The organism is Dyadobacter sp. BHUBP1 (assembly GCF_050587785.1).
In the GTDB taxonomy this organism is placed as follows: domain Bacteria; phylum Bacteroidota; class Bacteroidia; order Cytophagales; family Spirosomataceae; genus Dyadobacter.
Map to the genome: position 1 here is coordinate 114,477 of NZ_JBOBIH010000005.1, position 55,755 is coordinate 170,231.

The window sequence follows — 55,755 nt, forward strand, 5'->3', positions numbered from 1 at the left end:
AAAAGGCATTCCGCAGGAGGAGAACAGTACGGTCCGTTTGGTGGGAATGGCCGTTAAAAAACATACGGTACGCCGCTCGCATTTCCTGCGTAACTATTTCGGGGATTTCGGTGCGGAATTCAGCCGGGATCTTACTTCCAGGAAGAACATGGTCTGGGTGAATGCGGGCTTTGGAAAGGAACTTTTTGCGGGAAATAATGTGATCATGACCGTCGGCCCGTATTTCGAATACAGCCTTTCAAAGCTACGCAATCCTGACAACCCCTTCAAAATACAGCCCTACCAGATAGGGCTTTCTGTCGGCTTACGGTATACAAAAAAATAAGCCGGTGCGCCTTGTGCCGGAATGCTCGCCGCGCAATCATGCACGGCAAATGCGTGTTATTTGATGGTTAGTATAGGACAACGCACGCGTTTTTTGTCCGAGCCCGGCCGGTTCTCGGCGCCCCAGTCGGTAAGGATATTGATTACCGGTTCGAGGCTTTTTCCCAGATCGGTGAGTTCGTATTCCACACGCGGCGGGACTTCCGGATATACTTTGCGGCTGATGAGCCCATCGCTTTCCATTTCACGGAGTTGGAGGATGAGGATGCGTTCCGACACGGCCGGCAGGCTGCGGCGGAGATCGCTGTACCGCATAGCGCCATTCGCTAGTCGCCATAGGATCGATGGTTTCCAGCGACCACCGATCAGGTCCAGGGTATAAGCCATATCGCAATTTCCATTGATCAACATTTCGTTTTCAAGGTTCGTGGAGCTCTGTTTTCGCATAACTTACATTTATGTTAGTACTTGATAATTATGTTAGTACCTGTAAAATTACGAGTAGGTAGATAGTTTTGCAATGAAATCAAAACCAATTCATCATCATGCAAAACTTGAAAGACAAAGTCGCATTCGTAACAGGCGGAAGCCGGGGTATTGGAGCAGCCATCGTGAAGAGGCTTGCGGCAGAAGGAGCGAAGGTGACTTTTACGTACGTCAACGGTAAAACCCAGGCAGAAGCCCTTGTGAAAGAACTATCAGAAAAAGGTCTTATTGCCGTAGCCCTGCAATCCGACAACGCCCGGGAAGGAGCCGTTTCTGCGGCTATCGACCAGGCTATTGAACATTATGGTAAGCTGGATATCCTTGTAAACAGTGCCGGCGTGTACGTAGGCAAGGCATTCGAGGAGCACACTACGGAGGATTACGATTATGTGATGAATGTCAATGTCAAATCCGTGTTTGAAGCATGTCTCACGGCTTCCCGTAAAATGGAGCAAGGTGGACGTATCGTAACGATCGGCAGTTGCATGGCAGACCGCGCGGCGGTACCGCAGGCGACCCTGTATGCGGCGAGCAAATCGGCATTGTCGGGCTTTACGCGCGGGCTTTCCCGCGACCTCGGTCCAAAAGGCATTACCGTTAACCTTATTCAGCCGGGTCCGGTGGATACGGATATGAACCCATCGACATCGGAATTCTCGGATTTTCAGCGCGGTATGATGGCGATTCCGAAATATGGCCGTCCCGAGCACATTGCGGATGCGGTAGCATTCCTCGCCAGTCCAACCAACAGCTACACCACCGGGTCGGTAATCACTATCGACGGCGGCACGTTAAGCTGATTTCAGGTCATGCCGGTAGGATCGGACGGATTAGTTTCCAATATTTGCTGCCGACATCAGGCTGTGAAAACCATTGGAAAAAGACCCGGCATTGCAAAAAATGATCCTCGACCATGTTCTGCGCCGCATTGAGCTCACGGCGGGCGAGCAGGCACATTTCGTTTCCCTTCTGAAAGTTCGCAAGCTGCTTCCGCGGCAGTATCTTGTCCAGCAGGGTGACATATGCCGGTACGAAAGCTACGTTTGCAAGGGCTTTCTGCGTTCTTTTTACATGGATGAGAAGGGCAACGACCATACCCTGCATTTCGCGATGGAAGACTGGTGGATTTCTGATTCCACCAGTTTTCATTTACAAGTACCGGCCACCCGAAATATCGTCGCGCTAGAAGCATCGGTTTTATTACAAATAGAAAAGGACGACCTCGAACAGCTCTACAGAGATATTCCTGCATTCGAACGCTTCTGGCGGATTCTCGAACAAAAGGGCGCTATCGCACAAGACCAACGTATCCTGAATGCCATTTCCATGACCGGTGCCGAACGGTACGAAGCGCTCATTACCAAATATCCCACTCTCGAACAGCGCATGCCCCAGCGGTACATTGCTTCCTACCTGGGTATTACACCCGTGTTTCTGAGCCAGATACGCAAGCAGCTGGCGCAGCGGTCTTAAAAGAGTTTAAGCGCTTTTATTAAAATAGTTATATGTCCCGTCGCTGATCGGGCCGGTACTTTTGTAATCAAAAAAACAAAGTATGGAAACGATCGGCAAAACGATATTCGATAGTATTGAAATACGTGGCAGAAAACTGGCTAACCGCCTCGTGGTGGCGCCTATGACGCGTGTGAGCGCTACACCCGAGGGCGTACCTACGCAGGAAATGGCAGATTATTACGAAGCATTTGCCGCCGGTGGGTTTGGAATGATCATCACCGAAGGTACTTACACCGACGAGTTGTTCAGTAAAACCAACCGCAACCAGCCGGGGATTGCGAATGAGGCGCATGTGCATGGCTGGAAACGCGTGGTGACAGCCGTACATGAGTACAATGTGCTTATTATAAATCAATTGATGCACGGCGGAGCATTGTCGGAAATGACCGGGGAAACGATCGCACCTTCTGCGGTACAGCCGGTGGGGCTACGGGCTACCGATAATACCGTATTCCCCAGCCCGTTTCCCATGCCACGTGCCATGCAGACGAAAGACCTGGATGCCGTGAAAGCAGGCTATGTCCGCGCTGCAATGCTGGCACATGAGGCGGGTTTTGACGGGGTAGAACTGCATGCGGCCAATGGTTACCTGTTCGACCAGTTTATCACGCCGCATACCAACCTCCGCACCGATGAATACGGCGGGAATGAGCGGAACCGGCTACGGTTTTTGATGGAAGTGTATCGGGCCGTGAAGGCGGCATTGCCCGCCGATTTCATCGTGGGCATCCGGGTTTCGGAGAGCAAAGTCAATGATCTCACTTACCGTTGGCCGGGCGGTTCGGAAACTGCGCGGCGAATTTTTGAAATACTTGCCGAAATAGACCCGGATTATCTGCACATCGCGGCGGAAGGCGGGCGCTGGGAGCGCGAATGCCGGTACCCTGATGGAACCTCTTCAAACAGCATTGCCAAAAGCCTGCTCAGATCACCTGTGATAGCGAACGGAGGAATGCACGATATCGCGCTGGCGGAGGCATTACTGAACAGCAACGCGGCCGACCTCGTATCGATCGGCCGCGCGGCCATTGCTTCGCCCGACTGGCCTAAACGGATGGCTGCGGGAGAGCCGGTGGTACCGTTCTTCAAAGAGCTGATCAAGCCTAGCCTCACGCTTGCGCACGCGCGACGTGTGCGGGAGCAATACAACACATCGACATTGTGCTGATCAACATGAGTTGCTATTTGGCAGCGAAATCCGGCCGTTCGAAAACTTCATTCACTGGCCGTGTTTCGATCCACCATATTTCTTTGAGTGATGAATCATAATATTTTGCCAGCGGACCTTTGAGCAGCATAATCCTTTTAATGTCCCGTTTTTCGGGTATCAGGTTACTGCTCGCACCGTAAACCTGTCGGAAGCCGTCGAGGAGATAGGGCTCATTTTTAAGTCTGCCTGGATCGAAGGATTGGGTATCTTTAACTTCGACATTTCCTTTTACCAATGCCGCCGGTGGCGCGTCGCGGTAGAGTGGAAAGGTGAGGTAAGTTATTTCCGTGGAAAGATTACCAGGCCCGAAATTCCGCCTTTCCCGATCTCCGCTCAGCATGTAGGGGTAATTTTTGAAAGCCTCGTTGATTTCGCGCGGGGTCGCTTCCTTGCCGTCGAGGAAGAGTTTCAGCTCCCCTTCATAGCCTATAAGATGCTTTTTGCGGTCGAAATAGCCGCCTTTGTATAGCGTAATCACATCTTTTGACCATCGGTGGGTGTTGATGTAATCCACTCTAAGATCCATCTCCTTTTGATGCGGTGCCAGATTTGCAAACAGGTAGGCTTTGAGCTCCTCCCGGGTGTTCGATAGACTGTAGTGGTCGTAAAATGGCTTTGAATCGACTGAATAAAAGTGATTTAACAATTCTGGCATGGAGCGCTTGCGTATAAAGTAAATAGTGAAGCGTTCTCCGAAGTTAAATCCGCCGTGATATTCTTCGCCGACGTGGTAGCTCAGGTAATGCTCAGGATCTTCATACGTAATATCGTAGGTGTGGCTGACGTCCTTTTCAGGTTTAACAGGTAATTCGGCAAAGTAAAAGCCGTCCTTGTCGGTTTTGATCGTTTTGATGTAGACGCCGTCGTGTGTCACTTCGAGTGGCAAACCGACAATCGGTTCTCCGGTTTCATAAAGCAGGAGCCCGGCCATATGCAGGAGGTTTTGAGGCTTTCTTTTACTTACCTCGACATGCGAACGATAGAAGTTTTTCACCTTTTTCCCGCCAGGGACGTCCCACCTGAACGCCGCCAGGGTCACGGCCAGCAATGGCAAGATAAACAGAAAACATGCCATCAACACACGCGGACTAGCATTTTTGTTCATCATCACGATTCTTTGTTTTAAAGAGTGATAACCAAACTGGTTGACCAAAGAGAACTCAGGACCAATGGCAGCTTTTAAGAGCAGATATTGATAGGCTTTCGTATCCGGGTGATTTTCCAGTACCTTCTGGTCGGCAATGTATTCCAGGTTCTGGCGGATGGCACTACGGATCAGCCATGCGAAAGGATTGAACCAGTTGATAATGCACAGAATTTCGGACCAGATCACGTCCATTGAATGCCACTGCTGCACGTGAATGTATTCATGCAGGATCATGTCCTGCAACTCGTCGGGCTTGTGCAGGTGCGGGTTGTAGAAAATAGACTTTCCGAACGAAAATGGGCTCATGTCAAGGTCGAAATGGAAGATTTTTACGCCGTCGTCTGAAATGAGCCGGGATTGCGACCGGATCCGGAGATAGGAGCGGATGTGTGCCAGCAAGCGCAATGTCATGACCGTCGCACCAACAAGCCAGATGTAAAAAATCCAGTCGTTAGCAGTAAGGGGCGACAACCCGGTGAAAACCGATGGCTCGCCTGGAAGAACCGATGGGAAAGTTGCAGCTTCCGGCTCGGTGATGCGCGTGAGGGCAGGTACGCTTTGCACGAGGACACGCGCAGGAGTGGGCTCGGGAGAGACGAAATGGTTGATGTTAAAAAGCGGGATCAGAAAGCAAAATGCGGAATAGAACCGCAGAAAATGCCGGTTATGACTGTAAAATGTAAGCTTGCGCAGTACCAGGTGGTAAAAAAGGGCGATCACGCCGAGGCTGATCGAAAGTTTGAGCAGGTAATCCGGAAATGCCGACATAGCTAAAAAGGTTTGATAAATCACTTCTTTCCTTCGATCAGACCGATGATTTCCCTGAGTTCGTCGGCTGAAATCTTGTTCTTCTGTGCGAAAAAGCTCACGAGTTCCTTGTAGGAGTTCTCGAAGTAGTCTTTGACGACGTTTCCCATAAACTTTTGCTTGTAGGCTTCCTCGCTAATTACCGGTGCATACAAATAGGCATTGCCGATCAGCCGGCTATTGAGATAGCCCTTCTTTTCAAGGTTTTTGATGGTCGACGCAACCGTCGTATAGGGTGGGACGGGAGGTGTCATAGCCTCCATGAATGATTTTACGCTTCCTTCGCCGGTTTTCCATACCGCGAGCATGGCGTCCTGCTCCTGAGCCGTCAGTTTTTCCATGGTTACGATTTTTTCGTAATTCTACGAATGTTTCGTAGTTATGTCAAATATTATAACTAAAAAATTAATAGATAGTTAACAACTGTCTAAATACCAGGATTTTGACTTTTGTAGAACTGAACTTTTTTGAACATTTCGATCAGTGTCGAAACTTTCAGTTTTTCGAAGATGCGCGCTTTGTAGGTACTGACCGAGCTTTCCGTAAGGTTGAGTTTGATCGCGATTTCTTTCGTCCAATAGCCTTCAATCAGCATGTCCATCACTTCCAGTTCACGTTGCGAGAGGTGTTCGAGCGGGTTCTCGCCATTGGGTTTGTTTTCGAGGGTGTTGCGCAGCAGTTGTTGCTGAACGGCAGTGCTAATGTAGTTACCGACTTCCAGCATGGACAATATCGCCTTTTTGATCTCCTCCTGTGAAGCATTTTTGGAGAGGAAGCCATTGGCACCTGCTTTGATATAATGCAAGGCATAGATCTCTTCTTCGAGGCTCGAAAAGATCATGATCAACACTTTGGGCTGGACTTCCCGGATCCTTGGGATCATATTGAAACCTTCGCCATCCGGAATATTGATATCGAGAATAACCAGGTCTACCTGATTATGAGTGAGTTGGGCGAGTGTCTCACTGAAAGAGCCAGCTTCATGAACGACCACGGGGTTCAGTAAATCGAGAATCAAGAACCGGGTAGCGAGCCTGACAATTGCATGGTCTTCAACCAGTAAGATTTTTTTCATTTTTTAAGGAGGACTTATATTCCGTTTTCGACCGTCTATAACCTTTTGTGACTCAGTGGTTATCAAATAAATACAGTAAATATTAAGTAAAACTCCTATTATTTAATGTAAAACTTATTCAGCGGTCTGTACAAGTTTACAGTTAATTAACCGGTTCGGCAAAAAAAAGTTTTACTATTCGAGACGAAATTTCCGGGTTGGGAAGCGTCCGGATGAGGTTTAAAGTGTATTTCAAGCTCAATTTGAGCCCTCGCTGCTCATTAAGCTTCCAGTCGCTGCAAGTTTTGAATCGAGTTTGTTTGAGTTATATTAGAGAAATTTCTACATTTATATGTAGCGACATGTGTGTAATATTTATTCTTAAATTTACATCTTTGAATTACGAACTAGTTCCAAGTCTGGAACTGGTGAAATTATGACAGTTGCAATAGCGGCTAAATGCCCGGTTTCTGTCAGCCAATCAGCCAATTTATGAATATACTCATTATCGAGGACGAGCCGCTAACCGTGCTGGGATTAAGACAGAAGATCGGTGAAATCAATCCGGTAACGAAGGTCGACAATGCTTCGTCCGTCGACGCAGCCTATGATCTTGCGGGCCGCAATATTTACGAACTGATCATTCTTGACGTCGATATTAAAGGGAAAGCCGGAGCCGGCGTGGTGGAACGGATGAAGACATTATATCCAGGCACGGCCATTCTGGTCATCACAGACCTCGATGAAAGCACGTATGGTCTGCCGTATATGAAGGCAGGTGCAGACGGTTTTTTGTCGAAACTAGCGTCATCGGCACAGTTCGACGAAGCGATCAGGGCAATGATGGTGATGGGAAAATATGCGAGTACTGCCTTACAGCAGCAAATTATTCAGGAAAGTCAGATCAACCGTTCGCTGCGATACGTGAATCCGCTGATGAGTATTTCCGACAGGGAGCGGCAGGTGATGAACCACCTCATTGCCGGGAAATCGACTGGGGAGATTGCAGCCATTCTGAACATCAATAAAACGACCGTCGGGACGCATAAGATGCGGATACTCAAAAAGATGCAGGTTAACAGCCTGATCAAGTTGATCGAGAAAGTTACTATGTTGAGTTGAGCAGATACGCGCGGGGCACATTCGCCGACAGCTAGATATATTTCTACAAATAGCGACAATCTGTCCCTGGTAATATCCCTGATATTGTACGAAATAACATAAACCCTGTCTATATCGGTTAGCACTTCTATGAAATTCTTATGTATTGAAGATCACCCGCTGATTTTGCTGGGGCTTAAAATGGTATTTGCCGAGTTTTACCCGCAAGCCGTTGTGGGTCATGCGGAGACATTTCCGGCCGCGCTCGCGATCCTCGAACAGGAACGTTTCGATCTGGCTATTCTGAACATCGACATTCCCGGCGGCGAAAACGTCAGGATGATGAAAATGCTGCGCGAAAGGCAAGCCGGGCTTCCCATCCTGATCCACTCGGCATTCGATGAGAAAGTCTATGCTCTGCCATACCTGCAGGCGGGGGCCGACGGGTTTATATCCAAACAAGCACCGCAGGAGGAATTCGTGAACGCCGTGCAAGCCATCCTCGACCACGGCCGTTACGTGAGCTACGATGTGCAGCAAATTTTCCTTTCGAGTTTTGCCGACGTTACCGGCCGCATGACGGGCGGTAACCCGATCGTCACGCTCTCGCCCCGTGAGCGGCGCGTTATGCAGCTCATGACCGAAGGCAAATGGACCAAGGAGATCGCCGCGATCATGAACCTGAAAGAAAACACGATCAGCACCTATAAACGGCGCATTTACGATAAAATGGAGGTAAAGGACCCCATCGAATTGTCAAAAAAAATAGCGTTGTTCAGGTAACAACGCTATCGGGCGGGGAGTCGGCAAACCTACTTCGCCGGCTTCTTGAATATCGCCGGATCCACTGGTGTGTTCACTGTTATTTTGTTGGTAATGAAAGACATTGTTCCCATTTGCGGATTGCTGATTTCCATCGTATTCGCAAATTTTACCCCATCTACTTCTTTGTAGTCCGAGAGCGCGATTTCGCCGTCGTTGCCATTCATCGATACTTTCACTTTGGTTACGAGGTAGGTATTTGCATCCACAAATTCATCGATTACCTGGCCGTCGGTAGTGGTGAGTTTCAGGTGGAAAACGTCTTTCTTGTCGACGGATTCCTTGCCCACGAGCTCCACTTTATTGCCTTTCTCTTTATAATTCACCAGGCCGCCGAATGGATCGAGCGAACTCAGTTGTTGTTTCAATTGGTCGGCCGGCATGTCTTCCGGTTCTCCGGTGCCGCCCATCATGGTCGGACGGATCATCCAGCCCTGGCCGTTATCCACCACCTGGATCATCGTATTGCCCATTACAGTAGACTCGTTGCGTACGGATTTGCCTACTACCAGGGTCGTTTTGTTGGGTATTTCCATGCCCTGTACAGCCAGCGAGCGATCGGTGATCACGGTATTTACAGCCTTGATCTTGTCGAGTCCACCCAGGGCGGCGACGTGTTTATCTACGATTTCATCCACAGTCTGCGCGTAAGAGGCGGTAGAGACGAGCGCCACGGCCATTGTCCAAATTAGTTTGTTTGTTTTCATATCGAAGTTTGTATTTGAGTTTAACAGGCTTGTGTAAGTTTCGTTTAATATCGTTGTGCCGTAACCTGGCGGGGCGCGCCTAGCGGGGAGCATTTCCGCCGCCGCCCTGGCCGCCACCGCCGCCTTGTTGTCCGCCGCCGTCGCTTTTCACGTCGTCGTTGTTGACCGACTTGGCCTTTCTTTTCGGTTGCTCCATCGTCATTTTACCAATTTTATAGGTAAATGTCAGACGAAACCCACGGTTGTAAAGGTATACGTCATTGACCTGGTTGAATTGCAAGGAAGTCAATTCGGTATGCATTTTAAACCTTCTGCTCAGGAAGTTTTCAGCAGCGAGACCGAGGCTGGCCTTTTTGTTGGCAAATTCTTTCTTCACACCAATCGTATAGAAACCGAAGCCGCCCTGCTTGCCTTGCAGCTGAATCTGCTGGCCTTGCATGAATCCGAACGCCTGCGCGCCCCAGCCATTTCCGAAGGTAGCCTGCGAGAAGATACCACCGCTGATGTTTATACCGTCATTATCGATTTCCTGCGAAAGTCCGTTTTGTCCGATTGTCTGGCCGGTCAGTTTGGTATAGAATGCATTGGCGAATATCCCGAAGTTGATCTTCGATGTAGCTGCAATGTTGGCGAAAATGTTGGCGCCGTATGCGTGCTGCTTGCCGATGTTCTCGTACGTGGTCACGATCGCGCCATCGAGCGAATCCGAAGGCTGGCGCACCTGTGAAATCGCATTGTTGGTAAAGCGGCCGAAAAATGTCGCATTTACATACGTCTTCTTGATATTCTTGCTCAGGCCGAGTTCGTAGTTGTTGGTTAATTCAGGACGGAGCTCCGGGTTACCGACGGTGATGTTCTGTGGGTTGGCCGAGTTGAAGTTCGGGTTCAATTGTTGGAGACCGGGGCGCTGGATGCGGCGGTTGTAGCCGAGTTTCACGGTTGTTCCTTTAAATGTCTTCGACGCATTCACGCTGGGTACCAGCACGCCATAGTTTCCTACACCCACAACCCCCTCATTGGTGCTTGCGTCGATGAACGTGTGTTCGTACCGCAGACCTCCTTTCAATGTGTAGCGCTTTTTAGTGGTATAAGTATAGGATGAATACGCTGCTGCGATGTTCTGATGGTAGGTCAGGTCTCCCGCGGGCTGATCGGTTTCGGGACGATAGTCACCTGTCGGTTCGGCGATCAGGAAGCTGTACTTGCTTTTTACTTCCCTGAAAATCCCTTTTCCTCCGAATTCGAGCATCTGATTTTTCTTGATAGGCGTCTGGTAATCCGATTGAAGCGTGAACTCCTGGTTAATGCTCTTGTTAAGGTTGCGTTGCCGGGAAGTCAGTTCTTTTTCGATAAAAATATCTGCATCGAAGTCGTTGGTGAGATCGTTGCGGCTGTATAGGGTCGACACGCTCCATTCCTGCTGGGGCTTGAACGTATGCAGATAATCGACATTCACGTCCACGGTTCCCGAAAGGTTGTCTGCTGCGACATTGCGTGCCGAGACCTCATCCGGGTTGCCGGTTTTCATGAGTCGGGTGACGAGGTCCTGCTGGTTCGAGAAGTTTCGCACACCGTATTTCACACCTGCCGTAAGGCTCTGGTTCTTGGCAATGTCATAGTCGAAGCCCAGGTTATAGTTCCCGAAAAGCCCGTGGCTCGAACCGTCGCCGGTCTGGCGTGTGATAGTGGTAATGTCTTTTACGACGCTGGTTTGCTCCAACGACGTTTTGGTAACTGTATTATACATGCCGCGTCCGAACCCGCCGATGGTGAAACCGGCCTTGCCTTTGCGGTAGCCGCCATTCAATGCGAGCATCGAGCCGCGGTTTCCTACCCCGGCGTCGATATTCAGGTTAAGGCCTTGCAACGAGTTCTTTTTAGTGATAATGTTGATGATCCCGCCTGATCCTTCGGCGTCATATTTCGCCGAAGGGCTCGTAATCACTTCCACCGATTTGATCTGATCGGCCGGGATTTGTTTCAATGCATCGGCTACGCTGTTGGCGATAATGGTACTGGGTTTGTTGTTGACCAGCACGCGGATATTCTGACTGCCACGCAGCGAAACGTTGCCGTCGAGGTCTACGGTAAGCAGCGGAACCTTGCGCAGAATGTCGGTAGCATCACCACCTTTTGCAGTAATATCTTTTTCCGCATTGTAAACCAGCCTGTCCACCTTTTCCTCGATTAGTGCGGCCTGCCCGGTAACGGTTACTTCGTTGAGGGTTTTGGTGTTGGAACCCAGACTAATCGTGCCGAGGTCCATATCCTGGCCTTTGGAGAGCTTGATGTTGTCGATCGTTTTATTGGCATAACCAATAAAGGAAATGAGCACCTTATAGTCGCCGGCAGCGAGTTTGTTCAGCGCAAATTTCCCCTTTTCGTCAGCCACGGTACCGTCCACTGCCTTATTGTTGGCTTTGTCGTACAGGGCAATGCTCACAAATTCAATTGGTTTTGATGAAGCTGAATCTACAACAGAGCCGGTTATCTTGGCCGACCCCTTTGGGCTTTGGTCGCCGGCTGTTCCCGGCAGGGCTTTGGGCTGGCTGCTTCCTGTGCCTGGGAATTGGGCAAATGCCGGGGATAGGAGTGAGCTGGCAAGGATGGAAAAAATGAGGAGAATTCTTCGCATTTTCATGGTTTTAGTAAATGACGCAACAAAAATGGTAGCGCACGCGCAAGCCTGAAAGGGAAATATGACAAACGCCGGATTATGAAGGATGGATGAATGGATCAGCGCGATAGATGAAAAGTGCAAAGACGGTCCCAGCTCTGGTCCATGCTGTTGACTTTTTAAGTTAACCCTATGTTTTAGGCAGGATTTATTTACTATTTCTAGTGCTTATGTAGAAATTATGTTAAAAATATTGACACTTTGTACCAATATTTACTACAAAAATGATTTCTTTGTATAACAATAATAAAGTACCCTTCGCGAACTAAGTTCACTGAAAAATCCCAAATCTAATCCGGTGGTGAATTATGATCTTTCAATGGATCTGTGTCATGGTTTTGACAGTGGTGTCCCTGCTGGCTTTTCTTCTGTGGGTGCGGGACCGTTACTTCCGCCTCGATCTTGCGAAAAGAGAATTGGAACAACAGGTGGAAGACCTGTCGCGAAGGCTTGAATACAGCAATGGACTGAAACAGAAAATCACGATGATGATCGCCCATGATCTTCAATCCCCACTGCATTTTCTGAATGTTCTTTCTGATCATGTATCGCGTTTTGCAGCCAATAATCAGCTTCCCGAAGTGAAGGCGGGCACCGAGGAAATCAAGAAAGCGACCAGCAATATCCATGCCTTTGTGAAGGAAGTTAATTTATGGGCCCGCTCGCAGCACGAAAACTTCCACCCGGCCCGGCATTCGTTCTCATTTAATGAACTGGCGGGGGAATTGCAGCAGTTTTTTGAAGATATGGTGCTGCTCAATAAGAATGTGCTGCTGGTGGATTGCCCGGAAGATGTTTTCGTTTATACCAACCGTGATATTCTGAAAGCAATCCTGCGAAACCTGATCGACAATGCCAACAAACATACGCGCGGTGGAGAAGTGCGGCTAGTTTTAACCAATTCAGAAAATGGCCCCGTGCTTATCGTCAGGGACAACGGAAGCGGAATGCTTGCCAGCGAGTTGGAGAAAATTCAGCGCCGGCTCTCCAACCCGGTCGTCAATGCGCCGGTGGAACCGAATAGCCGGCTCGGTTATCAGTTGGTCGCGGATTTCGCGCATACGCTGGGCTTCACAATGTCCGTTAAAAGCAGCCAGGGTGCAGGCACGTCCGTGAGTATAGGCGGCCTGGTAATGCACAGCCCGTTTGGTTCCTGGCTGCATTCAGCCGAGGTTATAGGCGTCTGCCAGCCTGACTAATGCACTTCTATTCTCAATATTGAGCTTCTTGAATATCCTTCGCTTGAACGTATTAACCGATGTGTACTGAACTTGTAGAATCTCACTGATTTGCGTAACGGAATAATCCTTGGCGAGGTAAATCGCCACCTGAAATTCCCTGGTAGTAAGCTGATCGAAAGGATTGGCCGATTTGCCCGCCAGCGTGTCGTTTATCAGGATCGTGGCCAGGTTGGGACTCGCATAACGTTTTCCATTCAGGATGGTCGTTACCGCTTTCAGAAGTTCTTCTGGCGACGAATCCTTTTCCAGGTAACCATGTGCGCCCTGTTGCAACGAGCGTTTGCCGAAAATGCTTTCGTCATTCATGGAAACTACCAGTACCTTGGTATTTATGTGAAATTCCAGAACCCATTGCAGCAGGACAGTCGAATCCGTCTCCGGCATGTTAAGATCCAGCAGCAGCAGGTCGTAAGCATGCAAGGCAAACTGCGCTTTAACCGACGCTCCGTCCCAGCTTTCGTCAATCTGGCTGTCTTTGAAAAGGTTGTGAAGTGCTAATTTAAGCCCGTAACGCACCAGCGAATGGTCGTCGGCTATTAGTATTTTCATCATTTATCGGACGTTGAGAATATAATCGCCGGCAATATCGCAACATTTCCAGCGGTTCTGCAAATAAACCTCAGCGCGAAAATAACCGCATTCAGCCCACCAAGCCTGATTTTTTTGACTACCGGTATATCGCAGACAACCTCATTGCTATCCGGCCGGATTCATGAATATCCGTAAATAAACAGCACTGGTTGTTTGGGCATATGTTTAAGATATTGAATTTCAATTATTTAAAATGAACAGTCGGCTTTGGCTCGACATTTGTGCGATAAAATGTAGCAAATGGATGCGCGCCCATATTACGAGAAGGACGTATTTAGGAGAATTTGATTTAGTCCTAAAACAACGTTCCCGAGTAGCTCGAAAACTTCGCGGGCAGGTCGGTTTCGTCAAGCATTTCTTTCAGATCTATTTCAATGTTTCGGATGATGGTGCTGATGGGCGTGTCGTTCAGCAGGCCCTCGAAAGGGTTTTCGCTGATATCACCCACGTATTCCATAAACATGAAAACCCAGGAGACGATCATATTGAACGGAATCAGCAAAAACATATACTTCTCGCCCAAATCCACAAACTGAGGCAGCAGACCGAACGGTAGTAAAGTCATGAAAATGAATATAAAAAGCATTGACGTGGTTGCATATTGGCGCGGGAATGGCGTGTTTTTGATCCTTTCGCTTTTGCCTTGTTCGTCGTAGAGTTTCGAAATAAGATCTTGTAAAGCCACATGCTGGTAGGCATCGAGCGAGCCGGCGCGGCGAAGGTCGCGGATGTGTTGTGATTGCAGGTCGAGGATCTGCGTCGCCTGGTTCTTTTTATCCTTGATGGACGCCAGTTCTGGCTCGCACAGGTGTTTCGCGATTTCCACGTCACAAGGTACTTGCGAACGCCTGAATGCCTTGCGCTGGCGTTCGCTCGCGCGGTCGGTGTGCTCCCAGTTGGTTCTTTGGACCATGGTGTTTTTCAATGCGTACAGCCACGCGATGTGCCGGTATATGATGATGCGATTCTCCCGGGCGGCGGTAATGTTGTCCGAGTCGGGCGAACAGGTCGTAAAGGAGCGGACGGCGGCGCTGAACGACCGGCTATGGTTCGTAATGGCGCCCCACACTTTACGGGCCTCCCAGCTGCGGTCGTACGACTGGTTGTTTTTAAAGCCCACAAAAAATGCCGTAGCCGTACCGACGAGCGACACCGGGAGCCAGGGGATCGCCACCCATTTCCAATCGAGATAGTCGTACACAAAAATGGCGATGGAGCCCGTAGCGATCGAAAACAGGACCATCCGCCAGGAATAGTAGTAGACGATAACAGGTGAGAGGTAGCGATTGATGTACATAAGGAGCTATTGAGTGATGGGAGTGAGTAGTTTTTCAGCTCCTAAAATGCAAACAAATCGCTTCCGAGGCAATCGTTACGACGTTTCGGCTACTTCTTTGAGCAAATGCAGCGCAGTTTTCCAGTAAAACTCCATGTGTTTAAATATCTCGAAGGTGAGCAAGTTACTGATGGAGAGGGTTAGAATCGTCTGATTGCTGGTTTCTTGGAGCCCGAAGCGAATAATGGAATAGTTTTCCGGAATGTCGGTGACCATCGAAAGTGAACTCCAATGGGTATATTCCAGTGCATTTGGCGCGTCGAATCGGAGGATTTTTCCCCTGTTTTCAAATACGAGCCCATGCAAATCGCCGCGTTCGAGGCGTGTTCCGCCTTCGCGCCATTCCGTAAGGATTTCAACCGGTGTATCGAGCATCCATTTGGCGATCAGCTCGGGTTGGGTAAGTGCGGCCCAGACGTTTGGTATGGGGGCAGCGACTGATATTTCAAGACCGATGGGTTTGTTTTCGTGCACGGCTATTACGCTTTCGGCCTCCCAAAATACAACAAATACCCATCCGCATCTTTCACCTCAAACCCCCGCAATCCATCATCATTGTTGCAGATAGGCAGAAAGAACTCCACATTCCGCGACGCAAACTCGGCAGCAAGCGCGTCGGGATCGGGCACATACATATAGGCGTCCCAGCGCATAATGCCTTGTTTGACGTCACGTGTATGGTTCGGCACTGGTTCCACACCGATAGCTTTCATCATGATCATCGCGGCGCCGCGTTCAACGATCCCGAAGAAGATATCGTTTTCGTGCGGACCCTGGTAGGTGATTTCGAAACCCAGAAAATCGCGGTAAAATGCTAATGCCACCGGGACATCTCTGACGATGAAGCAAGGGGCGATACAATGAATTGCCGGGTTGGTCATGAGACGAGTGGAGGCTATTGAAGGAATTTTTGCAGCAAGGATCAAGCGTTGAATGCAATGGGCACTTTAAATTGGCCAATTAACTAAAGATTAACAGGCCTCAATATATAACCTTTACTTTTGAGTAATTGAATCAAGCCTGTTTTATATTGCAGATGTTTGAATCCTACCGCGATAAAGCAATTTCCTTCTGACATTTTTTCTTCAATTTTAGGAACCCAATGAGCATTTCGGTCAACGGTTAGCTTTCCGAGACTTACATCGACTTCTTCATCAAGTTTTAGCGGCTGGCTTAACGTTTTGGAATATAATGAGAGGCTCTTTATTTCTTCCGGAGCTTGCTTTTGAAAGGCTGTTTTATCATTAATTACATCCACCAGCATTTTTGCGATATTCCGGTAACCCAGACCATTTATTGCATCGTCTACTTCTTTCGGATTATCTAACTGAAAAACGGGTTTGTTCAATCCATTCAATCGGTTCATGAGAACGCCATCAAATGGCTCATCCTGCTTATTTTTATCTTTCAGTTGCATTGTGAGGGCTATTTGAAACATTGACCAAAGATCAGCATCATTGGTGTGTGGTCGGATACTGCCGTATGGCGACGCGGTGAAGAAGCTATCCACGGTTGCATATTCTGCCGGCGTAAAGAGCGAATCGAGTGGAGGCTGGGTCGTTTGAATCGGAGGAGGAGCGACACCGATATGTGAGCCGCCGGTTTCAAAAAGTGCGAAATCGCAGCTGGTAGCTATGCGCATCACCTGTGGAAAGCTATCAAGCAGAGAAATGGAGGCTACATGGTGAGTTCCAAATAGAAACGATGAACCTTTCAGCCCGTTACCGCTGATCTCCCACAATACCGACTGGTTGTCCTGCCCGAACACTGCGCAGGCACAGTTCAGGATCGCAAATAGGGTAAGGAGCAACGCTTTTTTCATGATGTTTGCTGGTTTTGACTTGAAATGAAGTGTTTTAAACCACTATAATAGTTTCGATTTTGTCTTGCCTCATCACCGTTTATGGCTCTGCCATTTTATATGATTTTTCAAAATCGTGGCTGGGTACCTTCACTTTTTTGATCCCTTTTTCAGTGAAGGAAGTTAATTTGAATAAACTGCTTTCGCAAATCGCGGCGATGGGTGCGAGCTTTTTAAGCAATTACATTTTGCATAAACAATTTACCTTCCGGAATACCGGCTTCTATGACCGGCTCAAAAGATTGCTGCGTATCTGAGTCGCATTTGAACAGTGCGTGACGGTAAATGTCGGCGGATTTCCCCTTTTAACACCAACGGATAGCGCTGAGCGGGGCAGCTTCCTTGCAGGAATGCCCGTGCAACGCCTATATTTATCCCTTCGAACGAAACCTTTGAATGGAAAAAGAGAATGAATTGTTCGGCGTGAAGGAAATCGCCAGGCGCGCCAATGTCTCCACCGCTACGGTCGATCGGGTACTGCATAACCGGACGGGTGTTTCGGAGAAGACCAAGGCGAAGATCAATGCGATCATCAAGGAGATGGACTACCAGCCCAATATCCTTGCCAGCCGGCTGGCTTCCAAAAAGATCATTAACCTCGCCGCATTGATACCCGACGTGTCGGAAGAAACGGATTTCTGGTCGGCTCCGCTGAACGGAATACGCCGCGCGGAGGCGGAAATGAAGCAGTATGGGGTGCAAGTGCAGGTGTTTTTGTTCGATCTGAATGATAAGGATTCGTTCGCGGACCAGATCCGGCGTGTGCTGGATGCAGGTTTTCACGGAATCCTGATTTCCCCTTCGTTCATTGAGGAAACCCGGAAGTTTGCGGCAGAATGCATGCGACGGAAGATTCCATACGTTTTCATCGATTCCGATATTCCCGACCTGCGCAGCCTCTCGTACATAGGCCCGCATCTGCGCAAGAGCGGGTACGTAGGCGCGAAGCTCCTGACTTATCGGCTGGAACCGGAGAAGAAGGTGCTGATTATCAATATTTCCAAGGAGATTGACAATTACAATTACCTCGAAATCGAGGATGGTTTCAGGGCGTATTTCAATGACAATAACCAGCCAAACGAGATTGTACGGATCGATATCCGCGAAACGGACTACCAGTCGGTGGCACGGCACCTTACCTACGTGTTCCATTTAAATAAGGATATCGGCGCCGCTTTCGTCACTAATTCGCGTGTCCATACGGTCGCATCTTTCCTGAAAAACAGTCACCGCACCCACGTATCGCTGATCGGCTACGATTTTGTGACGGAAAATGTGGACTACCTGGAAGACAATGTGATCGACTTTCTGATCTGCCACCGTCCCGATGACCAGGGGTACCGCGGCATAATGGCGCTTTACCAGACGCTCGTCGTCAATGCACCCGTTACGAAGCAGAATTATATGCCTATCGATATCGTAACAAAGGAGAATTACGAGTTTTATCAGAATTAATTCCCCGAAAATGCGGCCCGCATTTCCGAAAACGGGTTGAACGTGCTTTGACGGGCATTTGGGAATAAAATTGAAATATTGGATCAGGGTAGCTGCCTGATATCGAGTCTGGTTATTAGAAACACATTCCCAAACCCATGATTTCCGGAAAACCTGAACACTTCTCCCGACGCGAATTTGCCCGCCGAGCGGGTATACTGGCTGCCGCCGGTATGCTTGCGCCTGAAAACCAATTCCCGAACCCATTTTCGAAACCTGCCGTGAAGAAAATCACCATTAAGAATGTTAGCTCCAACTTTGAGCGGGAGCCATTAAACCCTTACCGTTTCAAAGGCAGTGCCATTACCGACAGCTGGCAGGCTGTTGCCATGCTGGAATCCGACTCGGGTATCCGCAAAGTAGGCCTGGGTACGCAGGGTGTATTATGGTCGGATTCGAAAGTCTTCGCCGCCCATTCCGAAAGTGCCGGGAATGCATTGATGTACGCCATGAGCGAGCATGCTTTGCAAATGATCAAAGGGACGTCGTTCAACGATCCGGTGCAGTTGCTCGATGATATCCTGCCCGAAGTGCTTGCTTATGGCAAGAAAATCACCGGTAATCCGAACCTGCGGAAGACCTTTGCATTGAATGCCCTCGTATGCGTGGATAATGCCGCCTGGCTGCTTTACGCGCAGGAGAACGGCATGAAGCAGTTTGATGAAATGGTGCCTGCCGCCTACCGGCCCGGACTTTCCTACCGGCATGAGAAGGTGGCGAGTATCCCTTCGTTTGCGGTGGGCACTTCGCCGGAGCGCATCAAGCAGGCGGCCGATGAAGGTTATTTTATATTAAAACTCAAAACCGGCGCCGCGGGAACGCAGCAGGAGATGATCGAGAAGGATATCGCCTTCCTGACGGCGGTACACAAGGCGATCGGTCACTACGAAACGCCTTATACCCAAAATGGGAAGATTCCTTACTATTTCGATGCGAATGGCCGTTACGAGAAGAAAGAAACACTGCTCCGCTTTCTCGATCATGCCCAAAAAATCGGTGCATTCGAGCAGATTGCGGTGATTGAGGAGCCGTTTGAGGAAAGCAACGAGGCCTTTGTGGGAGACCTGGGTGTGCGGGTGGCTGCGGATGAAAGCGCGCACACGGTAGAGGACGCCGCACACCGCATTGAGCTCGGGTATTCGGCGATTGCGGTGAAAGCGATTGCCAAGACGCTGAGTATGACCATGAAAATCACCCAGCTCGCCTATGAAAAAAAGGTACCCTGCTTCTGCGCCGACCTTACGGTGAATCCTATCCTGGTCGACTGGAACAAAAATGTGGCCGCCCGTTTACAGCCTTTCCCCGGAATGTCGGTAGGCTTGCAGGAAACGAACGGCCATCAATATTATAAGAACTGGGAAAAGCTAATGTCTTTCCATCCGATGGCGAATGGAAGCTGGACAAAAACGCAGAAAGGCGTGTACCTTACGGATAAGTCGTTTTACGCCGAAAGCGGTGGAATTTTAGCGCCTTCGGCGCATTATGAAGCGATGTTTGCCAACTGAAACGGCTCTCAGATCTGCTTCAATGCTTTGAAAATTTCGGCGTGCGGCTGTTCGCCTTCGAATGTCCTCACCAGGTTTCCTTTTTTGTCGTAAATGGCAATGTAAGGGAACGAGCGGATCTGGTAATAGCGCTGCACAAGGTAGGAGGTCCCTTCTGTACCCACTTTGAAATTCGGGTAAGTACCGAGGCTGTATTGGCTCACAAATGGTTTCAGCATGTCCATGGCCTGAAATGTGACCATAACTACCTGTTTGTTGGCAACCACGCTGGAATTTTTCAGCAGATCTTTGGTGAAGCTCTGGCAGTGTTCGCAATCCGGTGAAAAATAGATGAGTACCACCGGCCCGGCCGCGAGCTGCGACGACGTGTATTGCTGGCCATTAACAAGCCGGATTTGAAAAGGGGCTATTTTTTTACTGGTGGCAGCAACCTGGGCATGGCTGTTAGACATGCCGACCATCAACAATAACAAAAATGATAACTTACGGAACATAGTACCTGGATCGTAAAAATGAGTCCGCAAGTTATCAATCTTTGAGGTATCAGAGGTTGGATGCCCCACTAACTTTTTCCGAAATATTGCGCAGCTGGCGGGTATGCCTTTTCGAATGGCACAATACAAATTGCATCCATTCCCAGCGGGTAAGGTTGGCGATTTGGGGGAATTCGAAATCCGTACACGTAAGCGTGAGGTCTTCGTTGGCTGCAATCTCGCGGATCGCCGCGCGTTCTGCCTTGAATGCTTCGAGCAATTGCTGCTGATCGTGCGGGCCTGCCGACGGGATGATGAATTCAGGCGCTTGATACCTGGCCGTGAAATCGAGGAATATCGATTCGATCACGGGTACATATTGCGCCACCGGGCGGTCGGTTTCCTCGGTTGAGCCGAGTACCGTCTCAGGAATGCCGGATTCGGCCATCAGGATATGTTCAACGACCTGTCCGGCTGTCCAGCTGCCTTCGAACGGGACGATATTGACCTGCCCGGGACTCAATGCGGCAAGGATTGAGTAAAAGTCCTGCTCGGTTTGATCGAGGTCGTGCAATAGCTGTTTCCGGTCCACTGCTTCGTTAGTTTTCGCTTCCGCGGGTGATGAAATGATTGACATAGTTTTTGAATGGATTAGTTGTTGATGGGTCAATTCCGTGTCCCTATTTTTCTAAAATGCCTTTCAATGTCTGAAGGCTCTGTTCCAGATCGGCACCAAGCATGCTGTCCATGACGGTGTTCATCAGGTTCATGGGATAGGCACTTCGCCCGCTCATTCCCCACGACACTTTGGTTTGCGTCGGCGAAATGGCTTCGGTGGTCATCTCGGTCGTGGCAAGTCCTTCGAAGGGTCTGATGAACCGTACTTCAAGGTTGATTTTTTTACCCTCGTCGAGCAACTTAATTTCTTCTTCTCCTTTTCCCACGTCGTCTTTCTGGCTATCCCAGGCGTATACAAAGCCGACTGTACCGTCAGTCCCCCGGTAGTCCTTTTTCATATTCGGGTCCATCATCACCCATTTATTATAATGCTCCTGGTTTTTAATGAATTTGACATAGTCAAATACCTCTTGGCTGGGTTTGTTGATGGTGATCTCCCGTTTGACGCTGTACTCGTTGCTCACAAAAAGTGCGGCCACCAGCGCCAGTACAATGATTCCTGCAACGACAAACAGGATTTTCTTAATGATCTTCATTTTTGAGATGTTTTAGGTTAGAGGATTGGTAATAAGTTGGTTATGGAATTGGCATAAAGACGGGGCCTCGAGCCCGGGCGTCACTAAGCAGTGGCAAAAGTTTGCCGTTGCAATTTGTGATAATAGATATAGGATACCGCGATAAGGGCAAATCCGATGATAAAACCTGCCCACATATCGGGGCCGTCACCGAATGCAATGTGCGAATAAAACGCGCCGAACAAATCATAAAAAATACCCGCATAGGCCCATTCCTTAATCCTGGGATAACCAGGAACGAGGATCGCGATGACGCCGAGAATTTTGGCAACGCCCAGGAAGGGTACTATATAAGCCGGATAGCCGATACGTGTTACGTGCGCGACCGCCTCGGGTGCGGAAATGGCGTCATACACCGCGCCAATGCCGATCATGATGGCCAGCAAGCCGGTAACAACCCAGTAGATGATCCTTGTCTTTTTCATAGTTGATGTAGTTTATATGGTTATAGAATGGGTAGGACTCGCAAAGCTGCCGGGGCGCCCGGTTTCGGAATAAACATCATCCAGAACGGCTGCTTCATAACCGAAGCTTTCCAGTAGCCCTATGACGCTGGTATTGCATATCGCTGCGCCTTCACAACTGATCCGCAATACTTTATCGCAATCTTCAAGATCGAAGGTGGCCCGGTAGCCTGTAAATGCAAGGCAAATCAGATCGATGAGTAACTTCGCCTGGCTCTGCTTCTCCACGGTTGTTTTGAATACCTCTACCATTTGTTCCGATCAGTTTTGGAGCTGTTTTGATCCGCGCTGTTTAGCATTATTCCGATGTTACAAACTAAGTGGGTTCTACGAAGAAAAACAGATGTGATTTGCGACATTGTCAGGGGGTGATTGTGACAAAGGGAATTAGCCCCTTGTTGCACCGATTGCTAATCCATATCTCTCACATGCTCAATGACGTGGGCTTGGTGCCGTTACTTCTGATACCTTGGCGTTCTCTCGGCTATCTGGGGTATTCAAAAAAGGAAACTACGAGTCATGACAGACGACAGCGTATTGATCGCGCAGGTGTTGCAAGCCAACGATTACCAGGTGTTGGCCGCAAGTACAGCAATGACTTATCGGGACATGTTGAAGGCCGTCCATCCGGACAAATGCAGCCATCCCTCGGCGCAGGAAGCTACGAACCGCTTGATCGAACTGTTCCGGCATTTTGGCAGCGGATCTCCTTTTGCTGACGATTCAGGCAAGTTCCTGACCAATAACCACTGGGTGCTCTTTCAGGGCGACAGGCAGGCCGTGGCGCAAGCCAAACGAAACCAGCAGGAAATCGCTGCCGGCGCGCCGGAACATTTCAGGCGTTACATGCCATACAGCTGGGATTCCGATAACAGTTTCTTGCTTTCCCAAAGAGCGATACCGCTGGTGGACCTGACGTTATCGCAAGAGCACGTCAATTGGGTCGTTTCGCGGTTGCTGGAATTTTGTATGCTGCTGCACAGGCACACGGCCCATGCGCACCTGGGCCTCACGCCCGCACAGGTAATGCTCGTGCCCGAAACGCACGGGATTGCTGTGGCCGGTTTTTACCACCTGTCGCCGCTAAATGGCAGGGTGCAGACGATATCGGGCGCTTACCGGCACTGGTATCCCATACAATTGCTGAGAGACAAAAAAGCGACCGAAAATGCCGATGTGGAAATGGTGAAACGCATGGGCGCTTATCTTCTCGGCGACCGTTCGGGGCTTGGTACTTCGCTGCGGAAAACGCACCAGGGGGAGTTTGTAGATTTTCTCCTGAGCTCCGATGACGATTCACTGGCGTGCTACGAAAAGTACCGCGAAATGCTCGACCGAAATTTTCCATCACAATTCATACACTTAAATATTTGAAACAATGGGCTATTCCTCATGGAGTGATGACGCTTACGACAGCGTAAGCCGGGTACGCAGGACGCAATCGATCGACGACAATTTTACACAAAACAAGCTGGGTGTGATCCATCCCGATCTTTCTCCGGAAGGTGTCAACGTCCGCGAGTCGCGGGATTCGCAGTTGCATCCCGATTCGGTGCCGATCATCGTGGCGCTCGACGTAACCGGTTCGATGGGGTCCATCCCCGAAAACCTGATCAAAAACAAACTCGGGGCATTGATGAATACATTGATAAGTAATGGTATACTGGATCCACAAATCATGTTTATGGCGGTTGGCGACCATATTTCCGACGATTACCCCTTGCAGGTAGGTCAGTTCGAGTCGGGTACGATGGAGCTGGATGCCTGCCTTTCAAAGATTTTCATCGAACGGGGCGGAGGCGGACAGAATCGCGAAAGTTACCCATTGGCATGGTACTTCGCTGCCAGGCATACTTCCATTGATTCGTTTGAAAAAAGGCAGGAGAAAGGCTTCCTTTTTACAATCGGCGACGAAGGTTTCCACGATGTAATGGCAGCCGATTTGTTGCAAGCCAAATGTGGGTACCGTGGAAAGGAAAACCTCAGCGCGGCCTCGTTGTTGAACGAAGCTTGCCGGTCCTATTTCATTTTTCACATTCATGCCAATGAAGCCAGCTATCACAATGACCATTTCGTGTTTTCACAATGGAAGGCATTGCTCGGAGAGCGTTTCCTGGTGTTGGAAGACCAGAATAACATTGCCGAGCTCATCGCCACGACCGTAGCGCTGGTAAAAGGGGTTAGTGCGGACGCAGCAATGAGTGGTTTCGACAGCAAAACACGACAATCTGTTTCCAATGCGCTGGTGGCCGTTAAAGATTCACTCGTTCGCCGCGATCATGGCGCTTCCGGCATTATCGCATTGTAATGGCGCATACTCACATTGTTTTGGGGATGGGTTACGGTGATGAGGGAAAGGGCGTTTTTACCGACTACCTTTCCTCTAAACTGGCCCACCCGGTCGTGATCAGATTCAATGGAGGGCATCAATGCGGGCATACCGTTATGCATGCGGATAGTCAGTTGCATGTGTTTTCGAACTTTGGTTCAGGCTCTTTCCGGCAGATACCCGTGTTCTTCTCCCGGTTCTGCACGATCGATCCGACGGGTATTGTACGGGAACTCAGGGCATTGCAGCAATGCGGCATCAGCCCCGTATTGTTTGTGGACCCGCTGGCCATGGTTACAACCCCTTTTGACAAATTCTATAACATCAATGACCGCGCCAACCTCGCTCACGGCACCGTGGGCGTGGGCTTTGGCGCGACCGTCGAGCGGAACCAGGGGCCGTTCAAGCTTTATGCCCAGGACCTGTTTTTTCCTTCGGTTTTGGAGCGTAAACTCGAAGCCGTCCGCGACTATTATCGGACCAGGTTCAAAGCCCGTGGGCTGGAAAGCTGCCTGGAAGCCCTGGAACTGGAAATCATACGGCTGGACCATTTCCTGCGCGATGTGGATAGCGACCGTGGTACCATTCGCTTGTTGACGGAAAGCCGGCTGTTCGAAATGGGTTTTGAAAATTATATTTTTGAAGGTGGACAGGGAATCCTGCTGGATATGGATTTTGGCATCTTCCCGAATGTCACCCGGTCGAATACGACCAGCCGAAATGCATTTGAAATACTGAGCCGCAACGGTCAGCAAACTGCTCCGACGGTTTACTACCTGACCAGGGCCTATCAAACCCGCCACGGAAACGGCTGGATGTCGGCGGAAAACTACCCAGTTGCACTCATCCATAACCTGCACGAAACGAACCGCCCGGGTGGGCACCAGGGGGCATTTCGGACGGGAATTCTCGATACCGATATGCTCAGGTATGCGCTGCAATGCGACGCCAACTTTGCAGGAGGCGCAGAAAAGCAGATGGTTATTTCCTGCATGGACCAGCTGACGGGCTATCAATACCTTTCGGACGGAAATGTGCTGACTGCACCAACGAGGGATTCGTTCCTGAAACAGATTGCGCTTTGCGAAAAGGTCTGGACTAACGACGGACCGGGATCGGACACGATAAGGCAATGGCGCTGAATGGATTGTAAGCTCATTTTCCTGTGTTGATTGCCAGAAGGGTCCCTGAGGTTTTGGCTGAGGTAAAATGTTGTGTACTTATAATATGTTTTATACTTTTAATAATATTGAATGGTTGATGCGAATAGTACTTTGAGCTATCCCAAGGCAATTCTGAATTCCTGCTGAGTTAGGGAAGGCCAAAAAATAGAGGGTAGGCGCTTGATGTCCCACGTGCCTAAATTCCCCAGGCCGTAATCATGAGGTTTCTCGGCCCGCCGTAGTCGCGGTGCTCGCAAAGATAAATACCCTGCCAGGTACCGAGTGCGAGTCGGCCGTTCCGCACCGGGATCATCACCGAGCTCCCCAGCAATGATGCTTTCAAATGCGCCGGCATATCGTCGGAACCTTCATAGTCGTGCCGGTAATCGGGATCGTTTTCAGGGACGGATTTATTGAAATACATTTCAAAATCGATGCGCACAGTAGGGTCCGCATTTTCATTGATCGTCAGCGAAGCCGAGGTGTGCTGGATAAATACCTGGCACATCCCGGCTTTGATCTCGCTGATCGATGGTAGTGCGTGAAGGATTTCCCCCGTAATGAGGTGAAAACCGCGGCTTCTTGCTTTGAGCTGAATGCCTTGCTGGAACATTTTCATAAATGTCTGATCGCTGTTTAGCCCGCAAGAAAGCACAATTCCGTCTATTTCTACATGTAACGCATGCCCGGATATCCGAGTAATCTCCGCCAGAGGGCGATTTGCCCGATGATATTCGCTTCGCGGTAGATCGAGAAGGTGATCAGCTCATACAGCGATAATGAAAACTCCGGCCCCATATCGATGCGCCGTTCCAGTTCTTCATCGCTCACATTGCTCAGCAATTCTTTCAGGATAGGTGTGATTTTATTCCAATCCTCCTGATACGAGGCGATCGACGGATACTCCACCCCATCCTGAATTCCCTTGAAGTCTTTAAAAAGCTCGTTGGCCTGCTGCTGGCCCTTATAGCCGAACTGGCGTGCCAGATCGAAACGCTGCTCTACGAGCGCGCCTGCGAGCCAACCGATGTGGTTGGCTTTGGTATCCAGCCGCTTTTGCGTGTCTTCGTGAGATATGTTTTCTGTTACAAAGGCAAAAAAGGGAGTTTGCAAGTCGTAGAGGCTCACAATGCCCTGCATGCGGGTGCTCTTCACATTTTCCATGTTCTCAGTTGAAGGTTAAGGATGATTATTTTTCAGTTTCAATGACCGACAGGATATTGCCGGCCGGATCGGTGAACCAGGCAATGGTCGGGCCGTTGCCCCGCATGATATCGTCCGGGTCCGTCTTGAATCCTGGCCAGTCGTAGCTTTCGAATTTCACTCCTTTGGATTTGAGTGCTTTAACGACCTCTTCAATGTTCCTGACCGGGAAATTGAGTACGGTGAAAGTCGCAGGCTCGTGATTCGGTTTTTCGTACAGGATCACTTCGTAGCCTCCGTGAATGTGCAAATGGAGGACCGGCATTTCCTGCTCCTGCGATACTTCTATTCCAAGTACTTCGCCGTAAAACTGTCGTGCTTTCCGCAGGTCATCTACCGAGTATCCGCTGAAAGCTTTCGTTTGTCCAAACATAGCTGTGTAGGTTAGTTGTTGATTGAAAATAAAAGACTATGAGGCCTGCTCGCTGACAGGCACGTCGTTGGTATCGTATTCAGGCGCGGGTTTCTGATAGACGAGCGACAATTTCCGGTAAGCAGCTGATTGCATAGCGATCAGTGTTACAATGAGACCCACAATGCCCGTTACAATAAACAAAAGTGCCAGGCCACGTGCCGTTCCTGTCCCGAACCAGGAGCCGATCAGTCGTACGCCGGCGCCGGTTGTCATGAAAGGAATGAAAATAAATTTGGCAATAGGCCCGATCATGAATGCGGTGATCGGAGAGGCGGCCTGCTCAATGCTTTGCGCGAACCCGAATACGCGGCCCTGACGTTCGTGCGGGATGACCTTTTGAAGGATCGTCTGCTCGGTCGCTTCCACAACGGGGATCAGGCAGAGGTAAACGAACATACCAATGCCCAGTAGCACAATGGACGACTGAATGGGGAAAATCATGCATATCAGCCACATCACGATGTTCGAGGTAAATAATGTTTTCAAAGGCATTTTTCCCAAACCGCGCTTTGCTACCACCAATCCGCCCACGATGAAACCAAGGCTCAGCACGCCCCACAGGATTCCCCAAGCCTGCACCGATACGAGCGAGAGGCCGTACGCGTCCATGAGCGACATGAATACCCCGCCCAGGAAGTTGTTGAATGTATTGAAGAAAATTAATCCGAACAGGCCCGGAACCATGCCCACTGCCGCAACGGTACCCCGGATATCGATATGCTGCGCGTGCGATTCGGTGTGGACGACTTCTTTTTCAGGAATGGAGATCGTGAGTAAATGCAGGATTACCAGGACGCTCAGGCCTACGGCCAGCACCATCATCCATAATACACCCAGATAACCGATCACCAACCCGCTGAAAATCGACGCGATCAAAAACGACACGCCATTCGCCGTACCGACCATGCCGTTGGCCTTGTCCCGGTTGTCTTCCTCGATCAGGATCGTCACCACGGTGGACAATGCAATGGAGCGGATGTTTCCGGTAATGGCCCCGAAGAGGCAAAGCGTGATAAAGAGCCAGAGATTAACGCTCGAATCGTCTTTGAAAACGGCTTCGGGCGTGGAAATGTAAATGATCAGGGCGATGATGTAGAGTACCAACGTGAGCGTAGCCGAGAGCATCATCGAAGTCTTTTTCCGGTACCTGTCGACGATCGAGCCCAGAAAGAAGCCGGAAACGGCCACTGTTGCAAGGTAAACCCCGGCCATGACCGAGGTGGCGAGTACCGATCGGGTTTCGAGATAGACCCAGAACGTGACGGCAAACCAGACAAACGTATTCGTAAGCGCAGCTGCCAGCGAATTGGCTAAAACCGCATAAAACGTTTTCATAACGATATCGATTAATTACCGGATTGTCACCGGCTTGCGAAGTGTTGTTACAAAAATACGGCCAGCCCGGCATTTTTCCGGGGTGAGTATAAGACAAATTACGGGTGTGATTGTGCCAAAGAAGTTCTTGGCGAGTGGAATGAAATGCCGGAGAAATGAAAAACCCCGGAGAAAACCGGGGTTTGGGCTATTTCGGATCCACGCGTTGGTGCGCGGCTTTCGGAGCGTTGTATTGGGTTGGCTGCGGAGCCGTCGATTGTGTATTACCCTGGCCCTGCTGTGGCACCGTTTGACCGGTCGTGGGCTGTGTAGCGCCTTGCACAGGCGACGTTTGCGTCGCGGGAGCATAGGTTCCTGGGACGGGTGTTCCGGTCGAAGGCGCCTGCTGCATTTGAACCTGCTGAACCTGGCCGGGTGCGGCGGCGGATTGCTGCTGGATCAGCTGCGGTTGATAGCGTTCGGTCATGGTTCGCGGGTCTTGCGACGTAGTTACTTTGGGTACCGTGCCCTGCTGGGTAACGGGTCGTGAGTTCACTTCAAACCCCAGATCCTGCACCTCGGATACTTTCTGACCGGGTACAACGGCCGGTGCGGGTTGGACGATGGTACCGAGTTGTCCTGGTGCCTCAGGTGCAATCTGGCCAGTAGGTTTTGGTTTGAAAGTAGTAGCGGGGGCCGATTGTGCGCCGGAATAGGCTCTCGGGACTTGTCCCGTTGGCGCGGGCTGTCGTACCTGCGCATTGGTGTTTAAGGAAAACAGCAGGCCCACAGCGGCGGCTACTGTCCATGCTTTGGATTTCATGTGCGGCATAGTTCTCAATTTCAAGAGTTTCAATGGCGCTAAGGTAGGCACTAAAACCATTCCATGAAAATCAAAGCCCCATTTCTCCTTCCGACCGGGAGCATTGGCTGGTCAGCGCAACTTACGGAGGAAAGTGAAATGGGGCGGAATTTATCGGCTGTTAGGCGCGATCCCAGAAGAATGGCGGTTCCACGCCCAGCGCACGCAGGTACACGTAGCCTTGTGCACGGTGGTGAACCTCATTGTCGATCAGGTAAAGGATCGTGTTGTAGATCGTGTTTTCGTACATTCCAAAGGCTGCTTCCACCTCGTTGAAGCGCTGCGCAGGAATTTGCGGCCACAGCGTGTTAATGTAGTCGGTTACCAGGTCCCAAAGGTTGAGCACTTCCGCTTTGGTGGCTGGTGCGGGAGTCGAGTGATTGAGCACCGGCTCACTGAATGTCCAGTCGCCGAATGCGATACCGCGTATACCAGGAGCTGCCAGGCCGATCATCTCCATGGTGAGCTGGGCGTAAGTACGCATGCCGCCGATCGAAAAAGTATAAAACTGATCCTCAGGAAATGCTTCGATAACCTTACGGCTGACGCGACGGTGGCCTTGCCAATGTTCCAGAAGTGCCTCAGCGGTAATAACGGTTGCGGGAGCGGCCAGTTCTTGTGCGGTGTTAGTAGTTTCCATGTCAAAGGTTTTTAAAGTTTATTGTTTGATTACATTACAAACTAAACATCGCCGAGTGACAGCAGTATGTCAGCAGCATTTTCGGGCCGCTGAAAAAAAAAACAATTTTATTTTAAAACCTTCAAATCCGGCCCGAAACGGTAGGTTTTGCCCTTCGTCGTATTCACCGATACCGTCTTGTTGCCATAGCGCAGCCTGCATGGGTTGCCGGCTTTCGAGCGGACCGTCAGGGTTTCGAGCTGTCCGTTTTTCCAGGTCATATCCATTTCAAACCCGCCACGGGCGCAAAGTCCGGTAACACGGCCGGTTGGGAGAGCGCCCGGTAGTGCGGGCAACAGATTGATTTCGTTCAGATGACTCTGCACCAATGTTTCGAGGATACCGGCGGCACCGCCGAAGTTGCCGTCGATCTGAAAAGGCGGGTGGGCGTCGAACAGGTTGGGGTAGGAGCCGCCGCCGCTCATTTTCTGACCGGCGTCATACACCGGATTGAAAAGCTTGCGGATCATGGTATAGGCGTGTTCGCCGTCCAGGAACCTTGCCCAATAGTTGATTTTCCAAGCCAAACTCCACCCCGTGCCGTCGTCGCCGCGGTAATGGAGCGATTTCATCGCCGCTTTGAGCAGCTCGGGCGTGCCGGTTGGCGTGATCTCTTCGCCCGGGTACACGCCCCACAAATGCGAAACATGGCGGTGATGGCTCGTAGTATCGTCGATGTCGGTCATCCATTCCTGCAATTGTCCGTAACGGCCAATCCGGTTCGGTGCGATTTGCCGGCTGGTTTCAGCCAGTTTTTGAGCAAATGCGGCATCTGTTTTCAAAATGTCGGCCGTTTCAATGCAGGCCTTGAACAACGCACGGATGATCTGATGGTCCATCGTCGGACCGGCCACCAACCCGCCATTTTCCGGAGAATTGGAGGGCGAGCTGATCAGGAGGCCTGTTTTCGGATCTTTAACCAAAAAATCGAGGAAAAACTCCGCTGCGCCTTTCATTAGTGGATAAGCTGTGTTTTGCAGGAATGCCTTATCCTGGGTGAACCGATAGTGTTCCCACAAATGCAGGCTGAGCCAGGCGCCCCCCGTTACCCAAATGCCGTGATTGGAGGCATTGATGGGCGCCGCCCCGCGCCACACATCCGTATTATGGTGTAACACCCAGCCCTTTGCATTGTAGTGTTCCTTCGCTACTTCCGTTCCGGTTTGGGAAACTTCCTTTACCATTTGAAACAGCGGTTCGTGGCACTCGCTGAGGTTGGTCATTTCGGCAGGCCAGTAGTTCATTTCGGTGTTGATGTTCACGGTGTACTTGCTATCCCACGACGGATTAAGCTTGTGGTTCCATTTACCTTGCAAATTGGCGGGATGCGTTCCCGGCCGGCTGCTGGCAATGAGCAGGTATCGCGCAAACTGGACATACAATGCGAGCAATGCCGGGTCGTCGGGCTTGCTTTTGAACTGGCTCAGGCGCTCGTCGGTAGGTAATGCGGACGCATTGCTGGCCGGTAGCGTCAGCGCGAACCGGTTGTAAAGCTTTCGATAATCCGTCGAATGCGCGGCCAATGCTTTTTCAAAATTGGGTGCATTCCGGAGGATTTCGGACGTTTTTGCAGCGGGGTCGCCATTTACGTTTTTGTAATCGACGTAGTTGGTGGAGGCCGCAAGTATGAGCGTCGCATTCGTGGCATTTGAAATCAACAGTTTTCCATCGGTTTGTTTTACCGCGCCATCAGTGACGACTTTGAGTTTGGCGATACCGAATAGCGCACCTTTATTGACGTAAACTTCCAGTTCAATCTGTTTTTCGCCCATATTCACTTCTTTTTTTGCGTGAATAGCGTCCATCCGTACGGTAAAATCCAGTTTGCCTTTCCGTGAGCTGGTGATTTGGTAATAGATCGCTTTCGCAGGATAACTGGCGAATGCCTCGCGCGTATAGCGGATGCCGCCCGATTCATAACTGCTTTTTACAGTGGCGCCCCGGAGGTCGAGTTCACGTACATATGCACTGTGCTGCGTGTGGCCCGGAAAGTCTACATACACATCACCAAAAGCCTGATAGGCCATTTGCCGCATCGGCTGGCTCATGAACTGCTCATTGGCCAGCTTTTCAGCTTCCTTTTGCTGGCCTTCATTGAGGAGTCGGCGAATCTCGCCCAGGTGTGCGGAGGCGCCCTTATGTGCGTAACTTCTTGGTTCGCCTGTCCATAGCGTCTCCTCGTTAAACTGGATCTGGTCGGTTTCCACGCCGCCGGAGATCATGGCGGCCAGTGCACCATTGCCAATGGGTAATGCTTCTTCCCATTGTTTTGCGGGTTGTTTATACCAAAGCTTCGAGGCGGCGTCACCCTGCGCGTGGCATTGGAAGATAATAAGTGTAAAAAAGGTAACGGTCTGAATTAGAGGCTTCATGCCGGTCTGGGATATAGTGAATAGAAATGTCGGTTTAACAAAAAGCACCGCCGCTGCCTTGCTGACGTGTTTTTAGCCGCCATGCCCGTACAAAAAAAGGCCGGTGAAGCACCGTATTTCCTGCAATGCAGCTAGTTTTTTTCATACCATTATACTACCTTATTACCCGCTTACCCCTACACTTTGCGCGCCACACTATGCGAGTTAGTATTTCTAAAATCGGGCTGGATGGGATCAGGGACCTTCGCACGATGTTCCTGCACGAAAACAACTTCCAGTTTGTCTGTAACAAGTGCCACGACTATGGCTGGGCCGATACCTGGCTGTTTCGGATCGACAATGTCCGCATAGGTTATGGTTCCGTTTGGGGCACCGATCGCCGACAGGACCGCGACACGATCTTCGAATTTTATCTGCTGCCGCCTTACCGAAAACATGCCAGCATTGTATTTGAGGAATTTCAATCGCATTGCAAAGCGATATGGATCGAAAGCCAGAGCAACGACATTTTCCTGACCACAATGCTCTATCGTTTCTGCGAAAACTCTTTTGCGGAAGCCATTCTTTTTGAAGACGGTTTCCAGACTTCCTTCGAAATGCCGGGAGCCATTTTCCGCAAACGCTCCGAGCACGACCCGATGAATGGCGACGATAGTGAATACGTGGTCGAGGCGAACGGCGAGATCGTCGCCAGTGGCGGCCTGATGCTCAATTATAACATTCCTTATGCCGACATCTATATGCAGACGCGCGAAACGCACCGCGAGAAAGGCTATGCGACCTATATTGTGCAGGAACTGAAACGCATCGCATACCGGATGGGCCGCGTGCCCGCCGCGCGCTGCAATATCGGTAATCGCATTTCCCAGGCCACTTTGGAGAAGGCCGGTATGCGGGTGTGTGGTTTCCGGCTGAAAGGGGCAATACGGGTTTTGGAAGATTGAGAAGTTTCAGCCTGTGACGCACGGCACGCTTTTTGAAGCTAATGGGTTTCAAATCAAACAACTGAAACCATGGCTACTACAACAAGGGGCAATACCAAAGAAGCCTCTTCTAAAATGAAACAAGGCGCTTCGGAAAAAAGCGCTTCTTCGAAAAGTACGGCCACCAAGGCCACGACCAAAAGCACCGCGAAATCGACGTCTTCGAAGGCATCCGCTACTAAAAAAACAGCCGCGGAAACCACAGCCGCTGCACGGGCTGCCGGTAAAAAGGCGTCAACCGGAGCGAAATCCGAACCTAAATCGGGCGGTACCAAATCAGATAGTACGAAGTCAGCGAATGCAAAATCTGCAAACTCTAAATCGGCGGGATCGAAGTCAGCCAGCGCCAAGACGCCGGATAGCAAATCTACCGGTTCGAAAAAATCGTCAGGCAGTTCCGGATCCAATACTTCGACCCGCGACCACGATACGATCCGGGCCTGGGTGGAGAAGCGTGGCGGTGTGCCTTCGGTAGTGAAGGCCACCGGCAAGAAAAAAGATGGCGACGGCATCCTGCGCATCGATTTTCCAGGATACAGCGGTGAGGATTCGTTGGAGGAAATCAGCTGGGAAGATTTTTTCCAGAAATTCGACGAAAGCAAACTGGAATTTTTGTACCAGGAAAAAACGGCTGATGGTAAAGAGAGCCGCTTCAACAAGTTTGTATCGAGCAACTGAGGCAATGTGCTCGTAGTGTGAGAGTTCAATAATTAATCAGATTGCTGTCAGCCTGAGCGAAGCCGAAGGCCGGTACAGGGCCGGCCTTCGATTTCGCTGACAATTAATAATACAACGTCATTTCACAACGTCCAGAGGCTATCCGCAAAATAGGCCTTGCAGTCCTGAAAATGCTCTACAACCCGGAAGCCGTTGGCCGCGGCTACTTCTTCAATTTCAGATAATGTATACTTCTTGGAAAGTTCGGTCCAAATCAGTTCGTTCCGGTCGAAATCGTAGCACTTGTCGGTATGCCGGATATGTACTTTTTGCGGCACCAGGCTTACCAGATAGCTTCGTACTTCGCCGTTAACCGGATTGTAATGCGAGTAGAAATCAAACTGGTTGGTTTTGAAATTTCCGCCCAGTTCCCGGTTGATACGGTGTAATAAATTGATATTGAATGCTTTGGTGATGCCACGCGGATCGTCATAGGCGCAACGCACGGTGGCCGGGTTCTTTTGCAGATCGAAGCCCGTGAGCAGGTAATCGCCCGGGCTCATACATTTGCGGAAATCGGCGAGCAGGCTTTTGACCTCGTGTGCTTCGTAATTGCCGATATTTCCGCCCAGGAAAAGTAAAAGGCTCGGTACGCCCGATGCAGCCAGTTCCTCCATCATAGAGAAGTAGTTGCCGATCATCGGGCTGATCTTCAAACCGGGCAAGTGGGCATGCATATTGGCCGTTAGCTCTTCAATGGCTTTGGAAGAAATGTCGATCGGAACATAGGTAAAGTCGACCTGTTGTTCGACCAGCTTTTTCAGCAACTGACGTGTTTTGATACCATCGCCCGCGCCGAATTCTACGATTTGGAACGGGCCGGTGAATGTCAGCTTTTTGATAATATTTTCCCCTTGCAGCGACAAAATCTCGAACTCGCACGGCGTAGGGTAATATTCCGGCATTTTCATAATGTCCTGGAAAATCCCGCTGCCTATATCGTCGTAAAAATACTTGCTTGAAATGTGTTTCTGTGGTGCGGACAATCCCTTGTGAACGTCTCTCGCAAAAGTTTGTAAGTCTGTCATATCGATTGATTTATCGCGCGAGCCGGATGCCTGTGTACTGCCAGCGCTCGTGTGTGTGAAAGAAGTTACGATAGGTCTTGCGGGCGTGTCCGGGCGAAGTGGCTACTGACGCGCCGCGGAGTACCATCTGGTTCACCATGAACTTGCCATTATACTCTCCGACGGCCCCCGGCGCTTTCGAAAAGCCCGGGTAGGGCAGGTAGGCGCTGTTGGTCCATTCCCAGCGCTGGCCCCAGTCGAGGTTGGCGGAGGCAATCTCCCATTCGAACTCGGTAGGCAGGCGCATCCCTTTCCATTGGGCAAATGCGGCGGCTTCGAAAAAACTGATATGGCTTAGAATAGCTTCACGATCCACTTTTTGCAAGCCATTCAATGTAAAATAACGCCATTCGGCTTCGATCCGGTGCCAGTACATCGGGGCAGAAACCTGATTTTGATTTACCCAGGACCAGCCTTCATCCAACCAAAGGTTGAAATCCTGATAACCGCCGGCTTCCATGAATTCGATGTACTCACCGTTGGTAACGAGTCCTTTTGCAATTTCAAACCCATGTAAATATACTTTGTGCCTACCCAATTCATTGTCGAAACAAAACCCTTCACCCTGGTGCCCGATGTCGTAAATGCCTTCGGGAATGGCCAGAAAGCCGGTTTCGGTGTTGCGACCGCCGACCATGTTCTGTCCCTCACGGTAAACCGGAAAGAGCGGGTTGTGACCGAGGATGTATTTGATATCGGTGATCAGAAGCTCCTGGTGCTGTTGCTCGTGGTGCAGGCCGAGCTCTACCAAAGCCAGGATTTCCGGATCGGAGAGATTTTCGAGCAACGCGTCCATTTGCTCGTCTACATACCGGCGATAGGCGTACACGGCTTTGGTAGTGGGGCGCGTCACATTCCCACGATCAGTGCGGAGCGTGCGTTCGCCTACGTTGTTGTAATAGCTGTTGAACAGATAATTGAAATCGGGGTCGTAAACGCGATACGCCGCTACATTGGGTTTGAGGACGAAGGTTTCAAAAAACCAGGTTGAATGTGCCAGGTGCCACTTGGGCGGGCTTACGAATGCAACGGGCTGCGGTACGTAATCTTCCGTTTCGAGTGGCTCACAAATGTATTCCGAGAGTTTCCTGACATTGTGAAATGCTTCCCTAATGCCGGTGGCTTCCATTAGTTGCATAGTTTTTCAGATCGGTGATGGATTGGATATTCAAGGATTGTGCCTGCGCGCGACGCATCATCAGCGCATAAGCATTATTAAAGCCGATGGGACGGAGCCATTGGAGCTTGTATTGTTTTAAAAATTCATTTTTGACGTAGGCATAGACCTTTTCGCGATCGCCTCCGAGTTCTTCCAGCTGTTGGCGACCGGGTTTCAGGATCGCAAGCAAGCCAGTGCCCGTGTACTCGGGGTACATATCGATTTCGGCGTTGGTCAATGCGTCGAAACAGATTTTGGTGCCGCCCAGCCCGGTTTTGGTTATGACTTGCAGGTCGGTATGTCCTTCGATCAGTTCCTTGTACATTTGAATGAGAATGTACTGCTCGGCGAAAATCTTCGAACCGAGGCGCAGCGTGCCCTTATGACCGCTGCGAGGCGACTGGTAGAGATTTTTGGAAACGAGAAATTCATGGGCAACACGGTCAGGAGCTTGTTTGAGATAATCGACACGGTAGTTCAGTTCGGTCATGACGGAATCACCGATATACCCCGACAATTGCTCTAATACCGACTGTAATTCAGGGTATTGCCTGAGTGCCTCGCTCCGCACCACGGGCGCGGCATAGTAGGGCGGGAAAATGTGCTGGTCGTCGTCCAGCGTTACGAGGTCGAATGCTTTCAGCCGACCGTCCGTGCTGTACCCGCTGATCACGTCGAGCTTTTCTTCAAATGCAGCCTTATACATCACGGCGTCGCTGATCACCACGGTAGGAATATCCAACCCGTACTTCGATTTCAGGCCTAAATAGCCATCTTCCCGTCCCATGAATTCGGGCGTAAAACCAGCCAGCAGCTTGCCTTTGGCATAAGGGATCAGGTAAAAGGAAGAGAGCAAAAGCAGCAAAACGGGCAATACAACCTGGATTTTACGCATGCTTCTCAAACCAGTCTTTTGGAGCAACGATAGCAGGAAGTCGAACAATACGGCCAGCAATGCAGCCGGAATGGCCCCGGCGAGGATCATTTGTGTATTATTCAATGCAATGCCCCCGAAAATAAACTCGCCCAAACCTCCCGCTGCTATGTAAGCGGCGAGCGTAGCGACGCCTACATTGATGACCGTGGCGGTACGGATTCCGGCGAGAATCACGGGCATTGCTAGCGGCAACTCCACACTTGTCAAAATCTGCCACGGGTTCATACCCATGCCCCTCGCAGATTCGGTGATGGCCGGATCGACGCCCGTGATACCCGTGTATGTGTTGCGGATAATAGGTAACAATGCGTATAGAAACAGCGCGGTAATCGCAGGCAAGGCACCAATGCCCAGCAGCGGTATCATAAAACCAAGCAACGCAATGCTGGGAATAGTTTGCAGCACTCCTGCGATTCCAAGCACCAGCCACGCAGCTTTTTTCCGCCGCGCGATCCAGACTCCCAGCGGTAGTCCTACGGCAATGGCGATGAGCAACGAGATGCAGGTGAGACCGATATGGGCCACAGTCTGGTCCCACAGCTTACCCGACTGCTGCGCTATAAAACCCCAAAGTGACTGTTGCTCTTCCATTACCCTTGTGCTCTGATGCGTTCGTAAATGCGGGAAATATCGTCGAGTTGCTGGCCCAGGAACGAGTGTACGAACTCGTTCACGGGCCTGAGTAGCAGATCGCCGGGCTTGCCTTGTTGTACAATGCTGCCCTTGTCCATCAGGCAAATATGATCGCCCATTTGAAGCGCTTCCTGCACATCGTGGGTGACGAGCACGACGGTCTTCCGTTTCAGTGCGGGCAGCTCCGCGAAGTCATTTCGCACGCTCGTACGCGTTACAGGGTCGAGTGCGCCAAAGGGCTCGTCGAGGAGCAGAATGGGCGGATCCGCTATCAATGCACGGGCAATGGTGATCCGCTGCTGTTGTCCGCCGCTCAGCTCGCCCGGGTATTTATTTTTGAAATGCGGAGGTAGTTTCAGCTGTTCGAGCCAGCGCACGGTATGTTCCTGAATTTCGTTCGGCTGCCAACTCAACAGTTTCGGCACAACCGCGATATTCTCGGCCACGGTATAATGCGGGAAAAGCCCATTGTTTTGAGAAACATAGCCGATCGACCGGCGCAGCATTTCCGGGTTTTCCCCGGAGATATCTTTGCCCGAAATCTCGATCCGGCCGGAAGTGGGTTCTATCAGCCGGTTGAGCATTTTCAGCGTGGTGGTTTTTCCGCAGCCGCTCGTACCCAGCAGTACCATGGTTTCGCCTTCGCCTACCCGGAAGGAAACATCCCTAACGGCCTCAATACCATTAAAATGCTTGCTGATGTGGTCGGCAATGATCATGATGTATGCTAACAGGTACGTGGTTCAGGTCTGCAAAATGAATTTGCCTATTCTTTTTGTACGTAAATCGGCCGGAAAACGATCCATTTTTACCGAAAAAAGGCAAAAATGCTGGCCACTAATCGAGCGTCAGGAAAAGGTTGTTCAGCGATTCCGCATACGTGGGATGTGCAAATACGCCGTTCCGTATCTGCTGGTAAGTGATGCCGCCGATCATCGCCATTTGAAGAATCGTCACGATCTCACCGCCTTGTTCCGCCAGGACGGCCGCACCGAGGATTTTGCCGGTTTGGGCATCTACGATGGCTTTCATCATGCCCCGTTCATCCCCGGTTTCGATCGATCGTGCGACGTTGTCGTTTTGCAATACAGCTACTTTTATATCAAGCCCTTTTTCCCGCGCTTCCTGTTCCGTAATGCCCACACGACCGAGCTGCGGGTCGATAAACATGCAATATGGGACGAGCCGCTCCGCAATACTGATTTGTTTTTTCTCAACAACATGCTGGATGATCAACCGGTAATCATCGTAGGAAACGTGCGTAAAAGCAGGGCCGCCCTTCACATCCCCCAATGCAAAAATGCCTTCTGCTGTGGTTTCGAGTTTCGCATTTACCTGGATGTATCCTTTTTCATCGAGGTCAATGCCAGCCATTTCGAGTCCGAATTCGCCTAGATGCGGCCTGCGTCCGGTAGCCACGAGCACATGCGTACACGAGCGCCGACTTCTGCGCCCCTCTGTTTCAAGTGTGACCGCAATGATATTCCCGCTTTGAGTGAATTGAACCGCCTGCGTATTGGTGAGTATTTCAATGTCCTCCCGGGCAAGTATCTTCACGATTTCTCCGGCGATATCTGCGTCTTCTTTTTTCAAAATCCTTTTCGAGCGCTCGATGATCGTCACCTTACTACCGAACCGCGCGAACATTTGCCCGAATTCCAGAGCGATATAGCCGCTGCCGAGAATGAGTAGATGCTCCGGGATCTCAGATAGCTCCATAATGGTGGTGGAAGTCAGGTAAGGGATGCTCCGAATGCCCTCGATATCAGGTATGACGGGTTGGAGGCCGGTATTGAGAAAGAATCTGTCTGCAGTGAACGTTTCGCTGCCGCCATCCTTTAATGAAACCGTAATCTCCTTTCGACCGGAGAAACGGGCCGTACCGTAAATGAGGTCGAGGCCGGCGGTGTTGAGGATACGCTCTTCGGAGTTACCGCGCATAGTGTGTACAATGCTGTTTTTGCGATCGAGGATTTCGTCGAAATCGATCGTGATGCCTCCAACGCTCACGCCGAGGGTTTCATTATGTCGCGCCGACCATGCCGCTTTCGCCGAGGCGACCATCGCTTTAGTGGGGGAACAGCCGTCGTTCACACAAGTTCCACCGACCCATCTTTTTTCAATTAGTGCTGTTTTCAGACCTGATTCGGCCAGCTTGCGGCAAAGCGGCGTACCTGCCTGACCAGCGCCGATTACAATCGCGTCGTAATGTTTCATAAAAGGAATGATTGATTGCCGGGACCAATTAAAGAAAGCAGGTTTGACCCCGGTTTTACGTATAGGCACAATAAAAGCGTGCCGGATAGGGCACGCTTTGCGCAAAAGCAAACTGTATGAGTAGGAAAAAGAGTTCGGATTGTCTAGCCGAAATAGGCGAGGGTGTTCTCCTTGTCTATCCCGATCTGTTTAACGAGCATATCAAGCCCGTTGAATTTCTGTTCCGGACGAAGATAATGAAGCAATTCCAATTTAAGGTCCTCGCCGTAAATTTCTTTGTCAAAGTCGAACAGGTTCGCTTCAATAGTCCGGATTGTGCCGTCCACCGTAGGGCGCACGCCTATATTAAGCATGCCTTTGAATACCTGGCCCTGGTAAATCGCATGGATCACGTACACCCCGTTCATCGGAATCAGTTTATAGGGCTCGTGCACGTAGAGGTTTGCCGTCGGGAAGCCGATCGTGCGGCCGAGCTGTTTCCCTTTTACCACAGTTCCTGAAAGCGAATAGGGGCGCCCAAGTAGTTCGTTTGCTTCGTGTATATGGCCCGTAATCAGCGCTTTGCGAATGCGCGACGAGCTGATGGCCGTGTGTTCGATGTCCTCCCTGGGAATTTCTTCCACTTCGAAACCGTATTCCGAGCAGTTTTTCTGCAGGAATTCGAAGCTACCTTCCCGGTTACGGCCAAAACGGTGGTCGTAGCCGATTACCAGCTTTTTGGTACCGATTTTCTCCACCAGGATCTGTTTGATAAACTCGTCGGAAGTGAGCTCGGAAAAAGAACGAGTGAAAGGTATGATTGCCAGGTGCTGGATGCCCAATTTGGCAAAAAGCTCTATTTTCTCCTCGATCGTGGAGAGCAGTTGTAGGTCCTGGCTATCCTCCGACACTACCGTACGCGGGTGTGGCCAGAATGTGAGCACCACCGATTCTCCGCCTGATTGTTGCGTAATTTCTTTCAGACGGGCCAGTATTTTCTGATGTCCCAGATGCACCCCGTCAAATGTGCCGCTGGTTACGACGCCATATTCCAGTTTTTGAAAGGAATCCAGGCTATGATAAATGTTCATTCGTCAACTTCCAAATTCAACGCTACTCGTTTCTGATGGATAAAAGCCGTCAGCTCCCATGCATCTTTCAGTTCGAACTCCCCGATCCTGGTCCTGCACAGCTTGCTCATGTAAGCGCCGCTGCCCGCCAGCTCGCCGAAATCGCGAACCATACTGCGAATATAAGTACCTTTTGAACAAATGATCCTAAAATCGATGGAAGGAAAGTGGGTAGCGTCAATTTCGAACAGCTTGATCTCCACCGGGCGCTTCTTGATCTCGGCCTCCTCGCCGCGCCGCGCGAGCTTATACGCACGCACCCCGTCGATTTTGATGGCAGAGAACAGCGGGGGAATCTGCTCGATATGACCGGTAAGCTGCCGGCGCGCATTTTCGAGTACTTCCGGGGTAATGTGGTCGGTAGGGTACTCGGCGTCGAAGTCGCTTTCCATATCTATGGACGGCGTCGTTTTGCCCAGCACCAGGGTCCCGGTATACTCTTTTTCCTGCGCCTGAAAATTGTCGATCTGCTTGGTTTTTTTACCGGTACAGAGGATCAGCAGACCGGTAGCAAGCGGGTCAAGAGTGCCGGCATGGCCTATCTTTTTGAATTTGCAAGCCCTTTTGAGCTTGTTGGCCACGTCAAATGAGGTCCACGTCAAGGGCTTGTCGATCAGAATGACCTCGCCTTCGTCGGGTATGTTTTCTTCTTGTTTCAAAACTAAGGAAATTAATGGCGATCGGCCGACCATCATGCATGGCCGGCCGATCACTTATGGTGAAGCCGAAGGCTTTTAAACAACATCCAGCTGGTAACCCGATGCCAGCAAACCGAGCAGGATCAGGCCGAGGATAATGCGGTAATAACCAAAAACTTTAAAACCGTATTTGGTCAGGAAGCTGATGAAGAACTTGATCGCCAACATCGCTACCACGAATGCAACGGCATTGCCGATCAGTAACGTCTGGATATCTTCCTTCTGAATGGTATCGTAAGTTTTCAGCAGCTTGTAACCTCCTGCGGCAGCCATGGTAGGCACGGCCAGGAAGAACGAAAACTCAGCCGCCTGCTTTCTTGACAAGCCATTGAGCATCCCGCCAATGATCGTCGAAGCCGAACGAGAAACGCCCGGGATCATCGCAATACACTGGAAAAACCCGATTTTCAATGCGGTAGGAAAGGTAATCACCTTTTCACGCGTATCATTCGCGATGCGGTCGATGAAAATCAGTACAAAACCTCCGAGGAGCAGCGAGATCGACACTACCCACACGTTTTCGAGCAATGCATCAATGAAATCGTTCAGCAGAAAGCCGATGACAGCTGCCGGCAGAAATGCCACGAAAAGTTTGAAATAGAAATCGGTAGTCTGAAAAAAACGCTTCCAGTAAAGTACGAGTACGGAAAGTATAGCCCCGAATTGAATATTGACCGTGAACATCTTGGTGAATTCCAGATGGCTGATCCCCATGAACGAGGAGGCTATGATCATATGCCCGGTGGAAGAGATGGGCAAGAACTCAGTAATTCCTTCAACAATTGCCAGAATGATCGCCTGCCAGATACTCATGAATTAGCAGGTTTACGGAGGATCGCCCAGAACTCGATGATGAAACCCGCAATGGTAATGATGGGGCCGAGGGTCAGGCCTAAAAAGCCGAAACCAAACTCTTCGCTATCGAAAGTCATAATCAGGAAGCCTGCGAGGATTACCGCAATGCCGACCAGCATCGTCACATAGTTGGATGATGAAAATGGGAGTTCATTTTTTGAAGTACTCATAACGTTTATTTATCGGTTACTGTTCTTGAATGTCTGAATAGAGGAATGGGACCGCCCGCCCGGATACGACGGCCTGTCAATAAAGATCGTCGAGCGCCATGCGCAGATAGCGTGCGAGTGACTGGTAGGTGCTCGCTATACCGATGGCGACGCCGAGGCCAAGCACTGAGGCTATGAGGATTACGATCTTGTCGTATTCCTGTAACAGCGCAAGTCCTTCTACGTTACGGATCGCCAGTTGTTGCAGGCCGATCAGCAGAATGGCAGCGATAACGCCTCCGATCAGCCCCTGAATCGCGCCGCGCATTACGTAAGGCTTCTGAATAAATCCATTGGTAGCACCCACGAGCTGCATGCTGCGGATCAGGAAGCGCTGCGAATAAATGGCCAGTTTGATGGTATTGTTAACCAGCAATACAATAATAACCAGCATGATCAGCGCGAAACTTGCCAATACGATGTAGATTTTCGTCACGTTGCGGTTGATATTGTCGGCCAGATCTTCCTGGTACACCACCTCGTACACGCCTTTCACCTGGTCCAGATCTTTCTTGATCTGTTGCAACTTGGCTTCTTCAAAATAGTCCTCCTGGATTTTCACCCGGTAGCTGTCGCGCAATGGGTTTTCTCCGAGGAAAGTAGCAAAATCTTCCTTGGTACCTTCGATGAATTCTTTGGCGGCTTCTTCTTTTGAAACGAATGTAATGGCCTTTGTTTCAGTGGATTTTAGCACAAAAGGCTTTGCCTGAATAATGTTGAGGATCGAGTCCTGCCCGGCTTTGGAAACTTGCTTATCGATGAATACCCGCACCTCGATGTTCTGGCGGATAATGGAAACCAGCTTTTTGGATTGGATCACCAGGAGTCCGCAAAAACCGATCAGAAACAAGGCAGCCGTAAGGCTCATGACGATCATTGCGTTGGGATAACTCCCGATCTTCTTTTTTTTAGGCATAACAGCGTAGGATTTCGCTCGTCGTTGGTTCTGTTTTCTGGAATACGACCCGGGCAAAAATAAGGATTAAAATTTCAAAACAGCCCTTTTGGGGACAATCCTTAACTATTTTTAACTATAAAGGCGGTTTCAGTTCCGTCTTCCCATTTCGTCGCGGATCTTGGCGGCCTTCTCGTAGTCTTCTTTCGAAAGGGCGTCGTCGAGCATGCGTTGCAGCTCGTCGTAGGTAAGGTCGCGGAGCGAATCCTTTGAGCCCGAAGGGCGGATAGTTTCGCGCACGGCGTCCTCATCCTCGTCTTCCTCCTCGGTCACGGAGCTGGAAACAATGCCTGCCTCGGACAGAATGGTCTCGTAGGTATAAATAGGAATGTCGAAACGAAGGCCGATCGCAATTGCGTCCGACGGGCGGGCGTCGATTTCTACTTCACGAAGGTTATCGGTACAAACGATTTTGGCGTAGAAAATGCCCTCTTTGAGGTCAGAAATGACGATTTCCTTCAATGTATAATTCATGCCGTCGGCGAACGATTTGAAGAGATCGTGCGTCATCGGGCGGTTAGGTACTATGTTTTCAATCTGGACGGCAATGGCCTGTGCTTCGAATACGCCAATGATGATGGGCAGCCTGCGGTTGCCGAGTTCTTCTCCAAGTACCAATGCAAACGAACCGGCTTGGGATTGGCTTGGTGAAAGCCCCAGAATTTCTAACTTAATTTTTTTCACGTTTAAATTAAATGCGCAAATGGTTAACAGTCGTGGTGAATGGTCTTTGGGCTGATTCTTGATTTTCAAGGAATTAACAAGTAAACCCTGCAAAGTGTTCCTGTTTGAAAAGCGCCATTGGCTGGATCAAAGGTGCAAAAATAAATAACCCTTACTGCATAAAAAAATGCTGTAAGGGTTAAGATTCGACGCCTTTTGGCGGGTAAAAAATCAAAACGGCTTAATCGATTGATTTTAAGCCGCTTTTTGGTGCATTGTTATTTCAATGAATTTGAAAAAAAGAGCCTTGGAGCCACTATTTGAGGCTTTTTGCCGCTTCCGTCAGCTTAGGCAGTACTTCAAAAACATCTCCGACGATGCCGTAGTCGGCCGCTTTGAAGAATGGTGCTTCCGGATCCTTGTTGATCACCACAATGCATTTCGAGCCGTTCACACCTGCCAGGTGCTGGATCGCGCCGGATATGCCGCAGGCGATGTAGAGGTTCGGAGCCACTTTAATGCCGGTCTGCCCGATGTGCTCATGATGTGGGCGCCAGTCGAGGTCGGAAACGGGCTTGGAACAGCCGGTTGCCGCACCCAATGCCTTGGCCAGGTCGATCAACGGCTGCCAGTGTTCGGGCCCTTTCATGCCGCGCCCGCCGGAGACGATAATTTCCGCCTCGGTCAGAGACAGTTCCGAGTCCGCCTTTTCGACGCTCACGACGCTGGCCGTGAAATCGCTGTCCCGCAATGCGGGCTGGAATGCTTCCACAGTCGCGTTACCGCCGGTCAAATCAGTCTCGTTGATTTCGACCGCATTCTTGCGAACGACCAAAATCTTGATATCTGACTTGATTTCCGTCGTGGCGAATGCTTTACCGGTGAAAATACTCCGCGTCACTTTGAAGCCACCATTGGTTTCAGGCAATGCGGTCACGCCGGACACGATGCCCGCTTTCAACTTCGCGGCGGCACGGGCCGCCACGGCATCGCCGAGGCCGGATTTAGAAAGGATAATAATTTTACTGCCTTCCTGCGCAGCTGCCTGTACGAGTGCGTCCGCGTAGGCGAGACTGTTTTCGTGTTCTAGTTTCGTATCGGCGGCATGAAGCACTTTGGCGGCTCCATATTGCCCGGCTTTTTCAAGTTCTGCGTTATCGGCTTTGCCCAATGCAAGTACCACGGCCTGGCCGCCGGTTTGGGAAGCCACTTTCGCGCCATAAGCCACGGCTTCCAGGGAGGTTTTCTTGATGGAACCGTTATCGAGTTCTACATATATAAGGACTGACATGATCGTTTTCGTTTCAATGTGAAAAATAAGCCGCGCGTTACAGCACTTTTGCCTCGGTTTGCAACAGTTTGATGAGCGTTTCTGCTTCGCTGGCAGGTATCATTTTGCAGGCACCTTTCGGAGCGGGCAGCTGATAAGTTTGCGGTACCGTCATATCGTCGACGGAAACGGGTTCCACCACATTCAATGGTTTGGTACGGGCCGTCATAATGCCCCGCATATTCGGGATTTTCCACTCGGCAATCGGTTCCTGGCAGCCCAAAACCAGCGGAAGCGGCGCTTTAAGTACTTCCTTGCCCCCGTCAATCTCGCGGGTAATGGTGGCATTGTTGCCTTCCAGGTCGAGTTTCATGACCGGCGAATAGGAGGGGATGCCCAGCATTTCACCCACCAGCCCGTGCACTACACCGCTGTTGTAGTCGATCGACTCGCGGCCCATCAGAATAAGGTCGTAGCTGTTTTGACTGGCAATGTGCGCGATTTGCGCTGCTACGAAATAGGAATCCTGCGGATCGGCATTCACGCGGATAGCATCGTCGGCGCCGATGGCGAGCGCCTTGCGGATCTGCGGTTCCGCGTCGGCTTCACCCACGTGCAGGACGGTAAGGTTGCCGCCGGATTGCTCTTTCAGCTCCACGCCGCGTGCGAGCGCGTAGTCGTCGTAAGGACCGATGATGAACTGTACACCGTTCTTGTTCAGTTTGGTACCGTTGTCGGTGAAGCTTATCTTGGCTGTTGTATCGGGGACATTAGTTATACAAACGAGTATTTTCATGATGGTATGGTTACTTATCTTTACGTTTGATGAGAATAACTTTGTCCGGGCAAATTAAAGGAAAAGTAAATAGTATGCAAGCATAATAATATCGATGAATAACTCCCTACTCGCCAACTTACTCGCTTTTTACGAAGAAGACCCCACTGATCCGTTCAACGCCTACGCGCTCGCGATCGAGTATTCCAAGTCTGATCCGACGGAAGCGGAACGGTTTTTTGACCTCCTTCTCGAAAAACATCCTGATTACCTGCCTACCTATTACCATGCTGGCGCATTTTTTGCTGCATTGGGAAAAGTGGAAAAAGCCGAGGGGATTTATCAAAAGGGGGTAGAATTGGCGCTGGTTCAGAAGAATGCCAAAACGCACCGCGAATTGCTCTCGGCCTACAATAATTTCAGGGATGAACTGGATGACTGATCCTGCGTGAAGCTTGCGGTTTTACGGAAAATTGGCTATCTTTCTTCAAGATCCTGCTCCACCGGGAATATCGCTCCTGTCATATCCCCCTGCTCAGTCAAGATTTTGTATTGTTGAAACTGCTGGTATTAGAGCAGAAAATTATTCATGTTCATTATGGAAAAAGAAGCATTCATCCCACTTGTAGTAAAGTGGGCAAAATCGCACGGGTTCAAGGAAATCCAGGCTAATATGGAAGGGTATGAAACGCCCAAATCTTATGAAAGGGCGGCGGATAACATCCGCTTTACGCCCGATGTAACAGGCGTGAACATGTTCAACAGGCATTACCTGGAAGTCTGCATTAAAACCGACCAGATGCGTGGTCATATCTCCAAATGGAAGCTGCTTAGCGAATTGGCGGGTATGAAAGGTGCGAAATTGTACCTGATGGCCCCACGCGGGCACGTCCGCTTCGCGCGTGAGGCGGTCGATCAGTACAATATCCCCGCGGAAGTCGTCAAAATTGATTGATGATTGTTTGGGGAGCGATTTGGTTAAGCGTAGTCATTTGTGGTCAGGTGTGGTCAAGGTTAGTCAGGTGTAGTCAAGGTTAGTCAGGTGTAGTCAAGAATGGTCAGGTGTAGTCAAGATGGTCAGGTGTAGTCAAGAATGGTCAGGTGTAGTCAAGAATGGTCGGAGATTTATTCGAATGACATCACCCGACATTCCTGACAATAAGTAACAATTCCTGACAATAAATGACCAAACCTCACTACACTTGACAATCCCTGACAATAAATGACCACACCTGACTACACTTGACAATCCCTGACTATAAATGACCACACTTGACAACACCTGACCATAAATGACCACACCTGACAACGTTTACGCTTGCGGATATTTCCACTCGCCACGGTAATTCCGGCTCAGCAACTTGTTCGCCTCATCGTCTCCGGGAATGATTTCTTTTTCACCATCCCACACAATGCTCCTTCCCAGTTTGTAGGAAAGCATCCCCAATAATGCCACATTCGTAGAGCGTTGTCCCACCTCGATTTCGCAAACAGGCGGTTTGTTGCTTTTAATGGATTCCAGGAAATTGGCCCAAAGCTGCTGAATATTCTGGTCATCGGGCTTGTTGAGTTGGGCATCCTGGTGGATCACCGGTTTGTTCGGATTGGTAGGGTAGAACGTCCAGCCATCGAGCCAGCCCATGTGGAATGTGCCCTCGGTTCCATAGAAATACACGCCTACGGCTTGGTTTGGATGTGTTTTTTCGGCGTTGTTGGCTGCGAAGTTGCGGTGTTCCCATTCCAAAGTGAAACCGTCGAAATCGTAAACGGCCACTTGGTGATCCGGTGCGTCGGTATTGTCCTGGCGGATTGCACGGCCTCCGGTAGAGTAAACTTTCTTCGGATATTTTTGTTCCGACCACCATAGTACCTGATCCAACCAGTGAATACCCCAGTCGCCGAGCGTACCGTTGGCGAAATTGAGGTAATTCCGGAAGCCTTTCGGGTGGATAGTCTTATTATAAGGTATCAATGGCGCGGGACCGCAATAGAAATCCCAGTCGAGACCTTGCGGCGGTTCCGTGTCGGGCGTCTTTTGGCCCGGGCCGCCGCCATAATGCACAAACGCCCGCGCCATCCCGATCTTGCCGGCCTTCCCCGATTTCAGGAATTCCATACCGGATACGTTATGTGGGGACACGCGCCTGTGTGTGCCTACCTGTACGATGCGCCCGTGCTTGCGTGTGGCATTCACCATCGCGCGACCTTCCTTAATGGTATGTGAAATCGGTTTTTCTACATAAACATGCGCACCGGACTCGATCGCCGCAATGCAACACAATGCATGCCAGTGATCGGGCGTAGCCACGATCACAATCTCAGGCTTTTCCTTCGCCAGCATTTCACGGAAATCTTTGTAGAGTTTCGGCTTATCCGGGGTAAGTTTGGAAAAAACTTCGGAGCAGATTTTCAGCTGGTTCTGATCTACGTCGCACAATGCCACCAGTTTCGATTCGCCTGCCTGGATGGCGCAGCGGAGGATGTTTGTGCCCCACCAGCCCGCACCGATGAGCGCTGTCCGGTACGGCGAGGCCCGTTTCAATGCCGTCAGCAGCGGGAGGGAGGAGAATGCTGCGCCGGCCAGCGCCGACTTTTCAATAAATGTTCTGCGATCCATAAAGGTATGTTCCGGTTTTGTTGTAATTACTTGCCTTTGAGTTTGTCGACCAGCCAGTTGTTCATCGCGTCGCGCTCATCGGAGTAGGTCCAGTGGCCGGTGTCAAGGTACAATTTCAATTCTTTTGGAGCGGTAGTTACATTATATGCTGCGTACATGGAAGTCGGCGGGCAGGTTTCGTCATTGAAGCCCCACATATAAAGTCCCGGTGCTTTCACGCGTCGCGCGAAATTGACCACATCGTAATAGGAAACGGTGTTCAGTTTTTCCTTCGTGTTATTGGTTTTGGCCCCGTTTTTATCAAAATAATGCGGCCATCCGCCTGCGCGGCCATGCAGGTAGCCTGTCACGTCGCTCAACGCAGGGTAGAATGCGCCGAGCCATTTTACACGCGGGTCGAGGCCTGCGGTGACGATCGACAATGCGCCACCCTGACTCCCGCCGGTTACCGCCAGGTTCTTGCCGTCATATTGCGGCAGGCTGGTCAGGAAATCGTTCGCGCGCACGCAGCCGAGGTATACGCGTTTGTAGTAAAATTTATCCTTATCATCCAGGTTATAAGCAGGGTAGCCATTCAGTACGCCCTGGCTCATATCCAGGTAAACGGATGGGTCCATTGTCACGGGGATGCCGTGAATACCGATTTCAAGTGTAATGATGTCTTTATCCGCAGTAACCACATCACCATAATACGCACGTACACCGGCACCGGGCACGCGCAGGAGCGCAGGGTATTTTCCTTCTTTTTTGGGGATACTCAAAATCCCGTACACTCGTACGCCCGGACGGTTATTTTGCAAACTCAGGTGATAAACATTCGTTTTTTCGGTGCAGCGGTCTGGGAGTAAAGTCATTTTCGCATCCATCGGTACAGCCGCCAGTTCTTTCTTTGCATTATCCCAGTATGTATCGAAATCTTCAGGGTTCGCTACGGTAGGCTGTATTTTCGATGGGTCAAAGCCGGCAGTTGCCAGGCCGCGGAACTCCACGCCATCTACGGTTGCCCATGCGATGCAGCGTAGGAAGCCGGGGGTTTTGAGTGTGCCGCCGTCGATTTTTAATGTCCCGTCGGCAGCAGTTTTGGTTTCTTTAATGGTCGGGTCGAGTTTTTCTAAACCGATCTCATAACGCACTTGCGCATTTTTCACCGGGTTGCCGTTGCGCAGTACGCTGATCATAAATTGTACTTTATCCCCGGGCTTGTAGGTCCAGTCATCACGGTCGGCGGTGACGATCACTTCCACGGGCCTCCGCGCGGGTTGCGCGTAAAGGGCAAGAATGGTTATCCAAAAGAAGAGTTGTGTTAATAAAAGGCGATTTTTCATAGACCGGCAATTTGTTCTATTTTGTGATCTGATATAATAAGTATTGAAGAGGTAAAGGGCAAGAACGCCCGAATCTTTATATGTAACCGCATTTTTTTTGCGATTTGAATTAATTTGCCACTTGATACGCCGGTTACGGCTTGGGAAAAAGCATAGAAAGCATTGGAGTCAGTCAGGATCAACAAGTTTATCAGTGAAACCGGGTTTTGTTCGCGGCGAGAGGCCGACAAACTCGTGGAACAAGGCCGCGTGACGCTCAATGGCCGGACGGCTGTATTGGGCGACAAAGCAACCGAGGGAGATGACGTACGCGTCGACGGCAAGCCCCTCAAAGCGAAAAAAGCAGGCGTTTACATCGCATTTAACAAGCCGGTAGGTATCACCTGCACCACCGAGCGGCACATTAAGGGCAATATTATCGATTACATCCGCCATAAGGAGCGCATTTTCCCCATCGGCCGGCTCGATAAGCCTTCGGAAGGGCTGATATTCCTGACCAGCGACGGTGATATCGTGAACAAAATCCTCCGCGCGGGGAATAACCACGAAAAAGAGTATGTCGTAACAGTGAACAAACCCATTACCACCGATTTTATCCAAAAAATGTCGTCGGGCGTGCCTATTCTGGGGGTTGTGACCAAAAAGTGCTTCGTGCGGAAAGAGAGCAGTTTTGTATTTACTATTATTTTAACACAAGGGCTCAACCGTCAGATCCGCCGGATGTGCGAGTATCTGGGTTATAATGTGACAAAGCTCAAACGCGTGCGGATCATGAACGTGGCTTTGAATGACTTACCGGTGGGTAAATGGCGAAATCTCACTGCCGCGGAAATGAAGGAAATTAATGAGGCGGTGGAGCATTCGACCAAGACGGAAGAAGGTTCTTATGTGGATGATTGGGATGAATGAAGAATGGAGAAAGGGGCGGATGGAGGAACGAAAGGATGTGATTTTTAGATAGTTATGTGGATGGTTAGGCTATTGCTCTTGATGCTTTTGGTGAGTCACGCTGTTTTGGGTCAGAAACCGGATACGGTTTTGCTTGAAAAACTGATGCGGAGCCGGCCGGAGCTGTTTGGCAAAATCCTGAATCACCCACAAAAGAACCAGGTTCAGATACTTTATACGCAGATTGATCGGGATGCGAACAATGTTCCGCATTTCAAAAGTTACAGCTACAACCTCGACGACCTGCATTACTTTTTCCCCGCAAGCACGGTGAAGCTGCCGACGGTCATTTTCGCGCTGGAAAAACTCAACGAGCTGAAAATTAAGGGACTGAGTCGTGCTAGCACCATGATTACCGGAGCCGATTTTACAAAGCAAACGCACGTCGACAAAGACAGCAGTGCCGCCAACGGGATGCCTTCCCTGGAACATTATATCAAGAAAATATTGCTCGTAAGCGACAACGATGCCTATAATCGGCTCTATGAATGGATCGGGCGGGCGGAAATTAATGAGAGGCTGCGCAGGCATGGCCTAAGTACGAGCCGCATTCTCAACCGGTATGCAGTAAAGGATACCGAGGAGACTTCCAGGCACACTAATCCGGTTAGTTTTTATGAGGGTAATAAACTGATTTACAGCCAGCCGGGGCAATTTGATCCCCAAAACTACCCTTTGAACCTCACCAACACTTCTATGGGCCGCGCTTACATGGATAGCTCCGACCGGCTGGTAGAAAAGCCGTTCAATATGGCGAATAAGAATGCATTCAGCCTCACCGACCAGCAGGTGGTGATGAAGAAGTTGCTTTTTCCGGAGGTTTTTCCTGAAAGCGAGCGCTTTCATCTCACTAAGGACGATTATAGACTGATTTACACCTATATGAGTAAATTGCCCAACGAGAGCGATTTCCCGCGTTATAATCCCTCGGATTACTGGCCGCTTTACGCTAAGTTCCTTTTTTACGGGGCCAATAAGGAAGCCGTCCCGCAAAAGGGAATGAGGATTTTCAACAAGTATGGCGATTCGTACGGCTTTATTATTGATAATGCCTATATCGTTGATTTTGAGAATAATGTAGAGTTTATGCTGAGTGCCGTAGTGCAATCTAACGAGGATGGTGTTTACAATGACGACCGTTACGAATACAAGGAAGTTTGCTATCCGTTTATGAAAAACCTGGGCCGGTTGATTTATGAATACGAGTTGAAAAGAAAGAAACAGCACAAGCCTGATCTTTCTAAATTTCGTATGAATTATTAATGCATCGTGGCATTTTGTGCGACGCAAAATGAAGAATTATGCCGTCAGAAGGCGAAAAGCGGTTATATTAGGTTTTCCTAAATCCAAACCTTCTGATCATGCCCCCTTCTTTCCCCTCGTTCCGCCTGGATTCGATTGACGTATTCAGGGCGGTTACCATGTTTTTGATGATTTTTGTGAATGATCTCTGGTCGCTGGAAGATATTCCCGACTGGCTGAGACACAGCAAAGCGGCCGAGGATGCCATGGGCCTTTCAGATGTGGTGTTTCCGGGATTCTTGTTCATTGTCGGGCTTTCGATTCCCTTCGCCATTGCCAATCGCAAGAAAAAAGGCGACTCTGATGCGTTGATTATCAGGCATATTGCCGAGCGTACATTTGCGCTGTTGCTCATGGGGATATTTATCGTAAACTACGAGAATATCGCTGGCGAGGCCATGGTTATCAGCAAACACGTCTGGGAAATCGGGATGGTGATTGCCTTTTTCCTGATCTGGAATGTGTATCCTTCGAACCCCGGAAAGAAGGGATTTTATACTGCATTGAAAGTGGCCGGTTACCTGTTGCTTGCCGGGCTCGCATTGATTTACAAAGGCGGTGACCCTGCCAACCCGTCGTGGATGGAGACGCATTGGTATGGTATCCTGGGCCTCATTGGCTGGTCATACCTGCTGGGCGCGCTCGCGTACCTCCCCTCGCGCGACCGTCTCACATGGGCGGTAGGTGGATGGTTGTTTTTCGTTCTGTTCAATCTGGCCGACTTTGCCGGGGTGCTCGATTTGCTTAACCCGGTCAAAGAATATGTCTGGATCGTCGGCAGCGGTTCGATGCCTGCTTTTGTAATGGGAGGTGTAGTGGCTTCGGTGATTTACCGGAACCGTATCAGCCGGAATTCGGCCGGGACTACTTATCTGATCATTTTGGTCGTGCTGGGACTCATCGCATTAGCCTACGGTTTTGGTACGCGACCTTTTTGGGGTATTTCAAAAATCAGGGCTACACCAGCATGGGTAGGCATTTGCTCGGGGATCAGCTTTTTGGCCTTCGCATTCTTGTTTTGGCTGGTTGATTTGAAAAATATCAAAAACTGGGCGAATATTATCCGGCCTGCCGGAACCGCTACATTAACCTGCTATCTTATTCCATATATATGGTATGCCGTCATTACGCTGGCAGGAATCAGCCTGCCGATGTACCTGCGCACGGGGATGATCGGGCTTGTCAAGTCTGCCTGCTTTTCATTACTGGTCATTCTGCTTACCGGAGCGATCAACAAGGTTGGTATAAAACTTAAGATTTGAGCCGATAGGTGGTAAATCCGCGACTCTTCGTCTTTTACGTATACAGTAATTAATTTTAATTTAAATAGAATGAATTCGAGAAGAACATTTGTCAAGAAAGGCATCGCCGGACTGATGGCCGGCAGTATCGCTTCGCTTCCGGAGAAAAGCAATGCGGCTCCGGCTAAAAAAGAGGATACTTTCAAGTTGGGTATTGCCGGTTACAGTTTCGTGCATTTCAAACTCGACGAGGCGCTGGAAATGATGAAGAAGACAGATGTTCACTATTTGTGTATCAAGGATTTTCATTTGCCTTACAACAGCACCGCCGAGCAGATTACCGCATTTCACCAGAAGCTGAAAGACGCCGGTGTCACCGGTTATGCGGTAGGCCCGATTTACACCAAAACCCACCAGGACATTGATAATGCATTCGATTATGCGAAAAGAGTAGGCGTGGATATGATCGTCGGTATTCCCAACCATGAGGACCTGAAATATGTAGAGCAAAAAGTGAAGGAAACCAATATTCGTTACGCCATCCACAACCATGGTCCGGAAGATAAATTGTATCCTAACGCGACCTCGGTATACAATTATGTGAAGGATCTCGATCCTCGCGTGGGGCTTTGTTTTGATATGGGCCATAACCGCCGGGATAACCAGGATTCGGTGGCCGACCTGGGTAAGTACAGCAAGCGCATTTTCGACATTCACCTCAAAAATGTGACGGAAGCGACGAAGGATGGTAAAACCTGTGAACTGGGAAGAGGAATTATTGATATTCCCGCATTTGTGAAAATGCTGCGCAAAGTGAAATACACCGGCTCGTGCAGCCTTGAATATGAGAAAGATATGAAAGAGCCGCTGGCCGGGATCGCCGAGTCGGTGGGGTATTTCAGGGGAGTTTGCCAGGCGAGTTAATGAGGAAAAAGCGCATTAAGTGCCGTAAAACCCTATTTTTGCATGACCAAGGTTTGATTTTTTACCATAACGCCAAAACTAATGCTATCAAACGTCCCCTTTGATCAGTTGGCGGCTTATAAAAAGCTGAAAACGCATCACAAAACCATTTCGCAAAAGCATTTAAAAACACTTTTCGAGGAAGACACCGACCGCCATAAGAAGTTCTCCATCCGTTTCGGGGACATATTGCTGGATTATTCCAAAAACCGCATTACCTCGCGTACACGCTCATACCTGGTTCAATTGGCAGAAGAAGCTGGTTTGGCTGAGGCGATCGAGGCAATGTTCACAGGCGCCAAAATCAATGTGACGGAAGGACGTGCCGTTTTGCACACTGCATTACGCAACCGCTCCAATGAGCCCGTGCTTGTGGATGGCAAGGACGTAATGCCGGACGTCAACGAGGTGCTTGCGAAAATGAAGGATTTTTCGACACGGGTTCGTTCGGGAGCGTGGAAGGGTTATACCGGAAAAGAGATCACAGACATCGTGAATATTGGTATCGGCGGTAGCGACCTGGGCCCGGTAATGGTGACCGAAGCGCTGAAAGCTTATGCGAAAAACGGGCTGAATGTGCATTTCGTGTCCAACGTGGATGGCACGCACATTGCTGAAACCGTAAAGTCACTGAATCCGGAGACGACCTTGTTTATGATCGCGTCCAAAACTTTTACCACACAGGAAACGATGGCGAATGCACACAG

General features: G+C 50.1%; 60 protein-coding genes (2 of these 60 running past the window's edge). 22 read left to right on the forward strand and 38 right to left on the reverse strand.

Annotation, left to right across the window (positions count from 1 at the left end; all coding sequences use genetic code 11):
• On the forward strand, positions 1-325 hold the 3' portion of the coding sequence (locus ACQ4MZ_RS20405; protein ID WP_430847923.1) for a hypothetical protein. Its footprint begins 1,085 nt before the window's first position; 325 of the gene's 1,410 nt are visible here — the last part of the coding sequence; its start codon lies beyond the left edge, outside the window; it ends in the stop codon at positions 323-325.
• 56 nt (positions 326-381) lie between these two features.
• Here ACQ4MZ_RS20405 and ACQ4MZ_RS20410 read toward each other — a convergent pair whose 3' ends face one another.
• Entirely contained in the window at positions 382-771 is a 390-nt protein-coding gene (locus tag ACQ4MZ_RS20410) for a winged helix-turn-helix transcriptional regulator (protein WP_430847925.1), read from the reverse strand.
• A gap of 98 nt (positions 772-869) precedes the next feature.
• On the opposite strand from ACQ4MZ_RS20410, the gene ACQ4MZ_RS20415 reads away from it, so the two are divergent.
• The 3 genes from ACQ4MZ_RS20415 (at position 870) to ACQ4MZ_RS20425 (ending at position 3,493) form a co-directional block, all read left to right on the forward strand.
• Positions 870-1,610, forward strand: coding sequence for an SDR family NAD(P)-dependent oxidoreductase (locus tag ACQ4MZ_RS20415; RefSeq protein ID WP_430847927.1), 741 nt, complete (start codon positions 870-872; stop codon positions 1,608-1,610).
• Positions 1,611-1,683: 73 nt separating this feature from the next.
• On the forward strand, positions 1,684-2,283 hold the full coding sequence (locus tag ACQ4MZ_RS20420; RefSeq protein WP_430847929.1) for a Crp/Fnr family transcriptional regulator: 600 nt from the start codon (positions 1,684-1,686) through the stop codon (positions 2,281-2,283).
• Between the two features lie 82 nt (positions 2,284-2,365).
• Positions 2,366-3,493 (forward strand): NADH:flavin oxidoreductase, encoded by a 1,128-nt coding sequence (locus ACQ4MZ_RS20425; RefSeq protein ID WP_430847931.1) that lies wholly within the window; start codon positions 2,366-2,368, stop codon positions 3,491-3,493.
• A gap of 13 nt (positions 3,494-3,506) precedes the next feature.
• On the opposite strand, the gene ACQ4MZ_RS20430 is transcribed toward ACQ4MZ_RS20425, so the two are convergent.
• From ACQ4MZ_RS20430 to ACQ4MZ_RS20440, 3 genes are all read right to left on the reverse strand, one after another.
• Positions 3,507-5,450, reverse strand: coding sequence for a M56 family metallopeptidase (locus tag ACQ4MZ_RS20430; protein ID WP_430847933.1), 1,944 nt, complete (start codon positions 5,448-5,450; stop codon positions 3,507-3,509).
• 20 nt (positions 5,451-5,470) lie between these two features.
• Positions 5,471-5,830 carry a BlaI/MecI/CopY family transcriptional regulator gene (locus ACQ4MZ_RS20435; RefSeq protein WP_430847935.1) on the reverse strand — a complete coding sequence of 120 codons (360 nt, stop codon included), beginning with the start codon at positions 5,828-5,830 and terminating at the stop codon, positions 5,471-5,473.
• An 86-nt stretch (positions 5,831-5,916) separates the two neighbouring features.
• The gene (locus ACQ4MZ_RS20440) at positions 5,917-6,564 is read right to left on the reverse strand and encodes a response regulator (protein WP_430847937.1); all 648 of its coding nucleotides are present in this window, start codon (positions 6,562-6,564) and stop codon (positions 5,917-5,919) included.
• Positions 6,565-7,035: 471 nt separating this feature from the next.
• Between ACQ4MZ_RS20440 and ACQ4MZ_RS20445 the strand changes: the two genes are divergently transcribed.
• Both ACQ4MZ_RS20445 and ACQ4MZ_RS20450 read left to right on the forward strand, forming a co-directional pair.
• Positions 7,036-7,665 (forward strand): response regulator, encoded by a 630-nt coding sequence (locus ACQ4MZ_RS20445; protein ID WP_430847940.1) that lies wholly within the window; start codon positions 7,036-7,038, stop codon positions 7,663-7,665.
• 129 nt (positions 7,666-7,794) lie between these two features.
• The gene (locus ACQ4MZ_RS20450; protein WP_430847942.1) at positions 7,795-8,427 is read left to right on the forward strand and encodes a response regulator transcription factor; all 633 of its coding nucleotides are present in this window, start codon (positions 7,795-7,797) and stop codon (positions 8,425-8,427) included.
• A 29-nt stretch (positions 8,428-8,456) separates the two neighbouring features.
• On the opposite strand, the gene ACQ4MZ_RS20455 is transcribed toward ACQ4MZ_RS20450, so the two are convergent.
• The gene (locus ACQ4MZ_RS20455; RefSeq protein WP_430847944.1) at positions 8,457-9,173 is read right to left on the reverse strand and encodes an outer membrane lipoprotein-sorting protein; all 717 of its coding nucleotides are present in this window, start codon (positions 9,171-9,173) and stop codon (positions 8,457-8,459) included.
• Between the two features lie 79 nt (positions 9,174-9,252).
• Positions 9,253-11,814 (reverse strand): TonB-dependent receptor domain-containing protein, encoded by a 2,562-nt coding sequence (locus tag ACQ4MZ_RS20460; protein WP_430847946.1) that lies wholly within the window; start codon positions 11,812-11,814, stop codon positions 9,253-9,255.
• Between the two features lie 368 nt (positions 11,815-12,182).
• Here ACQ4MZ_RS20460 and ACQ4MZ_RS20465 point away from each other — a divergent pair, with 368 nt between their 5' ends.
• Positions 12,183-13,049, forward strand: a complete 867-nt coding sequence (locus tag ACQ4MZ_RS20465; RefSeq protein WP_430847948.1) for a sensor histidine kinase — start codon at positions 12,183-12,185, stop codon at positions 13,047-13,049.
• On the opposite strand, the gene ACQ4MZ_RS20470 is transcribed toward ACQ4MZ_RS20465, so the two are convergent.
• The 5 genes from ACQ4MZ_RS20470 to ACQ4MZ_RS20490 all read right to left on the reverse strand — a co-directional run bounded on the left by ACQ4MZ_RS20470 (position 13,014) and on the right by ACQ4MZ_RS20490 (position 16,840).
• Positions 13,014-13,643 (reverse strand): response regulator, encoded by a 630-nt coding sequence (locus ACQ4MZ_RS20470; protein ID WP_430847950.1) that lies wholly within the window; start codon positions 13,641-13,643, stop codon positions 13,014-13,016. The two genes, ACQ4MZ_RS20465 and ACQ4MZ_RS20470, sit on opposite strands and share 36 nt — an antisense overlap.
• Positions 13,644-13,977: 334 nt before the next feature.
• Positions 13,978-14,979 (reverse strand): bestrophin family protein, encoded by a 1,002-nt coding sequence (locus ACQ4MZ_RS20475; protein ID WP_430847952.1) that lies wholly within the window; start codon positions 14,977-14,979, stop codon positions 13,978-13,980.
• A gap of 75 nt (positions 14,980-15,054) precedes the next feature.
• Positions 15,055-15,492: an SRPBCC family protein gene (locus ACQ4MZ_RS20480; protein ID WP_430847954.1), complete on the reverse strand. Its 438-nt coding sequence runs from the start codon at positions 15,490-15,492 to the stop codon at positions 15,055-15,057.
• A gap of 5 nt (positions 15,493-15,497) precedes the next feature.
• The gene (locus ACQ4MZ_RS20485) at positions 15,498-15,899 is read right to left on the reverse strand and encodes a VOC family protein (RefSeq protein ID WP_430847956.1); all 402 of its coding nucleotides are present in this window, start codon (positions 15,897-15,899) and stop codon (positions 15,498-15,500) included.
• Between the two features lie 83 nt (positions 15,900-15,982).
• A complete protein-coding gene (locus tag ACQ4MZ_RS20490) occupies positions 15,983-16,840 on the reverse strand; it encodes a TraB/GumN family protein (protein WP_430847958.1) in 858 nt (285 codons plus the stop codon).
• Positions 16,841-16,992: 152 nt separating this feature from the next.
• Here ACQ4MZ_RS20490 and ACQ4MZ_RS20495 point away from each other — a divergent pair, with 152 nt between their 5' ends.
• The 3 genes from ACQ4MZ_RS20495 to ACQ4MZ_RS20505 all read left to right on the forward strand — a co-directional run bounded on the left by ACQ4MZ_RS20495 (position 16,993) and on the right by ACQ4MZ_RS20505 (position 19,878).
• Complete coding sequence (locus ACQ4MZ_RS20495) at positions 16,993-17,136, forward strand: GtrA family protein (protein ID WP_430847960.1); 144 nt, start codon at positions 16,993-16,995, stop codon at positions 17,134-17,136.
• A gap of 139 nt (positions 17,137-17,275) precedes the next feature.
• Positions 17,276-18,334, forward strand: coding sequence for a LacI family DNA-binding transcriptional regulator (locus tag ACQ4MZ_RS20500; protein ID WP_430847963.1), 1,059 nt, complete (start codon positions 17,276-17,278; stop codon positions 18,332-18,334).
• A 137-nt stretch (positions 18,335-18,471) separates the two neighbouring features.
• Positions 18,472-19,878, forward strand: coding sequence for an enolase C-terminal domain-like protein (locus ACQ4MZ_RS20505; protein WP_430847965.1), 1,407 nt, complete (start codon positions 18,472-18,474; stop codon positions 19,876-19,878).
• 8 nt (positions 19,879-19,886) lie between these two features.
• On the opposite strand, the gene ACQ4MZ_RS20510 is transcribed toward ACQ4MZ_RS20505, so the two are convergent.
• From ACQ4MZ_RS20510 to ACQ4MZ_RS20530, 5 genes are all read right to left on the reverse strand, one after another.
• Positions 19,887-20,330, reverse strand: coding sequence for a TlpA family protein disulfide reductase (locus tag ACQ4MZ_RS20510; RefSeq protein WP_430847967.1), 444 nt, complete (start codon positions 20,328-20,330; stop codon positions 19,887-19,889).
• A 91-nt stretch (positions 20,331-20,421) separates the two neighbouring features.
• On the reverse strand, positions 20,422-20,988 hold the full coding sequence (locus ACQ4MZ_RS20515) for a DinB family protein (RefSeq protein WP_430847969.1): 567 nt from the start codon (positions 20,986-20,988) through the stop codon (positions 20,422-20,424).
• A gap of 43 nt (positions 20,989-21,031) precedes the next feature.
• Positions 21,032-21,565, reverse strand: a complete 534-nt coding sequence (locus ACQ4MZ_RS20520) for an SRPBCC family protein (protein ID WP_430847971.1) — start codon at positions 21,563-21,565, stop codon at positions 21,032-21,034.
• Positions 21,566-21,648: 83 nt separating this feature from the next.
• Positions 21,649-22,029, reverse strand: coding sequence for a DoxX family protein (locus ACQ4MZ_RS20525; RefSeq protein ID WP_430847973.1), 381 nt, complete (start codon positions 22,027-22,029; stop codon positions 21,649-21,651).
• A gap of 12 nt (positions 22,030-22,041) precedes the next feature.
• Positions 22,042-22,320, reverse strand: coding sequence for a hypothetical protein (locus ACQ4MZ_RS20530; RefSeq protein ID WP_430847975.1), 279 nt, complete (start codon positions 22,318-22,320; stop codon positions 22,042-22,044).
• Positions 22,321-22,587: 267 nt separating this feature from the next.
• Between ACQ4MZ_RS20530 and ACQ4MZ_RS20535 the strand changes: the two genes are divergently transcribed.
• From ACQ4MZ_RS20535 to ACQ4MZ_RS20545, 3 genes are read left to right on the forward strand one after another with little or no spacing between them, the layout of a single operon-like run.
• Complete coding sequence (locus tag ACQ4MZ_RS20535) at positions 22,588-23,442, forward strand: hypothetical protein (protein WP_430847977.1); 855 nt, start codon at positions 22,588-22,590, stop codon at positions 23,440-23,442.
• 4 nt (positions 23,443-23,446) lie between these two features.
• Positions 23,447-24,376, forward strand: coding sequence for a hypothetical protein (locus ACQ4MZ_RS20540; RefSeq protein WP_430847979.1), 930 nt, complete (start codon positions 23,447-23,449; stop codon positions 24,374-24,376).
• Positions 24,376-25,539 (forward strand): adenylosuccinate synthetase, encoded by a 1,164-nt coding sequence (locus tag ACQ4MZ_RS20545; RefSeq protein WP_430847981.1) that lies wholly within the window; start codon positions 24,376-24,378, stop codon positions 25,537-25,539. The genes ACQ4MZ_RS20540 and ACQ4MZ_RS20545 overlap by 1 nt, the downstream gene beginning before the upstream one ends.
• 217 nt (positions 25,540-25,756) lie before the next feature.
• Here ACQ4MZ_RS20545 and ACQ4MZ_RS20550 read toward each other — a convergent pair whose 3' ends face one another.
• The 7 genes from ACQ4MZ_RS20550 to ACQ4MZ_RS20580 all read right to left on the reverse strand — a co-directional run bounded on the left by ACQ4MZ_RS20550 (position 25,757) and on the right by ACQ4MZ_RS20580 (position 32,405).
• A complete protein-coding gene (locus ACQ4MZ_RS20550) occupies positions 25,757-26,179 on the reverse strand; it encodes a secondary thiamine-phosphate synthase enzyme YjbQ (RefSeq protein ID WP_430847983.1) in 423 nt (140 codons plus the stop codon).
• Positions 26,180-26,229: 50 nt separating this feature from the next.
• Positions 26,230-26,724 carry a DinB family protein gene (locus tag ACQ4MZ_RS20555; protein ID WP_430847985.1) on the reverse strand — a complete coding sequence of 165 codons (495 nt, stop codon included), beginning with the start codon at positions 26,722-26,724 and terminating at the stop codon, positions 26,230-26,232.
• Positions 26,725-26,749: 25 nt separating this feature from the next.
• Positions 26,750-27,136, reverse strand: coding sequence for a VOC family protein (locus ACQ4MZ_RS20560; RefSeq protein ID WP_430847987.1), 387 nt, complete (start codon positions 27,134-27,136; stop codon positions 26,750-26,752).
• A 36-nt stretch (positions 27,137-27,172) separates the two neighbouring features.
• Complete coding sequence (locus tag ACQ4MZ_RS20565; RefSeq protein WP_430847989.1) at positions 27,173-28,513, reverse strand: MFS transporter; 1,341 nt, start codon at positions 28,511-28,513, stop codon at positions 27,173-27,175.
• 187 nt (positions 28,514-28,700) lie between these two features.
• Positions 28,701-29,315 carry a hypothetical protein gene (locus ACQ4MZ_RS20570; protein WP_430847991.1) on the reverse strand — a complete coding sequence of 205 codons (615 nt, stop codon included), beginning with the start codon at positions 29,313-29,315 and terminating at the stop codon, positions 28,701-28,703.
• Positions 29,316-29,475: 160 nt separating this feature from the next.
• Positions 29,476-29,994: a DinB family protein gene (locus ACQ4MZ_RS20575; protein WP_430847993.1), complete on the reverse strand. Its 519-nt coding sequence runs from the start codon at positions 29,992-29,994 to the stop codon at positions 29,476-29,478.
• Positions 29,995-30,101: 107 nt separating this feature from the next.
• Positions 30,102-32,405, reverse strand: coding sequence for a glycoside hydrolase family 95 protein (locus tag ACQ4MZ_RS20580; protein WP_430847995.1), 2,304 nt, complete (start codon positions 32,403-32,405; stop codon positions 30,102-30,104).
• A 197-nt stretch (positions 32,406-32,602) separates the two neighbouring features.
• Here ACQ4MZ_RS20580 and ACQ4MZ_RS20585 point away from each other — a divergent pair, with 197 nt between their 5' ends.
• On the forward strand, positions 32,603-33,349 hold the full coding sequence (locus tag ACQ4MZ_RS20585) for a GNAT family N-acetyltransferase (RefSeq protein WP_430847997.1): 747 nt from the start codon (positions 32,603-32,605) through the stop codon (positions 33,347-33,349).
• Between the two features lie 69 nt (positions 33,350-33,418).
• On the forward strand, positions 33,419-34,066 hold the full coding sequence (locus ACQ4MZ_RS20590) for a hypothetical protein (protein WP_430847999.1): 648 nt from the start codon (positions 33,419-33,421) through the stop codon (positions 34,064-34,066).
• Positions 34,067-34,188: 122 nt separating this feature from the next.
• On the opposite strand, the gene ACQ4MZ_RS20595 is transcribed toward ACQ4MZ_RS20590, so the two are convergent.
• The 13 genes from ACQ4MZ_RS20595 to ACQ4MZ_RS20655 form a co-directional block, all read right to left on the reverse strand.
• Positions 34,189-35,133 (reverse strand): L-histidine N(alpha)-methyltransferase, encoded by a 945-nt coding sequence (locus ACQ4MZ_RS20595; protein WP_430848001.1) that lies wholly within the window; start codon positions 35,131-35,133, stop codon positions 34,189-34,191.
• A 10-nt stretch (positions 35,134-35,143) separates the two neighbouring features.
• Positions 35,144-36,301 carry an ergothioneine biosynthesis protein EgtB gene (gene egtB / locus ACQ4MZ_RS20600; RefSeq protein ID WP_430848003.1) on the reverse strand — a complete coding sequence of 386 codons (1,158 nt, stop codon included), beginning with the start codon at positions 36,299-36,301 and terminating at the stop codon, positions 35,144-35,146.
• A complete protein-coding gene (locus tag ACQ4MZ_RS20605) occupies positions 36,282-37,859 on the reverse strand; it encodes an ABC transporter permease/substrate-binding protein (protein WP_430848005.1) in 1,578 nt (525 codons plus the stop codon). The genes egtB and ACQ4MZ_RS20605 overlap by 20 nt, the downstream gene beginning before the upstream one ends.
• Entirely contained in the window at positions 37,859-38,620 is a 762-nt protein-coding gene (locus ACQ4MZ_RS20610; protein ID WP_430848008.1) for an ATP-binding cassette domain-containing protein, read from the reverse strand. The genes ACQ4MZ_RS20605 and ACQ4MZ_RS20610 overlap by 1 nt, the downstream gene beginning before the upstream one ends.
• Positions 38,621-38,738: 118 nt before the next feature.
• The gene (locus tag ACQ4MZ_RS20615) at positions 38,739-40,118 is read right to left on the reverse strand and encodes a mercuric reductase (RefSeq protein ID WP_430848010.1); all 1,380 of its coding nucleotides are present in this window, start codon (positions 40,116-40,118) and stop codon (positions 38,739-38,741) included.
• 143 nt (positions 40,119-40,261) lie between these two features.
• Positions 40,262-41,188 (reverse strand): bifunctional riboflavin kinase/FAD synthetase, encoded by a 927-nt coding sequence (locus tag ACQ4MZ_RS20620; RefSeq protein ID WP_430848012.1) that lies wholly within the window; start codon positions 41,186-41,188, stop codon positions 40,262-40,264.
• Positions 41,185-41,919 (reverse strand): tRNA pseudouridine(55) synthase TruB, encoded by a 735-nt coding sequence (gene truB / locus ACQ4MZ_RS20625; protein ID WP_430848590.1) that lies wholly within the window; start codon positions 41,917-41,919, stop codon positions 41,185-41,187. The genes ACQ4MZ_RS20620 and truB overlap by 4 nt, the downstream gene beginning before the upstream one ends.
• Before the next feature lie 42 nt (positions 41,920-41,961).
• On the reverse strand, positions 41,962-42,738 hold the full coding sequence (locus ACQ4MZ_RS20630; protein WP_106598363.1) for an undecaprenyl-diphosphate phosphatase: 777 nt from the start codon (positions 42,736-42,738) through the stop codon (positions 41,962-41,964).
• A complete protein-coding gene (locus tag ACQ4MZ_RS20635) occupies positions 42,735-42,950 on the reverse strand; it encodes a DUF3098 domain-containing protein (RefSeq protein ID WP_430848014.1) in 216 nt (71 codons plus the stop codon). The genes ACQ4MZ_RS20630 and ACQ4MZ_RS20635 overlap by 4 nt, the downstream gene beginning before the upstream one ends.
• A 76-nt stretch (positions 42,951-43,026) precedes the next feature.
• Positions 43,027-43,905: a cell division protein FtsX gene (locus tag ACQ4MZ_RS20640; protein ID WP_430848016.1), complete on the reverse strand. Its 879-nt coding sequence runs from the start codon at positions 43,903-43,905 to the stop codon at positions 43,027-43,029.
• Between the two features lie 129 nt (positions 43,906-44,034).
• Positions 44,035-44,628 carry a bifunctional nuclease family protein gene (locus ACQ4MZ_RS20645; protein ID WP_106598360.1) on the reverse strand — a complete coding sequence of 198 codons (594 nt, stop codon included), beginning with the start codon at positions 44,626-44,628 and terminating at the stop codon, positions 44,035-44,037.
• Positions 44,629-44,923: 295 nt separating this feature from the next.
• On the reverse strand, positions 44,924-45,898 hold the full coding sequence (locus ACQ4MZ_RS20650) for an electron transfer flavoprotein subunit alpha/FixB family protein (protein WP_430848019.1): 975 nt from the start codon (positions 45,896-45,898) through the stop codon (positions 44,924-44,926).
• A 37-nt stretch (positions 45,899-45,935) separates the two neighbouring features.
• Positions 45,936-46,673, reverse strand: coding sequence for an electron transfer flavoprotein subunit beta/FixA family protein (locus ACQ4MZ_RS20655; protein WP_430848021.1), 738 nt, complete (start codon positions 46,671-46,673; stop codon positions 45,936-45,938).
• A gap of 94 nt (positions 46,674-46,767) precedes the next feature.
• Between ACQ4MZ_RS20655 and ACQ4MZ_RS20660 the strand changes: the two genes are divergently transcribed.
• Both ACQ4MZ_RS20660 and ACQ4MZ_RS20665 read left to right on the forward strand, forming a co-directional pair.
• Positions 46,768-47,094 (forward strand): tetratricopeptide repeat protein, encoded by a 327-nt coding sequence (locus tag ACQ4MZ_RS20660; RefSeq protein ID WP_430848023.1) that lies wholly within the window; start codon positions 46,768-46,770, stop codon positions 47,092-47,094.
• 156 nt (positions 47,095-47,250) lie between these two features.
• Entirely contained in the window at positions 47,251-47,607 is a 357-nt protein-coding gene (locus tag ACQ4MZ_RS20665; protein ID WP_430848025.1) for a hypothetical protein, read from the forward strand.
• A gap of 357 nt (positions 47,608-47,964) precedes the next feature.
• Here ACQ4MZ_RS20665 and ACQ4MZ_RS20670 read toward each other — a convergent pair whose 3' ends face one another.
• Positions 47,965-49,269: a Gfo/Idh/MocA family protein gene (locus ACQ4MZ_RS20670; RefSeq protein ID WP_430848027.1), complete on the reverse strand. Its 1,305-nt coding sequence runs from the start codon at positions 49,267-49,269 to the stop codon at positions 47,965-47,967.
• 26 nt (positions 49,270-49,295) lie between these two features.
• Positions 49,296-50,594, reverse strand: coding sequence for an acetylxylan esterase (locus ACQ4MZ_RS20675; RefSeq protein ID WP_430848029.1), 1,299 nt, complete (start codon positions 50,592-50,594; stop codon positions 49,296-49,298).
• Positions 50,595-50,756: 162 nt separating this feature from the next.
• Here ACQ4MZ_RS20675 and rluF point away from each other — a divergent pair, with 162 nt between their 5' ends.
• The 5 genes from rluF to pgi form a co-directional block, all read left to right on the forward strand.
• On the forward strand, positions 50,757-51,503 hold the full coding sequence (gene rluF, locus ACQ4MZ_RS20680; protein WP_430848031.1) for a 23S rRNA pseudouridine(2604) synthase RluF: 747 nt from the start codon (positions 50,757-50,759) through the stop codon (positions 51,501-51,503).
• 129 nt (positions 51,504-51,632) lie between these two features.
• Complete coding sequence (locus tag ACQ4MZ_RS20685) at positions 51,633-52,805, forward strand: serine hydrolase (protein WP_430848033.1); 1,173 nt, start codon at positions 51,633-51,635, stop codon at positions 52,803-52,805.
• 98 nt (positions 52,806-52,903) lie between these two features.
• Positions 52,904-54,106: a heparan-alpha-glucosaminide N-acetyltransferase domain-containing protein gene (locus tag ACQ4MZ_RS20690; RefSeq protein WP_430848035.1), complete on the forward strand. Its 1,203-nt coding sequence runs from the start codon at positions 52,904-52,906 to the stop codon at positions 54,104-54,106.
• Positions 54,107-54,175: 69 nt separating this feature from the next.
• Entirely contained in the window at positions 54,176-55,009 is an 834-nt protein-coding gene (locus tag ACQ4MZ_RS20695; RefSeq protein ID WP_430848037.1) for a sugar phosphate isomerase/epimerase family protein, read from the forward strand.
• Positions 55,010-55,090: 81 nt separating this feature from the next.
• Positions 55,091-55,755, forward strand: the start of a protein-coding gene (gene pgi, locus ACQ4MZ_RS20700) for a glucose-6-phosphate isomerase (protein ID WP_430848039.1). Its footprint extends 985 nt past the window's final position; only the first 665 of its 1,650 coding nucleotides appear in the window; its start codon is at positions 55,091-55,093; the stop codon falls past the right edge of the window.

Bases quoted from the DNA above. Each gene is read 5' to 3' on its own strand.
- ACQ4MZ_RS20415 (WP_430847927.1), top strand. From the start codon at position 870: ATGCAAAACTTGAAAGACAAAGTCGCATTCGTAACAGGCGGAAGCCGG.
- ACQ4MZ_RS20620 (WP_430848012.1), bottom strand. From the start codon at position 41,188: ATGAACATTTATCATAGCCTGGATTCCTTTCAAAAACTGGAATATGGC.
- ACQ4MZ_RS20445 (WP_430847940.1), top strand. From the start codon at position 7,036: ATGAATATACTCATTATCGAGGACGAGCCGCTAACCGTGCTGGGATTA.
- ACQ4MZ_RS20530 (WP_430847975.1), bottom strand. From the start codon at position 22,320: ATGGTAGAGGTATTCAAAACAACCGTGGAGAAGCAGAGCCAGGCGAAG.
- ACQ4MZ_RS20590 (WP_430847999.1), top strand. From the start codon at position 33,419: ATGGCTACTACAACAAGGGGCAATACCAAAGAAGCCTCTTCTAAAATG.
- egtB (WP_430848003.1), bottom strand. From the start codon at position 36,301: ATGGAAGCCACCGGCATTAGGGAAGCATTTCACAATGTCAGGAAACTC.
- ACQ4MZ_RS20465 (WP_430847948.1), top strand. From the start codon at position 12,183: ATGGTTTTGACAGTGGTGTCCCTGCTGGCTTTTCTTCTGTGGGTGCGG.
- ACQ4MZ_RS20675 (WP_430848029.1), bottom strand. From the start codon at position 50,594: ATGAAAAATCGCCTTTTATTAACACAACTCTTCTTTTGGATAACCATT.
- ACQ4MZ_RS20650 (WP_430848019.1), bottom strand. From the start codon at position 45,898: ATGTCAGTCCTTATATATGTAGAACTCGATAACGGTTCCATCAAGAAA.
- truB (WP_430848590.1), bottom strand. From the start codon at position 41,919: ATGGTCGGCCGATCGCCATTAATTTCCTTAGTTTTGAAACAAGAAGAA.
- ACQ4MZ_RS20660 (WP_430848023.1), top strand. From the start codon at position 46,768: ATGAATAACTCCCTACTCGCCAACTTACTCGCTTTTTACGAAGAAGAC.
- ACQ4MZ_RS20440 (WP_430847937.1), bottom strand. From the start codon at position 6,564: ATGAAAAAAATCTTACTGGTTGAAGACCATGCAATTGTCAGGCTCGCT.
- ACQ4MZ_RS20635 (WP_430848014.1), bottom strand. From the start codon at position 42,950: ATGAGTACTTCAAAAAATGAACTCCCATTTTCATCATCCAACTATGTG.
- ACQ4MZ_RS20565 (WP_430847989.1), bottom strand. From the start codon at position 28,513: ATGAAAACGTTTTATGCGGTTTTAGCCAATTCGCTGGCAGCTGCGCTT.
- ACQ4MZ_RS20455 (WP_430847944.1), bottom strand. From the start codon at position 9,173: ATGAAAACAAACAAACTAATTTGGACAATGGCCGTGGCGCTCGTCTCT.
- ACQ4MZ_RS20580 (WP_430847995.1), bottom strand. From the start codon at position 32,405: ATGAAGCCTCTAATTCAGACCGTTACCTTTTTTACACTTATTATCTTC.
- ACQ4MZ_RS20435 (WP_430847935.1), bottom strand. From the start codon at position 5,830: ATGGAAAAACTGACGGCTCAGGAGCAGGACGCCATGCTCGCGGTATGG.
- ACQ4MZ_RS20515 (WP_430847969.1), bottom strand. From the start codon at position 20,988: ATGTCAATCATTTCATCACCCGCGGAAGCGAAAACTAACGAAGCAGTG.
- ACQ4MZ_RS20560 (WP_430847987.1), bottom strand. From the start codon at position 27,136: ATGTTTGGACAAACGAAAGCTTTCAGCGGATACTCGGTAGATGACCTG.
- ACQ4MZ_RS20630 (WP_106598363.1), bottom strand. From the start codon at position 42,738: ATGAGTATCTGGCAGGCGATCATTCTGGCAATTGTTGAAGGAATTACT.
- ACQ4MZ_RS20575 (WP_430847993.1), bottom strand. From the start codon at position 29,994: ATGGAAACTACTAACACCGCACAAGAACTGGCCGCTCCCGCAACCGTT.
- ACQ4MZ_RS20425 (WP_430847931.1), top strand. From the start codon at position 2,366: ATGGAAACGATCGGCAAAACGATATTCGATAGTATTGAAATACGTGGC.
- ACQ4MZ_RS20485 (WP_430847956.1), bottom strand. From the start codon at position 15,899: ATGACCAACCCGGCAATTCATTGTATCGCCCCTTGCTTCATCGTCAGA.
- ACQ4MZ_RS20505 (WP_430847965.1), top strand. From the start codon at position 18,472: ATGATTTCCGGAAAACCTGAACACTTCTCCCGACGCGAATTTGCCCGC.
- ACQ4MZ_RS20690 (WP_430848035.1), top strand. From the start codon at position 52,904: ATGCCCCCTTCTTTCCCCTCGTTCCGCCTGGATTCGATTGACGTATTC.
- ACQ4MZ_RS20475 (WP_430847952.1), bottom strand. From the start codon at position 14,979: ATGTACATCAATCGCTACCTCTCACCTGTTATCGTCTACTACTATTCC.
- ACQ4MZ_RS20525 (WP_430847973.1), bottom strand. From the start codon at position 22,029: ATGAAAAAGACAAGGATCATCTACTGGGTTGTTACCGGCTTGCTGGCC.
- ACQ4MZ_RS20545 (WP_430847981.1), top strand. From the start codon at position 24,376: ATGGCGCATACTCACATTGTTTTGGGGATGGGTTACGGTGATGAGGGA.
- ACQ4MZ_RS20460 (WP_430847946.1), bottom strand. From the start codon at position 11,814: ATGAAAATGCGAAGAATTCTCCTCATTTTTTCCATCCTTGCCAGCTCA.
- ACQ4MZ_RS20550 (WP_430847983.1), bottom strand. From the start codon at position 26,179: ATGAAAATGTTCCAGCAAGGCATTCAGCTCAAAGCAAGAAGCCGCGGT.
- ACQ4MZ_RS20430 (WP_430847933.1), bottom strand. From the start codon at position 5,450: ATGTCGGCATTTCCGGATTACCTGCTCAAACTTTCGATCAGCCTCGGC.
- ACQ4MZ_RS20570 (WP_430847991.1), bottom strand. From the start codon at position 29,315: ATGAAATCCAAAGCATGGACAGTAGCCGCCGCTGTGGGCCTGCTGTTT.
- ACQ4MZ_RS20500 (WP_430847963.1), top strand. From the start codon at position 17,276: ATGGAAAAAGAGAATGAATTGTTCGGCGTGAAGGAAATCGCCAGGCGC.
- ACQ4MZ_RS20470 (WP_430847950.1), bottom strand. From the start codon at position 13,643: ATGATGAAAATACTAATAGCCGACGACCATTCGCTGGTGCGTTACGGG.
- ACQ4MZ_RS20670 (WP_430848027.1), bottom strand. From the start codon at position 49,269: ATGGATCGCAGAACATTTATTGAAAAGTCGGCGCTGGCCGGCGCAGCA.
- ACQ4MZ_RS20665 (WP_430848025.1), top strand. From the start codon at position 47,251: ATGGAAAAAGAAGCATTCATCCCACTTGTAGTAAAGTGGGCAAAATCG.
- ACQ4MZ_RS20610 (WP_430848008.1), bottom strand. From the start codon at position 38,620: ATGATCATTGCCGACCACATCAGCAAGCATTTTAATGGTATTGAGGCC.
- ACQ4MZ_RS20540 (WP_430847979.1), top strand. From the start codon at position 23,447: ATGGGCTATTCCTCATGGAGTGATGACGCTTACGACAGCGTAAGCCGG.
- ACQ4MZ_RS20450 (WP_430847942.1), top strand. From the start codon at position 7,795: ATGAAATTCTTATGTATTGAAGATCACCCGCTGATTTTGCTGGGGCTT.
- ACQ4MZ_RS20490 (WP_430847958.1), bottom strand. From the start codon at position 16,840: ATGAAAAAAGCGTTGCTCCTTACCCTATTTGCGATCCTGAACTGTGCC.
- ACQ4MZ_RS20640 (WP_430848016.1), bottom strand. From the start codon at position 43,905: ATGCCTAAAAAAAAGAAGATCGGGAGTTATCCCAACGCAATGATCGTC.
- ACQ4MZ_RS20535 (WP_430847977.1), top strand. From the start codon at position 22,588: ATGACAGACGACAGCGTATTGATCGCGCAGGTGTTGCAAGCCAACGAT.
- ACQ4MZ_RS20595 (WP_430848001.1), bottom strand. From the start codon at position 35,133: ATGACAGACTTACAAACTTTTGCGAGAGACGTTCACAAGGGATTGTCC.
- ACQ4MZ_RS20615 (WP_430848010.1), bottom strand. From the start codon at position 40,118: ATGAAACATTACGACGCGATTGTAATCGGCGCTGGTCAGGCAGGTACG.
- ACQ4MZ_RS20410 (WP_430847925.1), bottom strand. From the start codon at position 771: ATGCGAAAACAGAGCTCCACGAACCTTGAAAACGAAATGTTGATCAAT.
- ACQ4MZ_RS20655 (WP_430848021.1), bottom strand. From the start codon at position 46,673: ATGAAAATACTCGTTTGTATAACTAATGTCCCCGATACAACAGCCAAG.
- ACQ4MZ_RS20695 (WP_430848037.1), top strand. From the start codon at position 54,176: ATGAATTCGAGAAGAACATTTGTCAAGAAAGGCATCGCCGGACTGATG.
- ACQ4MZ_RS20555 (WP_430847985.1), bottom strand. From the start codon at position 26,724: ATGGAAAATGTGAAGAGCACCCGCATGCAGGGCATTGTGAGCCTCTAC.
- ACQ4MZ_RS20520 (WP_430847971.1), bottom strand. From the start codon at position 21,565: ATGAAGATCATTAAGAAAATCCTGTTTGTCGTTGCAGGAATCATTGTA.
- ACQ4MZ_RS20510 (WP_430847967.1), bottom strand. From the start codon at position 20,330: ATGTCTAACAGCCATGCCCAGGTTGCTGCCACCAGTAAAAAAATAGCC.
- ACQ4MZ_RS20605 (WP_430848005.1), bottom strand. From the start codon at position 37,859: ATGGAAGAGCAACAGTCACTTTGGGGTTTTATAGCGCAGCAGTCGGGT.
- ACQ4MZ_RS20585 (WP_430847997.1), top strand. From the start codon at position 32,603: ATGCGAGTTAGTATTTCTAAAATCGGGCTGGATGGGATCAGGGACCTT.